We start from the raw sequence: 57,671 nt of genomic DNA, 5'->3' as shown, positions 1-57,671 counted from the left end.
CCATGCAGAGAATTCTGGTTATCATTCTGCGTCAACTGATAAGTCTTTCCATTTAATTCAAATGACGCCTTCCCGATACGATTCGCAACTCTTCCCACTGTCGCACCAAAATACAATGTTCCAGCCTCATATCCCTTCACATCATCATATCCAAGCACTACATCCTGAACCTTCCCATCCTTATCCGGAACCTGGATCTGCACTAAAGTTGCACCAAAATCCGACACCGCAGCCACCATGCCATTCTGATTCTTCAACGTATACAACGACGTCTCCACACCTTTAGATGTAACTCCAAAACTACTTACCATAATTCCATTCCTCGCTTCCTTAATTTTAATATTATAAAAAGACCATACACACGTCTTCTTACTATCTTCCCAAAGTTCATCCCATCTGCTTACTATCTTCCTAAAGATCATCCCCATCTTCTTACACTCACCATAAAATTATCCCCACCACCACCTTATAACATTTTCCCCCTCCCGTCAATATTCTTTCCACACTCTCCCATCACACAACCGCAATCCTCCCACAATAAAGTCCTGACGCTGAGCGCACCAGGATTCACGAGAGTCTGGGGCTGTACGGGTCCGTCAAGCAAGCATACGGACCGTTAGTATATAAGAAGCCGGAATCCAGCATGAGGATTGGATCACCAATCCAATCCTCAAGAGCCTCTGAAACGGGAAATCATCAAGATTTCCTGTTGAATAGGCTCGGTTGCTGAATTCCGGCTTTTTATATACTTCGGACCGTTCGCGATGCGCCCCGGACTCATACAGCCCCAGACTCTCGCGAATCCGTCCGCTCACCATCAACTTTATCCCCAAGATTATTCATCCACACTATAATTCGGTGCCTCTTTCGTAATATGAATATCATGCGGATGACTTTCTTTCAATGATGCTGCTGAGATCTTCACAAACTGTCCGTTCTTCTTCAGATCCTCAATGGTAGGAGTTCCACAGTAACCCATACCCGAACGAAGTCCGCCCATCAACTGGAATACGGTATCTTCTACAGTACCCTTATATGCAACACGTCCTTCCACGCCTTCCGGTACTAATTTCTTAGCATCAGACTGGAAGTAACGGTCTTTGCTTCCGTTCTCCATTGCTGCGATAGATCCCATGCCTCGATATACTTTGTATTTTCTACCCTGATATAACTCGAATGTTCCCGGGCTCTCATCACATCCAGCGAAGATGCTTCCCATCATACATACGTTGGCTCCGGCAGCAATTGCCTTCGTCATATCTCCGGAATACTTGATACCACCATCCGCGATCACCGGGATACCATACTTATCTGCTGCTTCGTAACAATCCATAACTGCCGTGATCTGCGGAACACCGATACCTGCTACGATACGGGTTGTACAGATAGAACCTGGTCCGATACCAACCTTAACCGCATCAACACCTGCTTTGATCAATGCCTCTGCTGCTGCACCTGTTGCCACATTACCTGCGATCACCTGAAGATCCGGAAATTTGGATTTTACCATATCTACAGTACGAAGTACATTCGCAGAATGTCCATGCGCAGAATCCATTACGATAACGTCAACTTTTGCATTCACCAGTTCCTGTGCTCTCTCCAGGCAGTTTGCTGTGATACCGATTGCGGCACCGCAGAGGAGGCGTCCCTGAGAATCTTTTGCAGATAATGGGTACTTGATCTGTTTTTCAATATCTTTAATCGTAATAAGACCTTTTAAGTTGAAATCCTTGTCCACAATTGGAAGTTTTTCCTTTCTTGCCTTTGCAAGGATCTTCTTAGCCTCTTCTAACGTAATGCCTTCCTGTGCTGTAATCAGCCCCTCGGAGGTCATTGATTCTTTTATCTTTTTAGAGAAATCTTCTTCGAATTTCAAATCACGGTTTGTAATGATACCTACTAATTTTCCATTTTCAGTAATCGGAACACCTGAGATTCTGAATTTGCCCATCAGATTGTTAGCATCTTCCAGTGTATTCTCCGGCGATAGATAAAATGGGTCTGTAATAACTCCATTTTCAGAACGTTTTACCTTATCTACTTCTTCTGCCTGCTGCTCAATTGACATATTCTTATGGATAATACCGATCCCCCCCTGACGAGCCATTGCAATCGCCATACGATGTTCTGTAACCGTATCCATTCCAGCACTCATCATCGGTATGTTTAACTTAATCTTTTTTGTCAAATAAGTTGATAAGTCAACCTGGTTTGGAATTACTTCTGAATAAGCCGGTACTAAAAGCACATCATCAAATGTAATTCCTTCTCCAATGATCTTTCCCATGATTGTTCTCCTCTCTTTCTCTTTTTAGTTTAATAGTTAAATGCTATCATAACCAATTATGATAGCATTTGTCAACACATTTTTTGCTTTTATTTATCTTTTTCTTTACTTGCGTATTACCTTCCTTGGAGCCATTAAAAAGAACCCTTCTATAATCATATCATTTGGCTCAAATACAATCTTCTTCAGTTCGCCCTGTCCTGACACGATCAGAGCATATTCTTTCGCCTGTCCGGTTCCGGAAGTAAAATCATATGTTCTTGCATTCTGGAACTGGCGTAACTCTGCCGCATCAACCGGCGCAAGCAATTCCACATCAGCTACATTCGCTGAAAACATCTTTTTTCTTCTTGATTTGTTCATGATCTTATCAATATCCAGATCTCCATTCACGAACAAGTATTCATATTCTACCTTCAGCCTCTGGAACATGATCACATCCAGCACGATCATTGCAACCGGTGCAAGAATTCCAAAAGGAAACATCAGCATCACCAGAAAAGACACGATCGTTACCGCGACCAGCACCGCCTTTATTACAACATCTTTCATATTCGTCTGCTTCTTTACCAACTGTTCTGTATAAAAGTCACCCATCTTTATTCCTCCGTACTTTTGTAAATAATACCTGTCTATAGATACCAGATTCTATATCTATCCAACAGACGGGCTTATGCCCAACAAGATGGTTTTATTATAGCACACTACATATAAAAAAGAAAACTCCTCACACGAGGAGTTTTCAAAAATTTCACATATTACATCATGCCCATTCCTGCACCTGCGCCTGCTGGCATTGCCGGAACATCTTCTTTGATATTCGCAACAACAGATTCTGTTGTCAATAATGTAGAAGCAACGCTTGTTGCATTCTGAAGAGCGCTTCTTGTAACCTTAGCAGGATCAAGGATACCGCTTTCTACCATATCTACATAGTTCTCTGTCAGAGCATCGAATCCCATGCCAGGATTAGATTCTTTTACTTTATTGATAATCACTGATCCTTCCAGACCTGCATTCGCTGCAATGTGGAATAATGGGGCTTCCAGAGCCTTTAATACTACGTTAGCACCAGTCTTCTCATCTCCCTCAAGACCATCAGCAAGTACAGCCACTTCTTTTGCTGCGTGGATGTATGCAGATCCGCCTCCAGCGATGATTCCTTCTTCTACAGCTGCTCTGGTTGCTGCAAGAGCATCTTCCATACGAAGTTTTGCTTCTTTCATCTCTGTCTCAGTTGCAGCACCAACACGGATAACTGCTACGCCGCCTGCAAGTTTTGCAAGTCTTTCCTGCAATTTTTCTCTATCAAAATCAGATGTTGTCTCTTCAATCTGCATCTTAATCTGGGATACACGATCTGCAATCGCTTTCTTATCGCCCATACCATCAACGATGACTGTATTTTCCTTCTGTACTTTTACGGATTTTGCACGTCCTAACTGATCCAGAGTAGCCTCCTTAAGATCCATTCCAAGTTCATCAGAGATTACCTGTCCTCCTGTCAGGATAGCGATATCTTTGAGCATCTCTTTTCTTCTGTCGCCATATCCCGGTGCCTTTACAGCAACAACGTTGAATGTACCGCGCAGTTTATTAACGATCAGTGTAGTAAGTGCCTCACCTTCTACATCCTCTGCAATGATCAGAAGTCTTGCGCCGGACTGAACGATCTGCTCTAATACAGGAAGAATCTCCTGGATGTTAGAGATCTTCTTATCTGTGATCAGGATATATGGATCATCCAGAACTGCTTCCATCTTATCCATATCTGTTGCCATATATGCGGATACATATCCACGGTCAAACTGCATACCTTCTACCAGGTCTAGTTCTGTCTTCATGGTCTTAGATTCTTCGATTGTGATAACACCATCGTTAGATACCTTCTCCATTGCATCAGCAACCATCTCACCAACTTCAACATCGCCTGCGGAGATCGCTGCTACTTTTGCGATCTGATCTTTGTCTTTTACTTTGCTTGACATCTCAGCAATTGCCTTTACAGCTACGTCTGTAGCCTTCTTCATACCTTTACGAAGGATGATCGGGTTAGCGCCTGCTGCCAGGTTCTTCATGCCTTCATGTACCATTGCCTGTGCAAGTACGGTTGCTGTTGTAGTACCATCACCTGCTACGTCATTGGTCTTGGATGCAACTTCTTTGATCAACTGTGCTCCCATGTTCTCGAAAGCATCTTCTAATTCAATCTCTTTTGCAATTGTTACACCATCATTCGTGATCAATGGTGCTCCGAATGATTTATCCAGAACTACGTTACGTCCTTTTGGTCCAAGTGTTACTCTTACTGTATCTGCCAGCTGATTTACTCCTGCTTCCAATGCGCTTCTGGCTTCAGCGCCATATTTAATTTCCTTTGCCATAATTGCATGCCTCCTAAAACTTTATTATATTATTCACAAACAGCCAGGATATCATCCTGTTTTACGATAATGTATTCTTCATCATCAATCTCTACGGTTGTTCCTGCATATTTCGAATAGATAACCTGCTGTCCTACTGTAACATTCATCTGTACTTCCTTGCCATCTACGGTTCCGCCCGGACCCACAGCAATTACTTCTGCCTGCTGAGGCTTCTCTTTAGACTGTCCAGGAATAACGATTCCGGATTTGGTAGTTTCTTCTGCTATTAACTGTTTTAATACAACTCTGTCTCCTAATGGTACTAATTTCATAAGTTTATGCCTCCTTTAAAAATATCTATATTTGTTAGCACTCATAAAAAGAGAGTGCTAAAAACTCTAGATATAAAATAGCACTCTCTTCTGACTTTGTCAACACACTTTATATTTAGTTTACAAGATTTTTATAAAATCCATTCTTAATCTGATACTTCATCACTTTGCCACGTTTGTTCCAGTACCTTTCTCTGATACATCCCTTGCATCCGATCGTCCCATCCTTCGTCTCAATCCGGCATTCGTAGATTCCATCCAATGAAAATGCCGGCAGTTCCGTATCCTCTGATAACAGATATATGCTCTCCTCCTCAGGATGATACGTAATAATCTTACAATGATGAATCTTCTCGTCAAAATATCCATCCTTCAGTATCATTCGTTCCATCCTAAGTGTTACCTGACATTCCTCATACATATCTATCGCTCCCTTCCTTACGCAATCATTGCTTTATTGTCACAAAGGCATCTGCTGCGAGAGTCAAATAAGGGTATCAGTTGCCCGATACCCTTGATCTTTTTGATTATTTCATACGTTCCGCTTTAATATGCTCCAGTTCCGTGAATACATAATCATTCACAACCTTGATATAGGTTCCTTTCATACCGGAAGAACGGGATTCGATCACACCTGCGCTCTCAAACTTCCGCAGGGCATTGACGATAACGGATCTGGTGATTCCTACTCTGTCAGCAATCTTGCTGGCAACCAGAATTCCTTCCGTTCCATCCAACTCTTCAAAAATGTGGATGATCGCTTCCAGTTCTGAATATGACAATGTACTGATTGCAGACTGAACAATATGCTCTTTTCTGGTCTCCTCTGCACTCTCTTCATTCACAGAACGAAGCATCTCCAGTCCTACAACTGTTGTCCCATACTCACTTAAGATAATATCATCAATCTCATACATCTGTTCTTTCTTATAGATAAACAGTGTTCCAAGGCGCTCTCCTGCAATATCAATCGGAGTAATAATTGCCTGATATCCTTTTACCGCCTCTTCTGAAAATCCCAGTGTCTGCAGATTAACATTCTCCTTGGTAGACAAAATACTAAGAAGCCGCTCATTCAACATCGCGTCAATATGCTTGCCGACTTCCTGCTCAATCAATTCTTTAATATATGGAACGCCTTCACATTTACTGCCTCCAAGTACTTTTCCCTTTTTACTGACTACCAGCACATTGGAATCCAGAATCTCTGTGAGTACCTCACATATATCATTAAACACTACTTTGCTCGAGTTGTTATTGTGCAGTAATTTATTGATTTTTCTAGTTTTATCTAATAATTGTACACTCATTGGCAATCCTCCATCCTTTGAATGTTATATTATCATACAATTCAGGAACTTTCAATCAATTTCCTAATTATTTTTACTATTTTCTTTATTTTCTACGTATCCACATTTTTCATCACCACAGAGAAGTTTATTCCCCTTCTCTACCATGTAACTTCCACATCTCGGACACTTCTTTGTGGAAGGCTTCTGCCAGGACATAAATTCACACTCCGGGTTATCCTCACAGCCGTAATATTTTCTGCCCTTCTTCGTCTTACGGATTACTACGTCTTTACCACATATTGGGCATGGCACTCCCACTTTTTCAAGATAAGGCTTGGTGTTCCTACATTCCGGGAAACCTGGACATGCCAGGAATCTGCCGTGCGGACCGTATTTGATCACCATGTTTCTTCCACACTGGTCACACACAACATCCGTAACCTCATCTTCGATCTTCACCTGCTCCTGTTCTTTTTCTGCCTGTTTGACAGCCTCTTCCAGATCAGGATAGAAATTCTCAATAATCGTCTTCCAGTTTACTTTGCCCTCTGCAACACCATCCAGCAGGCTCTCCATGTTCGCAGTAAAGTTCACATCCACAATACTCGGGAAGGACTGCTTCATAATATGATTGACAACCTCGCCAATCTCCGTAAGATACAGATTCTTATTCTCCTTTGCCACATATCTTCTGGCAATGATGGTGGATATAGTCGGCGCATAGGTACTTGGACGTCCGATTCCCAACTCTTCTAATGTCTTTACCAGTGCCGCTTCGGTATAATGTGCCGGAGGCTGCGTAAAATGCTGCTTCGTCTCAAAACTTTCCTTCTTTAGCACAGAATCTTTATCCAGCCCCTTTATCAGCACGTTTCCTTCCTCTTTCTCTTCACCAGCCTCAATATATACAGAACGGAAGCCTTCGAATACAATCTTAGATGCTGCCACCGTAAACCGATACTGTCCTGCCGCAATCCGCACGGAAGTCGTCTCGTATCTTGCCGGCCGCATTCTGCTGGCAACAAACCGCTTCCACACTAGCTGATACAGACGGAACTGGTCTCTGGTCAGCGATTCTTTTACAGCCACCGGAGTACGGGTTACATCCGTCGGACGGATGGCTTCATGTGCATCCTGGATAATCTTATTGCCATCACCTGTCTTCGGTTCATTTGCTGCAACATATTCCTGTCCATAGTTCTGCGCGATATAAGACCGTACATTCGCATCAGCCTCTTCCGAGATTCTGGTGGAATCCGTACGCAGGTAGGTAATCAGACCAACCGTCCCATTGCCTTTGATATCAATTCCTTCATAAAGCTGCTGTGCAATCCTCATGGTCTTCGCCGTCGCAAAATTCAGCGCCTTAGACGCCTCCTGCTGCAGCGTACTCGTGGTGAAAGGGACTGGCGCCTTTTTGATACGCTCTCCCTTCTTGATATCCTCCACCGAATAATCCGCTGTCTCCACTTCCTTCAGGATCTCATCCAACTCTTCTTTCGAATGAATGGCCATCTTCTTTTTCTCTGTGCCGTAGAATTTTGCCGTCAGCAGTTTCTTCTCGCCTTCTACTTTCAGATTGGCATCCAAAGTCCAGTACTCTTCCGGTATGAAAGCATTAATCTCTTCTTCTCTGTCTGCAATGATCCGAAGTGCTACCGACTGCACGCGCCCCGCGCTTAAGCCCCTTTTTACCTTCGCCCAGAGAAGAGGGCTGATCTTATATCCTACAATTCTATCCAGCACTCTTCGTGCCTGCTGGGCATCCACTAAGTCCATGTCAATCTCTCTTGCATTTTTCAGAGATGCTTTTACCGCATTCTTTGTAATCTCATTAAAACTAATCCGGTATGTCTTCTTGTTCTCTAACTTCAGTGCCTGACTCAGGTGCCACGATATCGCTTCTCCTTCACGGTCAGGGTCGGTTGCCAGGTATACTTTGTCTGCCTTCTTCACTTCTTTGCGAAGATTGGCAAGTATGTCCCCTTTCCCCCGGATTGTAATGTATTTCGGTTCATAATCATGCTCCACATCTATCCCCATCTGACTCTTCGGCAGATCTCTTACATGACCGTTAGATGCTGTCACCACATAATTACTCCCTAAAAACTTTTTAATTGTCTTCACCTTGGCAGGAGACTCTACAATTACAAGATAGCGTGCCATAAACTTGCTTCCTCCATCAAAAACTAGCGAACCTTTATATAATAATTCTTCGATACTTCCCTAATATATCCTTTTAACTCTAATGTTATCAGCCTTTCTAAGATTTCCTGAACGCTAAGTCCAGTCTCGTCTATCAACTGGCTAATCCCCTTTGGGAACAAATCGAGACAACTATACACCATATTTTCGGGACTTTCAAGCACTTTTTGATTTTTGTCAGAATTTTGTTCAAATTTCTTATCACCCATTCCCAATTCACTTAGCAAATCTTCCGGCGAAATCAGAATCCCTGCTCCCTGTCTGATCAGCCTATGACATCCCTTGCTCAACGAACTTGTCACCGGTCCCGGAAGCGCATACACTTCTCTTCCCTGTTCCAGAGCCATATCTGCCGTAATCAGCGAGCCGCTTCGTTCCTTTGCTTCTATAATTAATACTGCATCTGCCAGTCCGCTGATAATCCTGTTCCTTGCGGGAAAATACATCGGAAGCGGCGGCTGTCCCGGAATCTGCTCAGATATCACGCCTCCCTTAACCTGCATATCCATATATAGTCCGATATGATCCTTCGGATAACAGATATCTACTCCACACCCTAATATACCATATGTCGCCCCTCCTCCATTTAATGCACCTCTTTGCCCCGCTCCATCGATTCCTCTTGCCATACCACTGATAATCTGTACCCCCGAAAGGGCCAGATATTCCCCATATTCTAATGCCATCTCTTCTCCATAAGGCGTACACTTTCTGGCACCGACAATCGCTACCGCAGGCAGTTCCTCCTCCGGAAGACGCCCTTTTACATATAATGCATATGGCGGATTCAGTATATCCTTAAGCCTCAGAGGATAATCCTTCGTGAAATACGGAATAAACCGGATCTTCTGCTCCTGCAGCCGTTCCCAGTTCTCCTTAAGTGCCATTTCTCCTCCCTTTCTTTTATTCAGAATCGCATCCACATCTTCAGGTTTCAGATAATCAAGAAAACGCAATTGCATTTCTTCTATATAATATACTGCTTTTCCATCGCCATATTCTTCCCGCAACCGTCTTTTTTTCTCGTCTGATAACCGATGAATTGACGCAAGCCAATATTCATACATCATATCCGTTTTCACCTCCCCCAGTACTTCTTATCCAGTGTGCGATATCCAATCGCCTCTTTCAGATGACACTCTCTAATCTTCTCACTTAATTCCAGATCTGCAATGGTTCTGGCAACTTTTAGAATCTTGTGATAGGTTCTGGCTGTCAGCCCTAACGCTACGAATGCCTGTCTCATCAGCAATTCCTCCCTGCGTCCAAGATGGCAGTATTCCTTTAATTCTTTCACTCCCAGCATGGAATTCGACAGAATCCTCGTCCCTATGTATCGCTCATTCTGGACCTCTCTTGCCTTACATACCCGGCTTCGGATCACAGCCGAACTTTCCTGCTTTTCTCCCGCGCTCAACGCTTCATAAGAAACTTTCGGTGCCTCTACGCAGATATCAATACGATCCAGAAAAGGCTGGCTGATCTTTCCCAGATATTGCTGAATCTGTCCCGGCGTGCAGCCACATTTCTCAAAATTCGGATAATTGCCACAAGGGCACGGGTTCATTGCAGAGGCCAGAATAAAGTTTGCCGGGAATACATAATTGCCATGACTTCTTGTGATACGGATCTGCCGCTCTTCCAAAGGCTGCCGCAGAACTTCCAGCACCGGTTTCTGGAATTCTGCCAGTTCATCTAAGAACAATACCCCGCCATGAGCCAGACTAATCTCTCCCGGCACCGGAATCATCCCACCTCCAATCAGTGCCGCCTTCGTTACCGTATGGTGGACACTGCGAAATGGTCGTCCTGTTATCAAAGGATGTTCTTTATCTACCATCCCAAGTACGCTGTATATCTTGGTAATCTCCATACTCTCTTCCAGGCTTGGCGGCGGAAGAATCGTCGGAATTCTCTTTGCCATCATGGACTTCCCACTTCCAGGCGGTCCTACCATCAACAGGTTATGTCCGCCTGCCACTGCAACTTCCGCCGCCCGCTTCACTGCCTCCTGCCCTTGAATATCACTGTAGTCTACAAGTTCAATATCCAGGGAATTCGCCACCTTGTTCCTAATCCGTCCAGACGGAACCTCAAGTTCCTGCTCCCCTCTTAAGTACTGACACGCCTCCCTTAGATGCCCGACTCCGAGAATCCGAATTCCTTCCACCAACGCGCCCTCTTGTACATTCTGCTCCGGAAGAATACACGCATGGCACCCTTCTTCCTTCGCCTTCATCACGATGGGAAGGATACCTGACACCTCCTGGACTCTGCCATCCAGGCTCAATTCCCCTACAACGAGCGTCTCCTTTAAGCGTTCTTCCGGAAATATCCCCATAGAAGCCAATACCGCCAACGCAATTGGCAGATCAAAAGACGCACCTCTTTTCCTGACTGTTGCAGGTGCCAGATTAATCACCATCTTTTTGGCAGGAAGCTGTATATCCGAATTGCGAATCGCCGTCCTTACCCTTTCGGAAGCCTCTTTTACCTCCGAAGACAGATATCCCACCATATGGAACATCGGAAGTCCATTACTTACATCTGCCTCAACATGGATCATCTCAACATGAAGCCCATGAATCGCCGCAGATACTACTGTGCTGAATGCCATTCGCATCCCCCTTTCTGCTTGATACTGTCAACGAATCTTAAATCAATGCTTATGATTCTGATACTTGTGATATATGGTCGAACCGACCGATTAGAGTTGCGGAAGGAAATGAATCAAAGCCATACGCTTCTATCATCTCCAATAAGATTAAGAACAATTGGATTAAGATAAATCCCTCTCTTAAAATGTGAATTTATCTTATCCCAATACCATAGGAATGTCAACTGCTTTTGACTGATTATCGCTTTACAATTTTCGACATTTATGTATTCTTGCGCTGGTACTAAAAATACCCGCGCAATTTTTCTATAGCACTTTTTTCAATTCTTGAAACATAAGAACGAGAGATGCCTAACTCTTTAGCAATCTCCCGCTGTGTATATTCTTCTTCGTTATACAAACCATACCGCATCTTAAGCACCAGTCGTTCTCTCGGAGATAGTTCTGATTCCACCTTATGATACAACATCCGAATATCATCGCTTAATTCCACCTTCTTATGGGCGTCATCCTCCTCCGTTTCGATAATATCGAATAACTGGATTTCATTCCCTTCCCGGTCCGTTCCGATCGGTTCATATAGGGATATCTCTTTTGAAGACTTCTTCTTCGCCCGAAGGTACATCAAGACTTCGTTTTCTATACACCGAGCAGCATAGGTTCCAAGCCTGACACATTTGTCCGGATTGAATGTGACCACTGCCTTAATCAGTCCGATAGTTCCTATGGACAATAGATCCTCTGTATCTTCTTCGAATGACTGGTATTTCTTCACGATATGTGCAACGAGGCGCAGATTCCGTTCTATCAGAATATGTTTTGCTTCAAGATCACCCTCCGTATATTTTTGCATATAATATCGTTCTTCCGTGGCTGTGAGGGGTTGGGGAAATGATTTCAAGAGAAGCACCTCTAAGCGTATTTGATATAGTTTATGTTAGAGAACTGTTTTTTGTGCTTTTCCTAAAAAAATTGATGGCGGAGTATTCCTACTCCGCCCGTCTCAGGATATCGTAACGTTCAGCTTTGCCGTCCAGGTCTACGTACAGTACCTGCTTTGGATGAGGGGCGCTTTCCTGGGCGCTGCCTTCTTCATCTACGATTCTTTTAACACTTACTTCAATGTTTCTACCGTCTGGCTTCATGATCTCTATGGTCTCGCCAACTGAGAACTTGTTTCTCTGTTCAATGCGGTACATGCCGTCTTTTTCTCCGCCGATGATTCCAAGATAGGTGTATTCTTTGACATAAGTATTGCTGTCGTAGATCTGGCTTTCATCGCTTGGCTTGCCAAAATAGAAGCCGGTGGTGAACTGGCGGTAAGTACAATTGGAGATCTGATCCAAATACCATGGCATATTTGCCTGATATTTCTGTGGGTCCTCCAGATAGTCGTCTATGGCTTTGCGGTAGGTTCTGGCTACGGTCGCTACATAGAGTGCCGTCTTCATACGGCCTTCAATCTTGAAACTATCGATTCCGGCATCGATCATCTCCGGGATGTGCTCAATCATACACAGATCCTTGGAGTTGAAGATATAGGTGCCGCGTTCATTTTCATAGACTGGCATATACTCGCCCGGTCTTGTCTCCTCAACTACCGCATACTTCCAGCGGCATGGGTGGGTGCATGCCCCCTGGTTCGCATCTCTTCCGGTAAAGAAGTTGCTCAAAAGACATCTGCCGGAATAGGAGATGCACATTGCTCCATGGATAAAACTTTCTATCTCCATCTCTTCCGGAATCTTTTCCCGGATCTCTTTAATCTCTTTTAATGACAATTCCCTGGCTGATACCACACGCTTGGCTCCCTGCTTCCACCAGAAACGATAGGTGCCATAATTGGTATTATTCGCCTGAGTACTGACATGACGCTCAATCTCAGGACAGATTTCTTTCGCCAGTTCGAAAATCGCCGGGTCCGCAATGATCAAAGCATCCGGTCCGATTTCTTTCAATTCTTTCAGGTACTCTTCTACACCTTCCAGATCGCTGTTATGCGCCAGAATATTCACCGTCACGTGGACTCTCGCACCATGTTCATGAGCAAATGCAATTCCTTCCCGCATATCCTCCATCGAAAAATTCTTCGCCTTGGCACGCAGACCAAAGGCCTCGCCACCGATATATACTGCATCTGCGCCAAATATAACCGCTGTCTTCAACACTTCCAGGCTGCTTGCCGGGATGAGTAATTCCGGGCGTTTCTTGTTCATCATTCCAATCTCCTTTTTTAGATCTCACTTTTTTACACTAAGTGCAACCCCATCGCCCAACGGCAGAATCGAGGTCTGCAACTGGTCATTATGCTTCAGTTCATACAGATATTCCCGCATCCGGCTATGGATGGTGCGATTACGCCTTTCAACCGCAAACCGGGATTCGATAACATCTCCGTCCTGCAAGACATTATCCGACATCAGCACACCGCCTTCTGAGAGCAAACGAATCGCCTCCGGCAGATAATGAATATACTGCCCCTTCGCAGCATCCATAAAAATCAGATCATAAGGACCTTCTAAGTTCTTCATGACTTCAAGGGCATCCCCTTCCATCAATGTAATCTGATTCTCCCTTCCCGCGCGTTTAAAATTCTCTCTCGCAATCGGGATTCTCTTTTCATACTTCTCAATTGTTGTAATCTTTCCATTCTCCGGCATATACTCACTCATCAAAATTGCTGAAAAGCCAACTGCCGTTCCCACTTCCAGAATCCGTAAAGGCTTCTTGATCATGAGCAGGACCTTTAAAAAACTCTGAGTCTCCTTACGGATAATCGGCACATAAGTTTCCAGTGCCTCCTGCTCAATCTGTTCAATTATGGGACTGTTGGGCAATTCCAACGAATGGATATATGTAACCATTCTCTCATCTACAATCATGGGGACTCCTTCTTTGTTAAAAACGTTGGCGACCGGCGGGAGGGGAGGCAGGGAGATGTATAAGGGTGGTTTGGTGTCCGTGGAACGAGCCTTACTATCAGTTGCAGAAAAAAGCGTGAGAATTGAGTACGATGATTTGGTTTCAAACCAAATCATCGAGGACAGCTGAACCGAGAAATTATCAAAATTTCTCGGTGAATCTGTCCGGTTACTCAATTCTCATGCTTTTTTATGCTACGGATAGTTGGCGAAGAGACCCGGATACCAAATCATCCTTATGCATCTCCCTCGCCGTCCACTCCAACTACACATCCATAATAATCGGCAATATCATCGGTTTCCTCTTCGTCTTTTTCCAGATATATTCATTCATGGTATCGCGGATCACCATCTTGATCTTGCTCCAGTCAGCATTCCTCTGGTGCATCAGGCAGTCTTCCACTGCATCCGTCAGGATGTTGCGCGCTTCTTCCATCAGCCCTTCGGACTCTCTTACATAGACGAATCCACGAGATACGATATCTGGTCCTGCCAGTAACTGATTCGTGCCTTTTTCCAAGGTCAGCACAACAATCAAGATACCATCCTCTGCCAGATGCTGTCTGTCACGAAGCACGATATTCCCAACATCTCCGACACCAAGACCATCTACCAGAATGGTTCCTGTGTGTACCTTATCTACAACCTTCGCCTCTTTATCACTTAACTCCAAAACATCACCGGATTGCAGGATGAATACATTCTCTTTCGGAATTCCAAGAGAGGTTGCAATACCTGCATTCGCCTTCAGATGACGGTACTCGCCATGTACCGGAATGGCATATTTCGGTTTCACCAGAGAGTAGATCAGTTTTAACTCCTCCTGGCATGCATGACCGGATACATGGGCATCTGAGAAGATGACATTCGCCCCCTTCGCGGATAATTCGTTGATTACCCTGGATACAGACTTCTCATTTCCCGGAATCGGATTGGAACTGAATATTACAGTATCTCCAGGCATGATCGTTACTTTCTTATGCACGTCTGCTGCCATACGGGATAAAGCCGCCATAGATTCTCCCTGACTTCCCGTGGTGATCAAGGCAGTCTTCTCCGGCGGATAGTTCTTCAACTGGTCGATCTCGACCAACGTCTTGTCCGGCACATTCAGATACCCTAATTCCTGGGCAACCTGAATGATATTCACCATGCTTCGTCCTTCGACTACAACCTTACGGCCGTATTTGCACGCAGAGTTGATAATCTGCTGCACGCGGTCTACATTGGACGCGAACGTTGCAATAATGATTCTGGTATTCTGATGCTCTGCAAAGATATGGTCAAAAGTGATTCCAACCGTACGCTCAGACTGGGTGAATCCCTTTCTCTCAGCATTAGTACTGTCTGACATCAATGCCAGAACGCCCTTCTTTCCAATCTCAGCAAAACGCTGCAGATCGATCGCATCACCGAATACCGGCGTATAGTCTACTTTAAAGTCTCCGGTGTGTACAACAATGCCGGCCGGAGAGTAGATCGCCAGCGCCGCCGCATCCTGGATACTGTGATTCGTCTTAATGAATTCGATCCTGAACTGTCCAAGATTGATGGACTGTCCATGCTTTACTACTTTTCTTCTGGTACTGCGAAGCAGGTTATGCTCCGTCAATTTCCGCTCGATAATACCCATGGTAAGTTTTGTCGCATAGATCGGAAGATTCATCTCCCTTAACACATAGGACAGAGCGCCAATATGATCCTCATGTCCGTGAGTGATTACAAAACCTTTCACTTTCTGAATATTGTCTTTAAGATACGTTACATCCGGAATTACAAGATCAATTCCAAGCATATCGTCTTCCGGGAATGCCAAACCGCAGTCCACGACAATAATACTGTCTTCATATTCGAAGGCAGTAATGTTCATTCCGATCTTCTCCAGTCCTCCGAGCGGAATGATACGCAATTTTCCGTTGTTTTCTTTTTTCAAATTTACACCTCCACGTGTTTCTCCGTACTATTCTTGCCTCTACTGGCAGTCCTTGCATTGTCCGTAGAACTTTAATTCGTGGTCTGACACGCGGAATCCCGTCTCCTGCTCAATACGACGCTCCAGATCATCCAGGAGGTCCTCTTCAAACGGAACTACTTTTCCACATGTTTTGCATATCAGATGGTGATGATGATGCTTTGTTTCCCCGTCAAATAAATCGCTAATCTCATAGCGCAGGCATCCATCATCCAGATTGATCCGATCCACCAATTGCATTTCCCGTAACAATTGCACCGTCCGGTAAATGGTAGCCAGTCCGATCTCCGGATAGTCTTCCTTTACCAGTTCATAGATGTCTTCCGCAGTCATATGCTTATCACGATGATCTGCGAGCACTTCTAATACAAGCAACCGTTGATTGGTTACTTTAAGACCCTTCTCTTTCAGCATTTCTTTAAATTTCTCTTTACTGATAGACATAGTATATTACCTTTCAATTTCAACATCTTCGAGCAGTTCTTCAAATACCTTCGAAATCGCTGTAAGTTCTACATCATCTTCCACAATCTCATACACACTGTCAGATGATGTTTCTTCTGATGTATCCTTTAGAATCAGACATTCTGCATCGTCTTCTTCAGAATCCGTGACCAGAATATAAGACACACCATTCACCTTCGTCTGCTCCAGCACAAAAAAATCTACTTCTTCCTGTATTTCCTCAGACATGAATTTAATCTTTTCCATATATACACCTCAAGAATGATTCCTACAATACACTGTTCATATGAATCGAGTCCAAATATCCCTGCAATATAAAAACTGCCGCAATCTTATCAATATACTTCTTGCGGTCTTCTCTTCTTACCTTATTCTCAATTAAAGTCCGTTCTGCTTCTACCGTAGTCAGCCGCTCGTCCCACATCACGACTTCAAGGCCGGTCCTTCTAGCCAGCATCTTCCCAAACTCTATCGATTTTTCCGCTCGATCCCCAATGTCATTGTTCATATGCTTCGGAAGGCCAAGCACAATCCGCTCTACCTGATACTCTTCGATCAACGCTTCGATTCTTGCACAGGTCTTCCGCAGCTTGTTCTCGTCCTTTCGGCAAATTGTCTCTATTCCCTGGGCAGTAATTCCCAGAGGATCACTGATTGCAACGCCTACGGTCTTAGAGCCGTAGTCCAGTCCCATGATTCTCATAGAAATTATACCCACTTATTATGCTCAATATACGTCTTGAGCATCTCTTCTACTAATTCATCCCGTTCCATCTTCATAATCAGGCTTCTTGCGCCATCATAACTTGTAATGTATGTCGGGTCTCCTGACATAATATATCCTACAATCTGATTCACCGGATTGTATCCTTTTTGGCGCAATGCTTTGTACACAATCTCAAGTATATCTTTTGCTTGAATTTGTGGACCGCTTTCTACCTGGAAAAACTGGGTGCTGCTTAAATCTTTCATATACTCACGTCCTCCAAAAATACTTCATTGTTATTCTAACCTATTGCAACTGAAAATTCAATGCATTATTTGCAAACGGCTCTCAATTTCTACATTTATTAACTGATTTATTAAATTTTCCGACTTTTTTCGTCCAATCTTAACATATTCTTTTGTATGTCCCACCAGATACTTCTCTCCATGATGCAGAACCTCTTCTTCCATCAGCACTTCCTGCGTTGTTCCAATCAGCGCTTCTTCGTATGCCGCCTGTTTTCTCCTGCTAAGTTCCAGCAGTTCATTACTTCGCTCTGTCTTAACGTGATCCGGCACCTGATTCTCCATCACGGCTGCTTTCGTTCCCGCGCGCTTCGAATATTTGAACACATGCGTCTCATAAAAATTCACCTTGTCCACGAATGCCTTCGACTGCGCGAATTCTTCTTCTGTCTCTCCCGGGAATCCTACAATCACATCCGTCGTCAGCGCCGGATTATGGAAATATTTCCTCAAAAGTTCGCATTTCTCATAATATTCCTCGGATGTGTAACGACGGTTCATCCGCTTAAGTGTAGCATCGCATCCACTTTGCAAAGAAAGATGGAAATGCGGGCACATCTTCGGGAGCCCTGCGATCGTCCGCGCAAATTCTTCGGTAATGATCCTTGGCTCCAATGATCCAAGACGGATTCTCCTGATTCCTTCCACATCATGAATGGCAAGAATCAGATTCAGAAGCGTATCACCCGTATCTATACCATAGGAACTCAAGTGGATTCCGGTTAACACTACCTCTTTATATCCATTCGCCGCAAGCTGGCGGACTTCATCCAGCACGCCGTCCCGGCTTCGGCTTCTGACACGTCCTCTGGCATAAGGAATAATACAGTAAGAACAGAACTGGTTGCATCCATCCTGTACTTTGATGTACGCGCGAGTGTGTTCTGCCGTTCTGCTTAAGTTCAATTCTTCGTACTCTTTTGTATGATTAATATCCAGAACCGCTTTCTGTACATTTCTCTTATTCTTTTCGTCCGGCACTGTTCTTTCATGCTCCGCTTCCGGCATTTCTTCCGAACGCTGAGACGTTTCATACTCTTCTAATATCTGAACAATATCTTTCTTCCGGTTGTTGCCTACCACAATATCAATACATTCATCCACTTCCTCCGGCTTCGCCTGCACATAACAGCCACAGGCTATCACGATTGCTTTCGGATTCATCTTCCTCGCACGATGCAGCATCTGTCTGGACTTACGGTCTGCCATATTGGTCACCGTGCAGGTATTGATAATATAGATATCTGCACCTTCTTTAAAAGGTACGATCTCATAGCCCTGCTCTTCTAACAGTTCCTGCATTGCCTCTGTCTCATACGCATTCACTTTACAGCCCAGATTATGTAATGCTACTTTCTTCATATCCTTCTCTATCCCTTTCTATGCAAGTTGTTAAAATAATTCTTCCATTTCTTTTCGATTCTTTGGCAATTTATTCCTTGACTTTTATACTGCTTGCTCTTAAGATGTTTATAGAACATGAAAAGACAACAAGGAGGTATTTCCAATGAAAACAGTTAAGATTTCTTTGAATTCTATCGACAAGGTAAAATCTTTTGTAAATGATATCACAAAATTTGATTATGATTTTGATTTAGTATCCGGAAGGTATGTCATTGACGCAAAGTCTATTATGGGTATCTTCAGCCTGGATCTTTCCAAAGCGATTGATCTGAACATTCACGCTGATAATGCTGAGATCGATACAATTCTCGAGACATTGGCACCATATATGTGCGAATAGAATCGAAGAGACATTTCCTAATGTGAGATGAAAGCAAAAAACCGGACTTTTTATGAGGTCCGGTCTTTTTATGCTTTCTGACGCTTGCTTTTATTTCACCTCAATAATCTCTACCGTATCGATTGCTTCCTGCACCAACTGGTCAATCTTCTCACTTAACTTCTCCTCCGAACGCCGGATCACCTCTACATTCGGCTTGGTAACCGGATGCTTTGCCACGAAGATCGTACAGCAATCCTCAAATGGCTGGATAGACGTCTCATAAGTATCAATCTTCTCCGAGATATCCACGATCTCCTGCTTGTCGAATCCGATCACCGGACGATACACCGGCATCGTACATACATCATTGGTTGCCGCCAGGCTCTGCATGGTCTGACTTGCCACCTGTCCGATACTCTCCCCGGTAATCAGCCCCAGACAACCGTCTTTCTTCGCAAAATGCTCTGCGATCCGCATCATATACCGTCTCATGATGATTGTCAGTTCATCATGTGGACACTGATCGTAGATATACAACTGTATATCTGTAAAATTCACCACATGCAGTTTGATCGGTCCTGAATATCTGGATACGATTCTTGCCAGATCCACAACCTTCTGTTTTGCACGTTCACTGGTATACGGTGGCGCATGGAAATAAGTCGCCTCAATACTGACGCCTCTCTTGGAGATCATGTATCCTGCTACCGGGCTGTCGATACCGCCGGACAGAAGAAGCATCGCGCTTCCATTGGTTCCCACCGGCATTCCGCCTGCTCCCGGAATAATCTGGGAATAGACATAGATTTCATTTCTCACTTCCACATTCAGCATCACATCCGGATGGTGAACATCCACCTTCGTCTCTGGGAATGCTTCCAATATCGCTTCGCCCAGATCACAGTTGATCTCCATAGAATTCTTCGGATAGGACTTCCTTGCACGTCTGGACTCCACCTTGAATGTCAGGTTCTTGTCCGGATACATCTCATCCATGTATGCAACTACATCTTTCTTCAACTGTTCAAACCCCTGATCCTCCATACGGACAACCGGGCAGATTCCCACCAGACCGAACACTCTCTTCAGGTGCTCTACTGTATCCTCATAATCATAGTCTCCTTCACAGTCTACATAGATTCTTGCCTGTGACTTATGCACCTGGAACTGGCCGTCCACATCTTTCAGGGCGAACCGTACCTGTCTGACGAGCGCATCTTCAAACAGATATCGGTTCTTTCCTTTAATTCCTATCTCTCCGTACTTTAACAAAAATGTATGAAATCTCATCTTCTATTCTCCTACTTTATGCATCCTGAAACTTTATCATTGTCTTAACTTTACCGCATCGCAATCATGGGATATCTAATGCTGCGATATCTAATACTGTAATATCTACGTTTAATGTCTCGTATATTTTCTCAACATCGGAACTATATTATATAAGGTATCCAGCGTATAGTCAATCTCTTCCAAGGTTGTAAATTCTGACATACTGAACCGGAGAGTCGCATCCAGGAATTCCTGCTTGGCTCCGATTCCCTTCAACACACCGCTGACCTGCGGGTGATTGGATGAACATGCAGAACCGGAAGATACATAGACCCCTTTTTCTTCCAACGCATGCAGCAGTACTTCGCTTCGGATTCCTGCGAATCCCACACTGATAATATGCGGTGCGGAAGTCTCGTCATACAGACCGTGAATCGTCGTATTCTCAATCTGGCTGACACCATCAATAAAATGCTGTTTCAACTGCCGCATTCCTGCTACTTTTTCATCCAGATCCTGATAGATTGTCTTTGCCGCCAGAGACAACCCTGCAATTCCCGGGACATTTTCCGTACCGGACCGGATATTCTTCTGCTGCTCTCCGCCAAACACGATCGGCTTGATCTTTACGTGTTCACCAATATACAATGCTCCAATCCCCTTTGGTCCGTGGATCTTATGGCCGCTGATGGAACACATATCTACTTTTAACTTCTTCGGATAGATCCGGTACTTGCCGAATCCCTGGACTGCATCCACATGGAACAGGATATTCTTGTTGTATGCCTTCACAATACTTGCTGCTTCCTGAATCGGCTGGACAGAGCCAACCTCATTATTCACATACATCACAGATACGAGAATGGTATCCTCGCACAGCGCTTCTTTCAATGCATCTAACTTAATTCTGCCATAGCGGTCGACCGGAAGATACGTAACCCTGAAGCCCTGTTCCTCCAGATAACGCATTGTGTTAATGATCGCCGGATGCTCGATCGATGATGTAATCAGATGGTTGCCTGCCCGGTGATTCGCACGAGCCGCACCAATCAATGCCAGATTGTCACTCTCTGTTCCGCCGGAGGTGAAGAAGATCTCCTTCTCCTGAACTTTCCAGATCTTCGCAAGCGTCTCTTTTGCTTCTTTTATATATTTCTCCGCCGCAACGCCTTTGGCGTGCATGGAGGATGGATTGCCATAATCTTCACACATTACCTTTTTAACAAGTTCCCCAACACTTTCATAAGCCTGGGTCGTTGCCGAATTATCTAAATATACTTCTTTCATTGATTCCACTTCCTGCTTTTTATTTTCTTACTACTAGATTATGTTCTTACCCTTCCAAATGGAACATTAAGACGGATAATGTAGTAAGTCCAGCCGTCTCTGTCCGAAGAATCCTCTTACCAAGAGTGATTGCCTTTGCCCCATATTCCATAGCCAGTTCCACTTCTTCTTTCTCGAACCCGCCTTCCGGACCGATGAAGATTCCCACAGATTGTCCAGGTCGGATGGCTTCTATCACTTTCCTGGTCTCTTCCATACCTTCGGCTAATTCATACGGAATCAGCACTACATCCAGCCCTTCTGCACACTTCAAAGCTTCTTTATAAGACATCACGCGTGCCACTTCCGGAATTACTCCGCGTCCAGCCTGCTTTGCCGCACTTTCTGCAATCTGCTGCCACCGTTCCACCTTCTTAGCTGCTTTCTTCTCATCCAGTTTTACCACGGCACGCTTCGTTGCTACCGGCACAATCTGACAGGCGCCAAGTTCTACTGCTTTCTGTACAATAAGTTCCATCTTATCTTGCTTCGGCAATCCCTGAAACAGATAGATGCACGAAGGAAGTTCCGTATCCACAGGCAATTCCTCCAAGATCTCTAATACGGCAATTCCCTCTTCATATCCTTCGACGGCACACCGATACTGAAGATTGTTCCCATCACTTACCACAAGTTCCTCGCCAATCCGCATCCTGAGAACATTCTTCATATGGTTCACATCAGAACCTTCAATATAGATCTTCTTCTCTTTCACCTGCGAAGGCGTCACAAAAAAATGCTGCATCTTCCTGACTCCTCATCCTTTACTGATTCATTCTTTATAGGCAGTACTATGTTTGGCTGTATCATTCGTTCTTTCTTGCGGTTACGGACACCCATTCTCCCTGATGATTCACTTCCAGCACTTCCAGTCCTGCCGCTTCTACTGCTTCTACCACAACCTTTTCCTTATCATCAATGATGCCGCTGGTGATATAGATTCCACCTTTCTTCATCTGATGAATAATCACAGGAGTCAGCGGTACCAGCACATCAGCCAGAATATTGGCTGCCACGATATCGTATTTCTCATAGCCAGCCTTGTCCTGGATCTCCTTGTCATCAATAATATTGCCGATCATGACTTCATACTGATCCTTTCGGATTCCATTTACTTCCATATTCTCATGGGTGGCATCGATTGCACAAGGGTCAAGGTCTGTTCCAACTGAATGCTTTGCGCCGAACTTAAGGGCAAGCATTCCCAAAATGCCGCTTCCGCATCCCACATCCAGGATCTCCGTATCTTCGGTTACATATTTCTTTAACTGGCGGATACACAACTGCGTCGTCTCGTGCATACCTGTACCAAACGCTGTGCCAGGATCAATATGAATGACCAGTTTATCACTGTCTTTCGCCTCTACCTTCTCCCAGGATGGGATGATTAAGATATCGTCAATATAAAACTGATGAAAATACTGCTTCCAGTTATTCACCCAGTCCACATCCTCTGTCTGGGATTCCTCAATGATACATTCTCCCACATCCAGGAACTTGCGCATCTCTTCCAGTTCTTGTCTCACTCTCAAAAGAATAGGCGCCTTATCCTCATCTTCATCCAGATAGAAAGTCAGATAAGCCTTGCCATCATCATCCGGTATATCCGGCAAAATGTCAACAAACATCTGCTCCTTATCTTCCTGTGTTAATGGGATCTTATCTTCAATCTGTACTCCCTGTATCCCTAAGTCCATCAACATACTGCTGACAATATCTTCTGCCTCTGTCGTTGTTGTCAAACGAAACTGATTCCACTTCATCGTCCTACTCCTCACTTTTTCTAGATTGCAATGATCCCCAGATGCGAAAGCAGAATCTTACATCCCATAAGAATCAGGATAATTCCCCCTGCAATCTCTGCCTTTGCCTGGTATTTTGTTCCGAATATATTGCCTATTTTAACACCTGCGACGGATAAAGTAAATGTAATCACGCCAATAAAACTTACCGCAGGCACAATATCTACCTGCAAAAAGGCAAATGTCACGCCAACTGCAAGTGCATCGATACTGGTTGCCACTGCCAATCCCAGCATCGTCTTCACATCCAGAGACTCATCCGCCCCTTCGCACTCATCCGCATCACCAACTGCTTCCCTGATCATATTCGCACCAATGATTCCAAGCAGAATGAATGCAATCCAGTGGTCAATAGAAGTGATAATATCCTTAAACTGTACTCCTAATATATAACCCACCAATGGCATGATTGCCTGAAACGCTCCAAAATACAATCCAACAAGTCCTGCCTTGCTCCACGTACACCGCTTCATCGCAAGGCCCTTACAGACAGACACCGCGAAAGCATCCATTGATAATCCTACCGCAATTAAGAATAATTCTACCAAACTCATGATTCTTCTCTCCTATTTTGCTCTCAAAGTATTTTTGACATTCCTAACCAAAGGAGGTCTTTTTGTGATTCTTAAGACTCTATCTCATACACCTGCAGGATCTGCCATCGACAGTTCCCTTTGGATGCTTTCGCAAAAAAAGACCTATCCGTGGCTTGTCCACGGATAAGTCTCATCATTTAAAGTCATGCCAGATGCAGATGCATCAGTATGTTGACAAAACTACGCAAAATGCGCCAACTACTCCCTTACCGTAATTGTTATTATATGGATTCTACGCAGGACTGTCAACCAAAACCTGATATTTTTTATCACTTTCTTACAATATATTAGTACGGCACATTCTCCGCAATATCCTGAAGCGGCTCTACACCTTCCGCTTCTCTTTTTGCGAGGAATGCTTTCAATTCCTGTGCCGGCATATCAAGTCCGGAAAATAACTTGAAAGCGCCTGCGCCCTGCCAGAGCAGCATCCCCTTACCGCCGATGACATTCTCTTCTTTGCAGCCATTCGCCACTGCATCGCTCATCAGCTTTGTTACCAGCGGATTGTAGATAATATCATAGACTACCAGATTCTCATGGAACGCAGTCATATCCGTTACCAGAGATACTCCTTCCATCACCGGACGCATTCCAACAGAAGTTCCATTGATCAGCACGTCCGCTTTGCGAATCATATCATGCATCAGCTCCGATTCAGAGATCAGGTGGTATTCCATCTTGCACGGCACACCGTCATTCATCATATTTTCACCGATCCTTCTTGCTTTCTCTAATCCTTCGGCACTGCGATTGAACACTGTCACCGACTTCGCCCCATCCAGCGCACACTGTACCATGATCGCTGTTGCAGCGCCTCCGGCACCCAAAAGTACAATATCTTTATCTACGATGGATTTTCCATGATCCTTCAGATCCAGCACAACGCCCATTCCATCCGTGATATGCCCGGTCAGCACACCGTTGTCATTCACGATGGTATTCGCCGCGCCGATGAATTTGGCCGCTGGTGATAATCGATCCATATTGCGGGCCACTTCCTGCTTGCACGGCATGGTAACATTCGCCCCGCGCATATTCAAACGGCGCATGGCCGCCAGCGAATCCTTCACCTGCGACGCATCACAGTCAAATGCCAGATACGCACAGTCAATCCCATAATAATCAAAACAGAAATTATATATAATCGGAGAACCCGAATGCTTGATCGGTGTTCCGAATACTCCCATTAGTCTTGTTTTTCCAGAAATACGTGTGTCCATTTATGTTGTCTTCCTCCTAAATCAGTGAACTCATTGCTTTCTTGCCTTTGGCAATTTCTTATTCTATCACAAAAGGAAGGGTATTTCAATACTTTAACGTATTGCATTACGAAAACATCACGAATCAAGCATAGCACACTCTTGAAATCACAGATCAAATGCTGCAGCCTTCGCATTTTCCTGCAAAAGTCCGGCTTCCGCTTCTGTCAGTCCATAATATTGAAACAGATATTCGAATTCTTTGCCCGCCCAGGTATTCGAAACCGTCATGTTGTCACTATTGATGGTCACTTTGATCCCCTGCTCAAGATATGTTCTTAACGGATAATCCCTGATATCTTCTATGGCTTTCGTCTGAAGATTACTGATCGGACACATCTCTAACACGGTTCCACGTTCTTTTAATTCTCTCATTAACTCTTCATCTTCAATCGCACGGACACCATGGCCGATCCTTACAGCACCGAACTCAAGAGCTTTCCAGATACTTTCAGGCCCGGCGGCTTCTCCGGCATGAATGGTGAATGGGACGCCCAGCCTCTTTGCACAGGTGAATTCTTCTTCATAATCCCCCGTTGGATACAGAGCCTCTGCACCCGCAAGGTCTACGGCTACAACGCCTCTTCCCAGATACTCTGCTGCCAGGCGTACCGTTTCCAGATTGGCCGCATGGGTATCTGCGCCACGCATACAACAGAGAATGGTTCTTAAGACGATTCCATTCCTACTCTCCCTCATAGCGCGCCCAAGTCCTGCAAGCACCGCACGGATAGCCCCTTCCTGGTCTAAGCCTTTCCTTACATGTAAGCCAGGGGCATATCGGATCTCTGCATAGATCAGCCCTTTTGCTTCTAAATCTTTTGCCAGTTCATAGGCGGCAATTTCCAGACAGTTTCCCGTCTGTAACACCAAAAGCGGAAGTTCAAAACATTGCAGGTATTCATTCAGACTCTTACAGTCCATCTGTGCCGTAATATAAGGACACAAGCCTTCTTCTGTATCTGCCGGAAGCGTAATATTCTCTTCCTTTGCCAGGTTCAGGATAGTTCTGGCAGAGAGTGATCCATCCAGATGAAGGTGAAGGTCTATCTGTCCATATGAGGAAGCAATCATATCATCTGCTCCCAATCTTTTTCTTTAAAGCCCGGGCAGACTTTTGTATTCGTCACAAGAATCGGGCGTTTCACAAGCATTCCATCGGAAGCCAACAATTCATACTGCTCTTCTTCAGACATTTCCGGCAGGCGGTCTTTTAATCCCATGTCCCGGTAGATCATGCCGCTGGTGTTAAAGAATCTTTTTAATGGCAGACCACTTCTCTGATGCCACTCCTTTAATTCCTCTTTGGTCGGGTTCTCAAGTTTGATATCTCTTGCCTCAAACTCTGCGCCCTTTTCTTCTAACCATTTCTTCGCCTTCTGGCAAGTACTGCATTTTGGATAATGTACGAATAACATCTCTTATTTCCTCCTCATATAATATTTGTATGGTCTTATTTTAAGGCTGTATTCAGATCCTGTTCAACTTCATCCAGTTCCTTCAGGATCTCCTGCTGCTGTTCGTCGAACAGCAGTTTTTTATTATAGCGGTAGTATTTATCACAATCATTGTCTTTCAGGAACTGGATGCTGTAATAATTGGTATTCAGTTCTGTCACGAAGGCAACCATCTCCTGACTGTCTCCGAACGCATCCTCCATAAAGTCGAATGCATGATCCAGCGCCATCGCAGCCTGTTCTACTGCCTGTTCCCTCAGTTCCGTCTCCTTGCCGAATTCCCGCTTTACAAGGACGAATCCATCCTCCCCTGCCAGATGCTCCTTCTGCACCATCTGCCCATACCGCTCTAAGGTCTGCACCGTCTTCTTCCAGATTCGTTCTTCAATCTTCGTCAGCTGCTCCGCTCTTCTCAAAGCCTCATACTTCTCTTCCACAAGTCGGATCGTTTCCTCCAGATTCAGGCTCTCCTTATACTGCCTTAAGTAATCGTAAATCAGGGTCACATAGCGGTCTTCTACGAAACTTTCTTTGAAGAGTCCTCCAAGCCTTCCAATCAGCATATTCACCACACTGAGCCGCTCATCAAAAGAAGCATACTTAAGCTGTTCCAAAGTCTCCTTACGATAACATCCTTCTATGATCTTCTCCAAGCCATAGTCTTTCTTATATTTCTCATACAATTCCAGATAATTGGCGAAATCCTTTGCTACCTTCCAGTGCTGGAGATACTGATGCACCACTTCCCGATCCGCCTTCTTGCCCAGAATCTCATATGCTTTCAATAACTGGGACAGATCCTCCCATCCCCTGGCAGTCACGAACATCTTGCCATCCACGGTTGTCTCAATCCGGTAGAAATAGTCTCTTCTAATCTCAAGATATGCCAGAATCGCCGGATGAATCTCAACCTGATAAGCATACTCTTTCCAGACCTCATAATTCTCCTCCACATCAATCTTCTTAATACGGTCCAGAGTTACAATGTCAAAATCCCGCACCGACTTATTATATTCCGGCGGATTGCCTGCTGCCACGATCATCCACCCCTCCGGCACTTTCTGATTGCCGAACATCTTACACTGAAGGAACTGGAGCATGGTTGGTGCCAGAGTCTCAGAGACACAGTTAATCTCGTCTATAAAGAGAATTCCTTCCTTTACTCCGGTAGCCTCAATTTTGTCATAGACCGATGCAATGATCTCACTCATGGTATACTCCGTCACCGAATATTCCCTGCCGCCATACATCTTCTTCTGGATAAACGGCAGCCCGATTGCACTCTGCCTGGTATGATGCGTGATTGTATAGGATACCAGCCCTATCTTACACTCCTTGGCAATCTGCTCCATAATCTGCGTCTTTCCGATTCCCGGCGGTCCCATCAGCAGGATTGGGCGCTGGCGGATCGCAGGGATCATATATTCTCCATCGGCATCTTTCTTAAGATATGCCTCAATGGAATCCTTGATTTCTTGTTTTGCCCGTTTTATATTCATGTCCTATCTCCTGTCCTGTTCTTTATTTTCTGATTCTAATAACTATGATTCAGAGATCTCTCTGACTTGATATTCTCTTCGTATCCCTCTATCTTTCCAGGTCTTCCTCCTCTAAGATTAACTTCATCGCCCAGGGAGGAACATCCACATCCTCATAATCTTCTTTCATGAACACAAATGCCGTCGTAAATGGCGGCATCTTCGCCGGATAGATTCCTCTTCCGTCGGTAAAATAAATCAATCCTTTCAGATGATCAAAAGCATGCTGCTCCATCAACTGTTCTACATACGCGAATGCCGGACGGAAATCCGTTCCGCCTTCACCACACAGTTCCAGATCCTCCATATATTCGATCAATTCCTCTTCACTGGTAACCTTCTGGTCCGTCTGCACCTGGTCATCACACTGAATAATGTGAATATTCACCTTCCGAAAGAAACTGTCATTCTCACTAAGAACGCCATAAGTCTCTTCCAGGAACTTTTTCACCAGTTCTCCGGAGCAGGACATGGAAGTATCGATCACAATGGCAAATTCTTCTACCTTCTGCACTTCCTTCCACTCCTGCGGCTCAATCAGAGGCATATTGCCATATAAAGACAAACCATAACTGTAGAACACATAGTCAAAAGAATCCTGATCCACCGCCATCTCTTCTTTCAGCACCGAGAACTTCCGAAGGAACTGACGGTAGTCGAAACGCGCCCGATTCTCCACGCGCACCTGGTCCACCAAGTTTCCCGATTCCGCCGACGATTCCTTGGAGAAGGTCTCCATATCCGTCTCCATCTGCTCACTGATATCCTGCCATTTATTCTCAATCTGATTCTGTTTCTTCTGATCGTCATCGGAAGGCCAGTAACTATGGTCGTCCACCCGGAATTCTGTTTCCAGGCGCATCATCTCAGCCTCGGATAATTCCCATCTGCCAATCTCGCCATAGACCTTCTCTGCCGTCAGCACCTTCATCTCTTTCTTAAGCCTACGATATGTCTCCCGGCGAAGCCAGGAGCGGCTTTTTAACACGCATCTATGCTGCATACTGTCAATCATGGACTCCGTTACGATGTCGCAGGCAAGACTATAGAGCCGTTCTTCCCTTCCATTCTTTCGTACCATATGGCGGAAGATGCCATGCAATACCAGATGAAGATAGATCCGGTTCACCTGTATCCGGTCTTCCCTATATAGTCCGCCCAGATATTGCGGATGATAATAGAGATAGAGTCCATCGGTTCCCATACCATCCGCCCCCTCATCCATAACAAAGAACAGGCTGCTTAGGGCTACATCCATAAACCGCATCTTTAAGTACAATTCGTTCCGGGAGACCATCAGGATCTTACGGCTGACGACATCTAATTTTTCACCGGTTGTTAACTCTGCTGCCATTTCCCTTTCCCCTTACTTATCGTCAATGTATCAAACCATATTACAATTCAAATGTCTTCTTTTTCTTTGGATAGAGACTATGTTTCTCATCCATAAGAAGGCTTAATGCTTCCGTCTTCTTGCCTTCCGTCGCCCTCTGTATTGCATCATTCAAAGCCGCCTCGTTCCAGTAATTCTTATCTGACAAAAAGGCAAGCCCCTCGATGTCCTCCCGCTCAATCAGATAACCGGCCACATCCTCAATATGTGCCGTCATATACTGCTCATATTCTTCCTTGGCCTTCTGCATCAATTGATAGGGATACCGCAGACGATTCAGCACCAGTTCTGCCGCAACCCAAGGCTTTTCTTCTGCCACTGTACGAAACAGCAGTTCATCATATTTTTTATAATCTAATTTTCTATCATAAAAACACTGCCGGTAATATCCTCCCGCTCCATGATGCTGGGTAAATAAAATCCTTGCCGGCGTGTTCTCCACCGCCTCTTCATAATGCTCTGGGAATAACACCTGCGCAGTTACCACCTCTTCCTGTCCCGATGCATCCTCTCCATAATAATGAAGCCTTGCCCGGATTGCAAAACGCATCTCGTCCACAATGGACTTAAGGCAGCATCTCTCACCACGGAAGAAATATAGTTCTACCTCTGACAGATTGCATCCTGTCAGCGCACCTCCTCCGATATCCAGAAGGCTGTCTGTCAGGATCAGTTTCCTTAAGTTCCTGCACCGATAGAATGCATACCTTCCAATCTCCGTCACCTCAAAAGGAAGCCAGACTTCCGTCACCTGCGTACCGCAGATTCTCTGCATGTCTCCTCCAAAGCCTGCATTCTCATTCTTCCACACCAGCACATCTTCCTCTTCCTGGTTCTCGGCAAATGCATACGGGGCTATCTCCGTCACTGGTCTTCCCGCAATCTCATCCGGCAGAACCACTTGTCCATCGGTACCATAACAGCCAGTGATCATAATTCCCTGCTTTGTATTCTTGTAATGAATCTCAGGACAGATCTGTCCTGCTGTCTTTTTCCATATCGTTTCTTTCCCTATCGTCTTTTTCCACATCATCTTCGGATTAATAATATCCTTTCCACATATTTACATACATATGCAGATTCGTCTGAATGTGCAGGCGAATCGTCTCCTTCATGCTCTGCCCCTTAGGTGCATCCGATGCTGCCATCACATAACGCATGCCGCTTTGTCTGGCATAATGGTCTGCTTTTCGCAGATGCCAGCTGTTCGTTACAACCACACAATCCTTGAATCCACAGTGGCGCATCATCCTGGTAGAATACACCAGATTATGATAGGTGCTGACCGCCTGCTTCTCTTCCAGGATATATTCCTCCGACACGCCAAGTTCTATGGCATAACGCTTCATCGCTTCCGCTTCTATGTATTCATTATGTACAGCTGCGCCGGACATGATCAGATATTGCACCTTTTTCTCCTTCCACAGTTCCACCGCCTTCTCTACTCTGGCCTTCAGCATGTCTGACGGCACACCGTCCTCTCCTACCTGGCATCCGCAGACGATGGCACAGTCATAACGATCCTGCTCCCAGCGTTTCTTAGGACAGCGAAACATCATGCAGAATAACAGGCCATTCACAGCCAGGAAGCCGGAGGCAATCCAGTTTAATTTAGATACGTATTTCCTTAACTTAGATATATGCTTCTTCATTCGTTACTCCTTATACGATACACTCTTTTCTTCATGATCTCTTGGCATCTATATCTTCATGTATTTTACACTCTTTTAACTGCCATTTCAAGAAGATGGACTAATATCGTATATCTTCCAGATCAGCAAGCAGTAACTTCGCACCTTCTTCTCATGATATTACAAAACCAACATATACATATGGTAAACAAAGCAAACGGAGTATCTTATGCTATCCAAAAATAATCTTGTCAAACTGGCGGGAATTCTGCTTTTACTGACCGCATCTTTCTTCGGAGGACAATTAGTAGCATCCCGATTCGCACCGCAGAGCCCATCTTCTACAAGTGAAACTCTCTCTACTGACGGTTCATCTGCCAACTCATCTGGCAACGTATCTGACAGTTCAGCCGAAAGTCCATCTGACAGTTCGTCTGCCAGTTCCTCTGCCATTGCATCAGCCGCCGAGAACTGGGGACTTAGTTTTCAGGAAGATGGGCAGCCACCCGTAGCGAATGCCACATTCGACGAACTGAAAGCCTATAACGCCTACTATGCTGAAGATACTGACGAAAAAGTTCTCTACCTGACCTTCGACTGCGGATATGAAAACGGCAACACTGAGCCTATCCTGGATGCTTTAAAGAAACATCATGCACCAGCCACCTTCTTTGTCGTCGGAACCTTCATCTCTTCCGAACCCGAACTCATAAAAAGAATGCACGATGAGGGTCATATCGTAGGCAACCACACCTACCATCATCCAGATATGTCCCAGATCTCGACGAAAGAAGCATTTGAGAAGGAATTAAAGGATGTGGAGGACCTCTATACCGAGATTACCGGAGAATCCATGACCAAGTACTACCGTCCGCCACAGGGCAAGTACAGCACCGAGAACCTACAAATGGCAAAAGATCTGGGATACCAGACCTTCTTCTGGAGCCTTGCCTATGTTGACTGGTATCAGGATGACCAGCCTTCTAAGGCAGAAGCATTCGACAAACTCCTTGGGCGGATTCACCCCGGGGCAATCGTTCTCCTGCATAGCACATCCAGTACAAATGCACAGATTCTGGATGAACTGTTGGGGAAATGGGAAGAGATGGGGTATCGTTTTCGGGCGTTGGATGAGTTGGGAATTTAGTGTAGAAAAGTAGACTCTTGGAAAGCGTACGGCGAAGCAGAAGCGGATGGCTGGCTCTGAGGCCGGGGCGTTTCGTTAACAAGGTGTAAGCGTGAGAATCCCCGTAGATTGGCAACCGAGTACACTCACTCCGAAATCTTGATGATTTCGCAGTTCGGGTACTCTTTCGTCTTTGACGTGAAGTCAAAGGCTCATGCCAATCTACGGGGATTCTCACGCTAACGCCTTGTAACACTTACTTGACGCTCTCAGAGCCACCCATCTTCTTCTGCTTCACCTGACATCTCCGGAATCTCAGAGTTTTCTCTGCTGGGAGGATTCCTGGCGAAGGATGCGCGTGGAACTGTGTTGACAGGGATCAACCGCCATTTCCTACCAATACCATTCCCCCCTTGCACCCCGTCAGGAATCCCCACAGTTCATGAAGAGTTACACATAAGAATGACAGGCAGAGAGGGGCAGTATGGGCATTCAGATCCGTAGAAGAGCCGTACAAGCCGTTAGTGAAAAAAAGGTCTGAAATCAGGATGAATTCTGTGCCACACGCACAGAATTCAAGAATGTCTGAGCCGGAGAAATCTTTCAGATTTGTCCGGCGATTACATTCGATTCCTGATTCCAGACCTCTTTTGAACTTACGGATTGTAGACGATTGGAGTCGGATCTGAATGCCCATACTGCTCCTCTCTGCCGTACGCTCCACATATACTCTTCAAGAACTCAATTCCCTATTCCACTGTAACAGATTTCGCCAGGTTCCTCGGCTTATCTACATCGCATCCACGCCCTACTGCGATATAATATCCAAAGAGCTGCAACGGAATAATCGCCAGTGAATTCGTAAAATACTTATTCGTCTCCGGAATGTAGATTACATAATCCGCCGCACGCTCCACATCCGTATTGCCTTCAACAGTTACCGCCATTACGAATGCTCCTCGAGTCCGCACTTCTTCCATATTACTGATCATCTTCTTATAGAGATCCTTCTGCGTCAGCACTGCCGCAACCAAGGTACCTTCTTCCACCAGGGAAATGGTTCCATGTTTCAACTCTCCTGCCGCATAAGCCTCAGAATGGATATAGGAGATCTCTTTTAACTTCAGAGAACCTTCCATCGAGATCGCATGGTCAATCCCTCTTCCGATGAAGAATACATCTCTTGCTGCCAGATAACGGTTCGCGAACTTCTGGATCCTCCCTTTATTATTCAACATCATCTCAACCTGGGACGGGAGTGCTTTCAGATCTTCCAGCATCTCCGCTAATCCGGCATCATCCAGATGTCCCCTCACATACGCGAACTTCATCGCCAGAAGATACATCGCGATCAACTGTGCAGAGTATGCTTTCGTGGTAGCAACCGCAATCTCCGGTCCCGCCCAGGTATACATTACATTGTCTGCCTCTCTTGCGATAGAACTTCCCACTACATTCACGACACCAAGAACTCGCGCGCCTAACCGCTTCGATTCCCGCAGTGCTGCAAGCGTATCGGCCGTCTCGCCAGACTGGCTGATAACAATTACCAATGTATTCTCATCCAGGATCGGACTTCGGTAACGGAATTCAGATGCCATATCCACTTCTACAGGAACACGCGCCAGCCCTTCGAAGATATATTTGCTGGTATGACCAACATGAGCCGCAGAACCACAGGCTACAATCATAATCTTCTGAATCTTTCGGATCTCCTCGTCCGTCATCCCAAGTTCTTCAATGACGATCTTCCCGTCTTTGATTCGCGGAGAGAATGTATCCGTAATAGCCTTCGGCTGCTCATACATCTCCTTCAGCATGAAATGCTCATAGCCGCCTTTTTCCGCCGCATTCACATCCCATTCAATTCTGGTGGACTCTTTCTCAATCGGTTCCTCGTCCACGTTAAAGAACTCCATAGACTCCTCTGTCATGCGAACGATCTCTTCATTTTCAATAAAAAAAACATCTCTGGTATATCTAAGAACTGCCGGTACATCCGAAGCAATGATATTGCCTCCATTCGTATGACCAACAATCAGCGGACTATCCTTACGTACCGCATATAATTCATTCGGATGATCCTTGAAAATAATTCCCAATGCATAAGAACCTTCCATACGATGCATGATCTTCGTCACAGCCTGAAGCGGATTTCCCTTATAGTAATAATCCAGAAGATGGGCGATGATCTCTGTGTCCGTCTCAGATACGAACTCATATCCATGCTTCTCTAATTTCTTCTTTAACTTCAGGTAATTCTCAATAATACCATTATGTACTACTACGATACTATGATCTTTATTAAAATGAGGATGGGCATTCACATCCGATGGTGAACCATGGGTTGCCCATCTCGTGTGACCGATACCAAGCGTTCCTGGGAGAGTTGCTCCATCGTGAGTCATCTCGCTTAATACCTTAAGCCTTCCTTTTGATTTCACCATCTCAACCTTCTCACCGTTATATACAGCAATACCTGCTGAATCATACCCTCTGTACTCCAGCTTAGATAAGCCGTCCAAGAGGATTGGCGCTGCCTGCTGGTTTCCGATATATCCTACAATTCCACACATATCTCTACTCCTTGTATTACCCTTGTATTTGTACAAACTACCGTTTTTTTTGCACTTTTAACCTGTATTGTATCAAATCCAGGCGCAAATGTAAAATAAAAGAGGAATGTAATTCACATTCCTCTTCGAACTCATTAATCCAAATCAATAAAGTCAACCTTAAATGTATCATCCGGTTCCATGTGACTACGCTTCTTCTGTGGCTGCGTACTCAAAAGTTCATCCAGATCATCAATCATCTCTTCCGGCTCATCTTCATTGTCATAACCATAATCTTCTTCGTAATCATCCTCGTCATAATCATCGAAGTCTTCTTCATCATAATCGTCAAAGTCGTCGAAATCATCTTCATCCACAAGGCTCATGGTCTTTGCAGGAACTCTTACAGCCGGTTCGCTCTTATCCTGTCCTGCTGCCGTCTTCTTCCCTTTGCCGGACGCTGCTTTCTCTGCCTTCGTTGATTTTGCTGATTTCTTCCCCTTTGCCGGTGCTTCTTCTTCATCTAGATCGATTCCATACTCATCATACAGATCATCTAATTCCAGATTACGATGGCGAAGTTTCACACCTACTACAATCAATACAATCAGCAACAACAACAGAATAATCGCACCAATAATCACAGCGATATCCAGAAAATCTTCAATAAACTGGAGAATCTTTCCCCAGATTCCTTTTGGTGATGATTTCTTCTCTGTCTCCGTCTGTACCGCCTGCTGAATGAATCTCTGATAGGTCTTATCCACCGTATCGTATTGATACAGAGCCTTCTGCCCATCCGTATTCAATGCATAGACAATATAATACTCAGCATTTGTAGTATCCTGCCATGCAGTGAATTCTTTTCCGTTCAGAGTAAGGGTTGTTTCCTGATACTGATTCGGAAGTTTTACAGAACCATCATTTCTCAGCATTACAAGATAACGATCTGCCGCAATCTCTACTTCTTCAAACGGAGCGAACGTACCTTCATCACTATTATATAGGAAGAAATCTGCTTCTCCGCCGGTAGTAGGAGTCAGATACATCGCAGACTCACCACTTGCCGCCTGGGTTACCACCTGACAGTTTGTACCCTCGAATGTCATCTCACCTCTTTCGAATCCGTTCGGAATCACTGCATCTGAGAAATCATTCGTAATCACATACTGAGTACCATCCACATCCACCTGTGGTCCTTCTCCGACCGGAGCAGTATCTCCTTCTTCTTCGCTCGTGATCAAGGAAGGATCGCCAGGACCAATCGTAACCGCAGAGCTTCCTTTTGTTATCTGCAGTGCCGATCCAGATGCATCCGTACCGGATGCCTGTGATATCTCAACCTTTGCCGTACCTTCCTCTAACGCCTGGAACTTAAGCACGAAATCCATACTTGTCCCACTTCCGCTGCCAGATAAAGTAATCGTTCCATCTCCACCAGATGCACTATCTCCACTTATGAACCTCAGCATACTGGAATCATAAGTCAGTGTTGCATCCAAAGACTGAAGATTAGAAGATGATGATAACTTTGCTGTCACCTCTACCTCTGCCCCTACTGTTGTTGAAGGGTCTGTAAAACGTAATTCCGCAGATGCCGCATTCGCAATCATGGATATGCATGGAGTCAGCACACATATCAGCAAAAATGAAGCAAGTGCCTTTTTAATTCTTCTCATGTAATCTACCTCGTTTTCTTTATACTCCGATTCTCTTAATGTCTCTTACATTGTACCGTCGTCTCCGCCAGCACCGCCTGCTTCCCCACCGGTTCCACCAGTCTCTCCACCGGTTCCGCCGCCAGTCGTTCCGCCACCGGTTCCGCCGCCAGTCTCTCCGCCGGTTCCGCCGCCGGTCTCCCCACCAGTTCCGCCACCGGTTGTTCCGCCGCCAGTTGTTCCGCCACCGGTTCCGCCGCCAGTCGTTCCGCCAGTCGTTCCACCGCCAGTTGTTCCACCGCCAATTGTTCCGCCGTTACCAGTATTGGTATACGTCTCCTCCGGCTGCTCCATAATTCCCTGGGTAGCCTCATCCGTATCTGCTTCTCTGTCTCCGGCTTTGGCGATAATCTTGCTACTGATTGATGCTACGGTTGAAGATGCCGTATACGTATCGCTCTCTCCATAGAAGAACTTGTGAAGCTGTTCTACATTGCTATCCAGTGTAACCGGAATAACAACGCTTCCAACCCCTGACAGCGTGTCTGTTGTCTTATCAAATGGGAATCCCGTTGTCTCTCCTAACTGGTAATCAAAAGCATCTTTGGCATACTCAAGTATCTCTGCCATTGTAAAGTTTGTAGATACTTCAGGGAATACCTTATCAATAATCTTGTTGATCTGTGCCAGACTAGCTCCCTGCAATTTTTCGATAATCTTCGACAAGACATCTCTCTGACGCTCTGCACGCTTAAAATCATCTCCAGCCGTATACCGGATTCTGGAATAAGCCGTTGCCTGAAGACCATTTAACGTCTGAAGTCCCGGCTCTGTAACCCCCGGCGACACCCGTCCAGTCACTTTCATAATCTCAATCGCATATCCACAGATATAGGAGATCTCCTCCTCCTGTACATCTATCTCTACACCACCTACGGCATCTATCACATCAATCAACGCATCAAAATTCACGGTCACATAATGTTCTATATCCATGTCCAGATTCTTATTCAGCATGGCCACAGCCGCTTCCGGTCCGCCATAAGAATATGCTGCATTCGCCTTATCTAAGGATCCGTCCTTTTGCTCCAACATTGTATCACGATAGATAGAGGATATCTTCACTTCCATCGTCTCCCGATTCAAACTGGCAATCATAATCGTATCGCTTCGCGTACCTTCCCCTAGTTCCGCATCACGGGAGTCCACGCCGAACAGCGCTACGTTCAGATATCCGGTTCCCCGCTCCTTTGCTTCCTCCGATACATTCAATGCTTCCGGATCTAATTTTACCGTCTCTATCTTCGATAACTTACTTGCCAGAATTCCAACTCCGGCTGCTGCAACCAGTGCTACCGTTCCGCCAAGAATGGCTCCAATCTTCTTACCCAGCGACCAGGAGGCAAATCCACGCTTCTTCGATCTGCGCCCACGCCTGTAATGCTTTCTTCCCTTTGCCATTATCCAATATCCTTTCTTTTCGACATGCTTATGATAATACTCTTCACTATATTACTCCATTTTCTGCGAAACTTCAATTATAAATCACGGTTTTCTGCCGTTTTTTCCCAATATGTCGTGCTTGCAGAACATATTTTCACAAGCCATAGCGGAAGTCTCCTGTAATTCTGCCCTAATTTGTACCCCAAGTACTTACAGCCGCTCTTATAGATCAGGCTTGGAATCAGGTAAGGTTTTCTGCTTTTTATCAAATGCATCATGGTCTGTGTCACTAAGCGAATCCCCTCACTCTCCGAGCGAATCCCCTCAAAGATCTCCGGATGATCTGCCTGTGATACTGCCAGATCAAAATTCCGATGGAACTGCTGTAAGCCCGAGTAGTTATGCGAATGTATCACCTGTGCCTCTGCGGCATAAGCCACCTGATATCCGGCATTCACCATCTTCGCTGCCATGATCATATCTTCATTGAATATCGTTCTTTTGGTAAATCCTCCCATCTCCTGGTAGATATCTCTACGATATGCCGCACATACATCCGAACAGAAATAGGTCTTAATTCCAAGTTCCGGAAGATCGCTCTGATCCTTCACCCTGCTTTCTCCCGGATAATTGAATCTCCTGGTATACCGTTCTATAAAGTCACAGTCTTTCGCCGGAAGCTGACGTGCATAAGAGACTCCTACACGATCCGTCTGCTTCAATGCCTTCACCAGTCCTTCAATCAGCCGGACATTCGCCGGAACTGCATCCTGTGTCATGAATACCAGAATCTCCGCATCGGATAAGGAGAATCCCATATCACGGGTTGCGCCATGATCGAACTTGGTCGGATCAATATGCGTCACACTGACTCCCGGCATTCGCTCCACCTCTTCCGGAAAAGTTCCCGACTTCGTATTAATCACGTGGATGCGCCTGATCGGATAGTTCTGCTTACCTAATCTACGCAACAATTCTTCAAACTTGCCGTCCGGACGATATGTCGGAATTACCACATCTACAATACTCTGATTACTCATCACTTTTCTTCATCCCTTTTCTTATCATATCCCACAAACCAGTACATCATCCCTGTCAGAATCAGCCAAAACCAAGTGGTTGGATTACTAAACCATGTTGTAAAAAACGCAAGTCCAAGATAGATCGCCAACTGTCCATAGAACAGATATGACACCGGATTCGTACTTCTCTTTACAACTTTCACTAATATTTTTGCCACAACACCAAGAAGTGCTGCAAATATGAACACACCAACAATTCCGAAATCATAATACGCATCATAGAACATCGTAAGCGTTGTCAACTCAGGCTTCGTCAGATATACCGGCGAAGCAATCAATTCCGGAAATACGAATTTCAACCCCGTCAGGGCAAATGCAGGGAACAACATTCGAATTCCCCATGTATGCTCTGCCAACTGCGCAACCATGCAGTTAAAATTCTCAAAATTATTCGCCACATACATGTATGGCTGCGTAATGAATATCGGCATCTTCTCATATTTCATCTCAAAGATACCATTTAAGTATGTCACATCATGATGCCTGAACACCGTCAGAATTACATAGATTGGAATTAATGCCACGACCAGTATTACCATAGTTCGGAGCCGTATTTTCTTATTCACCATAATATATGTAACTACGGCAAATCCTACTGCAAACAATAATTGGAATCTGGATACACACAAGAACGGCACTGCCACCGCAATCACATTCGTTATCACAAGTATCATTCTGTTCCGATATCCAATCACACTGCTCACCTTAATATACAAGATTGTAATTGCCGGAATCAGAATACAACTGATGGTAAAATAATGCACTCCCGACACATGAAAATAAGAATATGCATGAGGCTCATCCGAAAATAACGGAATGAATCCCACCTTTACCGCCTCAAACGTAAAACAAAGCACAGAGAGTACCGCAAGTCCAACAATGCACAAAAACAGCCTCTTTGCCTGCACATCATCCTTATCCAGTTCCTTCTCCTCTGTCTTACCGTATTTCTGTCCCCACTCATAACCGATTCCGAATCCGACATAAATCAGGAAGAAGCACAGCCATGTAATGTATTGCCATTCTTGCTGCAACTTACTTAACTGCAGACAGGCAATCCCCTGGCCTCCTACCCAGGCAAGGGTAAAAAGTGCCCGCAATTCAACAAGGCTCCCCGTCTGTCTTACCCAATGCACATATAAGAACAGTGCTTCTAACATCAGTATCAGTCCGGAGATATAATACAAACCTGCCAGAGATGCAATATAACTTACAAGAAAAGCAAGCATATACGTACCATATTCCAAGATAATATTATTGCGTCTCCTCATTGTGTACATCTCCTTCAAACGTAGTCTCCATCGCCGTTGTATCTTCTGTCACACCTGTCAGATAGATAATATCATCATGAATCTGCTGTACCTTCTCAGATGGTACATAGTCCGCCTCGCCAAACAGATTCTGATGCAGCATCGTCACATTACTAACGAAATCTATCGGCACCACATAAGAGCCTTCATGATTCAGGACTGATTCACTCGTTGTCACATTATACGGGAAGCCTGACGTATCCACAATATTGTAATCCAGAATATTCGAAGCAAATCCCAGCATATCACTAATTGTCAGACTGGTGGATATCTGTGGGAATACTTCATTGACAATCTTATTCAAGGTCACAATGTTCGCCTTCTTTGCTTTCTCAGCCACCTTCTGAAGCACAACTCTCTGGCGCTCCGTTCTCTTAAAATCCATTCCATCCGTATAACGGATTCTGGCATATCCCACAGCATGAACACCATCCAGCACATAAGTTCCTGCCTCTTCCTCAATCGGCACCATCTCTTTTCCTACGACCTGCGCTGTCTCAGATGCATATCCATTACTGTAGAACGCTTCTTCCTGAGTCAGTTCCATTTCAATACCCCCCAGTGCATCTATGACATCCACCAACGCACTAAAGTTCACACTGACATAATTCTGTATATCCAGATCAAAATTCCTGTTTAACAGACTGATTGCCGCTTCCGGTCCGCCTGAGTGATACGCCGAATTCGCCTTTTCATAGGTTCCATCCGCCTGCTGAAGCAGCGTATCACGATAGACAGATAAAAGCCTCACATCATTCGTCTCATTGTTAATGCTTGCAATCATGATACAATCACTCTGTACTCCACCCTCCAATTCGCCATTCCGCGAATCCAGTCCGAAAAGCGCAATATTCGTATACGGTCCTGTATCCCTGTAAGCCTCCAACTTATCTTTATTCAAGATATTAATATCCAATTTGTCCAACTTAAATACTCCATAAGCAACCACGCATAAAACTGCAAGTATAATCACCTCAAAGGTTAGAAATGCAATTCTTTTTCTGCGCCTTTTTCTTCTCTGTCTCTGGCGTTCTTCACGCGCCATCTTCTTCGTCATGCGTTTTTTCTTGCTCATACTATTTCTCCCCTTACAGGCTAATATGCGTTCTTGTTTACAAAGCCTTTAAAAAATGTCAAAAAGATAATCTTAAAATCAAATCCCAGCGTCCAGTTCTCAATATAATACAAATCATGCTCAATACGCCCGCGAATGGATGTATCCCCCCGGTATCCATTCACTTGTGCCCATCCCGTAAGACCAGGACGAACCTGATGCTTGACTCTGTATCTTGGAATCTCCTCGCTGAATTTCTCAACAAACTGCGGCCGCTCCGGTCTTGGTCCCACCAGGCTCATGTCACCTTTTAATATATTGAAAAGCTGCGGTAGTTCATCAATACTTGTCTTACGTATGAACTTGCCAATCGGGGTCACTCGCGGATCATCCTTCGTCGTCCAGCCCGCTTTCTCCACCTTCGCATCCTGCACAATCATCGAACGGAACTTGTACATATAGAATGGCTTATTCTGAAGCCCGATTCTCTCCTGCTTAAATATCAACGGTCCTGGCGCCGTTATTTTGATAATGATTGATACAACTAACATAACCGGAGAAAACAATGTAATTGCAACCAACGCTCCAAAGATATCCACACATCTCTTCATAAATGCATTCAACATATTATTCAGCGGAACATGACGGATATTAATGACTGGAAGTCCGATCAGATCCTCCGTATACGGCTTGGTTGGGATGATATTATTGTAATCCGGAATAAACTTCGTATGCACTCCGGACTTCTCACACATGCTTACAATATGTTCCAACTTGTGATATTCTGCCAGTCCCAGTGTGATAGCAATCTCATCCAACTTATTCTCTGGCAATACGATCGTCAGGTTCTCCGTTCTTCCTAACACTTTAATCCCGCGGTATTCAGTTCCCCTTGGCACATTATCCGCCAGAATTCCTCTTACAATATATCCCCATTCAGGATTGGCAATAATACGGTCAATATACTGCTCTGCCGCCCGACTGTACCCGACCAGCAGGATATGCTTCTGATTATAGCCCTGTCTACGCATATTCCGCAGAATCTCACGGATAATATTTCGTATGATTACTTCCACAAATACATTCACGCAAAAGAATACGAAAATCATCTTTCGAGAGAAATCAGACTGTTTCGTCAGATACAGCAATAATATGAATGCCATCAATCCAATCGCATTGGCCTGCATAATGTGCCATGCTTCCAGCCGCCTGCCCTGCACACGCTTCGGCGTATATAACTGGAACGCATAATATAGAATCAAGTATCCCGGTACTATAAACAATAGAACCTTCATATACTCCTGTAGAGATAGAAACCAGGGATCCAATGCAAATATCCCGCTCTTAAATCTAAGATACCACGCTGCCACGTAGGAAAACGCAATCGCCAGCGCATCAATTACTACATGCAATCTATTCAATAACTTCTGATTATCTTTAATCACGTTCTTCACCTGTTTTTCATAGTTTATTATCGTTAATCAGACGCTTCCATCTAACCATTACACTTTATAATACAATAATTTGCCTGAATCGACAACCCATTGTATGGCGGATTTTCTTAACATTTCATTAATACTTTTGAAATATTTATACTCATATTCTTCAGTTCATGTAGAAAATAGTTGAAATCTCTGCTATAATGAGGCGGTAAACCAAAACAAACTTATACAGTTTGTATCGTTACATGCTTAAGTATCAAGAATCGGAGCAGAAATGAATATGAAAGTAACAATTGTAATACCAAATTACAACGGGAAACATTTTATGGAGCCATGTCTGGCTTCACTGAAAGAACAGACATACCGTGATTATAGAATTCTTGTGGTAGACAACGCTTCTACGGATGGAAGCATCGAATATATGAAAGAGAATTATCCAGAGATTGATGTCATTGCCCTGGATCAGAATTATGGATTCAGCAGGGCAGTGAATGTCGGAATACAGAATTCTGCTACCCCATATGTCATTCTTCTTAATAATGACACAACGGTTGATCCACATTATGTTGAAGAGATGGTAAAGGCTATTGAAAAATCGCCGCGAATCTTCTCTGTAAGCAGTAAGATGATTCAGATGTATCACCCGGAATTGATTGACAGTGCAGGGGATCTCTATACGCTGATCGGATGGGGAATCTGCCGGGGTACCGGACGTCCGGTCACAAATTACACGGAAGCAGACGAGATATTCACAGCATGTGCCGGGGCGGCAATCTATCGCAGATCCGCCTTTAAGAAGATTGGATATTTTGATGAGAATCATTTTGCTTATCTGGAAGACATTGATGTGGGATATCGGGCGAAAATCTACGGATATAAGAATATGTACTGCCCGACAGCACTTGTATATCATGTAGGAAGCGGGACAAGTGGATCGAAGTATAATTCCTTCAAGGTGAAGTTATCCGCAAGAAATAACATCTATCTTAATTATAAGAATATGCCTATTGTGCAGCTGATACTGAATTTTCTTCCACTGCTTGCCGGGTATCTGGTGAAATATGCATTTTTTATTAAGATAGGGTTCGGCAAAGATTATAAAGAAGGGATCAAAGAAGGATTGCAGACTATGAAGGCTCAGAAGAAAGTTAAATTCAGGCTGCGCCATCTAGATAATTATGTTCGTATTGAACTTGAACTGATTGCCAATACTTTTGCTTATGCCAAGGATTGGATTACGCGGAAAACAACCGGAAAATAATGCCAGAATTTCAAAACAGCGCCTATGGACTAACCTCCAGGGCGCTGTTCTTTCTCTAACTAAAGTTTTCCTAACATTTGTACCTAAAAATGAAATGTATCTTTCAATCCAACCCACAACTGATCCTTATCACTCAGATTCAAGGCCGTACCATCTTCCAACTGATATCCGGCCGCTGAAGCCGTACCTTTATACTCACCGGTCAACTGCGGCCACTCAATTCCAATCTCCGGATCATTCCATGCAAGTCCGCCTTCATCTCCCGGATGATAGAAATCCGTACATTTATAACAGAATTCCGCGATATCACTCAACACCAAGAATCCATGTGCGAATCCCTGCGGGATATAGAACTGCTTCTTATTCTCTTCTGTCAGTTCAATACCGAACCATTTTCCATATGTTTCGCTGTTACTTCTTAAGTCTACTGCCACATCGAATACAGATCCTTTAATGACTCTTACTAATTTTCCCTGTGGGAATTCTTTTTGGAAATGCAGTCCTCTTAAAACTCCCTTGGTCGAGCAAGACTGATTATCCTGCACGAACTCCATCGTAAGCCCTGCTTCTTCCATATCCCTCTGGTTATAAGTCTCCATAAAGTATCCTCTGGCATCCCCATGAACGGTTGGCTCGATGACACAAAGACCTTCAATCCCTCCGGCATTCTTCTCAACTTTAATCTGTCCCATAATCTTCGAATCTCCTTACCATTTTCCTTAAACTCTGTTATTTTTGAATCTAGAATTCAATTTCCTTCAAATACCTTCCAAGAGCATCCTGCCAAGTTGGCAGAGGCTCAAATCCATTTTCAGCCAGTTTGCTCTTATCCAGTCTGCTATTGAATGGACGCGCAGCCTTGGATATACCGTACTCTTCTGTTGTAACCGGCTTCACGCTTAATCTATCCTCCGAGTACTCAGTATGACCTAATTCTACCGCCTGACGGAAGATCTCCTTCGTAAAATCATACCAACTGATGTAGCCACCTTCATTCGTCGCATGATAGTAACCGTATTTCTCAGTCTCAATCATATCTACCAGAAGCCTTGCCAGATCATAGGTATAAGTCGGAGTTCCAATCTGATCATTTACAACCTTAAGCTGATCATGGGTCTTGCCGACGTTCAGCATCGTTTTAATAAAATTCTTGCCGTTCTTGCCAAATACCCATGCGATACGTACGATAAAATACTTAGAAAGATTATCAGCCACCGCCAGTTCCCCTTCTAACTTCGTCTCGCCATATACATTCAATGGCTTGTAATCCTTGCAATCCGGCTGCCAAGGTTCTGTGCCCTGGCCATCAAATACATAATCCGTACTGATATATACCATCTTACAATCCAACTGCTTGCAGATTTTTGCAATATTCTCCGTACCGCCGGCATTGATTGCACGTACCTTCTCTACTTTATCATCATCCTCTGCCATATCAACAGCCGTCCATGCCGCGCAATGAACTACTACATCCGGATTCACATCCGTAATCTTCTTCTCAACCGAAGACGCATCCGTAATATCCATCTGCATATAAGGCATGGTCGTCACTGCAGAACCGTCTGCTACTCCACTGTATTCAGGAGCAATATCAGAGCCGATTCCTTCATAGCCGCGTTTCGCCAGTTCATTCATCACATCATGACCAAGCTGACCGCCGACACCCGTCACTAATACCTTCATATCGAAAATCCTCCTAATCTTGTATGCCGTATATCTGTCCTATCATATTCCACAATTCCAGTCATATATTAGCGGTTTGCGTACATCTTCTCATAATAATTCTGATACTCACCAGATATGATAGTCTCCCACCATTCTTTGTTATCCAGATACCACTGGATTGTCTTCTTAATACCATCTGCAAACATTGTCTCCGGAAGCCATCCAAGTTCATTGTGAATCTTTGTCGGATCAATCGCATAACGCATATCATGACCTTTACGATCTGTAACATAAGTAATCAGACTCTCCGGTTTCCCTAATTCCTTACAGATAATCTTAACGATATCGATATTCTTCATCTCATTGTGTCCGCCAATATTATATACTTCGCCGACGCGTCCGTTATGGATAATCAGATCAATTGCCTTACAATGGTCTTCTACATAGAGCCAGTCACGTACATTCTCACCCTTACCATATACCGGAAGTGGTTTGTCATTCAATGCATTGGCGATCATCAGCGGGATCAGTTTCTCCGGGAAATGATATGGTCCATAATTATTAGAACATCTGCTGATTGTTACAGGAAGTCCATAGGTTCTATGATATGCCAGCACTAACAAGTCTGCTGCCGCCTTAGAAGAACTGTATGGGCTGCTCGTATGGATCGGGGTCTCTTCTGTGAAGAATAAGTCTGGTCTGTCAAGTGGAAGATCTCCATATACTTCATCCGTAGATACCTGGTGATAACGGGTAATTCCGTATTTTCTACATGCATCCATCAATACAGCAGTTCCCTTAATGTTCGTATCCAGGAATACTTCCGGATTCTCGATAGAACGATCCACATGGCTCTCTGCTGCAAAGTTCACTACGATGTCCGGATGCTCCTCTTCGAATAATTTGTATACTGCTTCGCGGTCTGTAATGCTTTCTTTTACAAATCTGAAATTCGGGTTGTCCATTACAGGTGCAAGTGTTGACAAGTTCCCTGCATATGTCAAGCAGTCCAGACATACAATACGATAATCCGGATACTTGTTCAGCATGTGAAATACAAAGTTACTTCCGATAAATCCGGCTCCACCAGTTACAATAATATTCATGATATTTTCTCCTCTTTTCAAAAAAAATTTTTAATACTCTGGATTAATACAGATTCTCCTGATATTTTCCATCTAATACATCCTTTAAGTACTGTCCATACTGATTCTTCTTCAATACCTCATATACTTCCAGTACTTCTTCTTTAGAGATCCATCCATTCAGGTATGCAATCTCTTCCAAGCATGCAATCTTACGATGCTGATGAGACTCTACCGTTTTCACAAAATTCGTTGCATCTACAAGACTTTCATGTGTTCCTGTATCCAGCCATGTGAAGCCCTGTCCAAGCAGTTCCACATTCAGATGCTCTGACTCCAGATACACTCTGTTCAGATCTGTAATCTCCAGTTCTCCACGAGCACTCGGCTTCAAGTTCTTTGCATATTCTACAACTTTATTATCGTAGAAATACAAACCGGTTACACAATAATTACTCTTTGGCTTCTCTGGCTTCTCTTCGATAGAGATTGCCTTTCCTTCATGATTGAATTCTACGATACCAAAACGCTCCGGATCATCTACATAATACCCGAATACAGTCGCTCCTTTCCCTGTTTCTGCATTCTGAACCGCAGCTTTGAGACGCTTCTTCAATCCATGGCCAGCAAAGATGTTATCTCCAAGAACCATTGCAACCGTATCATCACCGATGAATTCTTCACCAATAATGAATGCCTGTGCAAGTCCGTCCGGGCTTGGCTGAACCGCATAGGACAGATTCACGCCAAACTGATGTCCGTCTCCTAAAAGTTCATGGAAACGAGGGGTATCCTGCGGAGTTGAGATAATCAAAATATCGCGGATACCTGCGTTCATCAGAACAGACATCGGATAATAGATCATTGGCTTGTCGTAGATTGGCAATAACTGCTTGGATGTTACCATGGTCAGAGGATACAGACGTGTGCCGGAACCTCCTGCTAATATAATTCCTTTCATGTGGAACCTCCTTTGTATTTTTAAGATAATTATAGTGTTCTTAAATTAGTCAATTTCATTCGGTCTATTTGTATTATAAAAGGTGACGCCAGGTCACCTTCAAGGGTTTTTTATACTTTTTTACACTTTTTTCATATTTCATACTCAATTATCAACATTGATAAAAGGAATATGAAACGGGGGCAGCCCCGCTTGCATTGTTATATTGGCAACAATAGGTCTAAAATAAGAAATTAACATTACTGCAGTATTTCTTTTCAATAATTTTGTTACTAATTCTTCTGAAATATCATCTTTCCAACTAAATTCCGCACTTAAAATACCATCCACAAAAAAAGGAGCTTTTGCATCTCTTCCTCCAATTTTTAATCTCAATTTTGAAAGAGCCATTTTTTCTTCTATCCGTTTTGTTTCTACATTAATCTCAATAGGAATTCCATCTTGCTTATTTTTATCAAATTCTTTATTAACTTCAAATGTAATCCTTTCCAAAATAGGGTTTGTAAACTGAAATGAACTTTCTGTCATAGACATTCTCCTTACGCTATAAATTGACAATCAATACAGTTATTTAAATTTGTATCATTCGTACAACTAATTAATACCGCTGTGGTAATTGGTTCATCTTTCGCAACTTCTTTTTCAGTATCATTTACGATTATATTATTCTTTTCATAAAAAACATTTTTTAGTGATTTTATAATAATTTCTCCTTGTAATGTCTCTGTCTGTTTCGTTTTTAATTCATCGCTATCTACTATAAAAAAACTCCGCAGCCGCTCCGTATAAGGCACTGAAATAACTTTATACAGACTTTCAATCCTAGATTCATTTTCCAAAACATCAATATATTCGCTAATTTTTTTATTATTCAACTCAAAAAAGATGCCTGAATCAGGTAACATATTCGCGCTTACTTCATCTACAGGAATCGATTTTAATCTAAAAACAGAACACTCGAAATCATAATACACATAAAGCATTGTTCCTTCATCTGAATCCCGAAATACCTGTTCCATTGTTTTTTCATTCTTTAGTAAATTAAGTAAAAGTTTCGCATTTACATTAGCAATAATGTATTCACCTTGTTCTTCGTCAATACATAACACAAGTTTTCTACATTTTTTTTTATCGAGACATACAAATAAGAGTGGCACATCGAATGTTACCAAATCTATCTCTCTGTACAATATTCCATAATCAATTATTTCGATCCATTTTTCTCCCATACTTCAATCACCTCAAATTCATCAGACGGATCTATCTCATCATATAAATACCAATGAATATGTGTAGTTCCTTTTTCTCTAACTCTTGGACCATGCTCTGATCTCATTATTCCTTTTGCCACTGCTCTCCCTTTTTTAGGAAAATGAACCGCCATGTGAAGTTCTTCCAAATCACGAAAACATGAACAACTATAACTTTTAATATCTGTTTCCGAAAAACCTGGAAGTCCCTTTTCCATCTGCGACTTAAAATCTTCTTGGGTTATTTTTTTCTTATTTTCAGTGTATTTTACTCCTCTATACACTTCTTCTGACCCATATTCTGTCTCCAAATCTTTTGGAAAACCTACTTTTCCTTCCTTCAATGCATTACGTAATACTGAAGGAAAGCGCAAATAATAATCTTTATTCATATTTTTTCTCGTACCTTGAATTTCAATACTACTCCCCCTGAAATTCTTACCCACATCCGACCCAAATTGATTAACAACATTGTACCATATCTTTTACAATTTGCAAATAAATACTCCCGCCTCTTTTGAGATACGAAATCCTTTGTCCGTCTTCTTCTTCACATAAGCCCGGAATTCTTTGTACCTTTCTGAGATATACTGACCCTGATTCCCGTGACAGGAAAGCACATATGATATCAATGGTTCCGGTTCCGGAACTGTCAGAGAATCTTCGTACAGTCTCCATTCATTATCAGCAAAATATTTCTTCAGAATACCGCCTCCGTTTTCCATTCCGAATCGTTCGTATAATTTATCTGCTGACAATACAATCCTGTCATCAAATCCTTGTACCAGTCTGCTGACTTCAATCATATGATTCTTACCATAGGTACTGCACACGAATCTTCCATAAGGCTTCAGAACCCGTCTTACTTCCTCACAGACTTTCCCAATATCTTCACAATAGAATAACACATGATTCGCAACCACAAGATCAAAACTTTGATCCAGATACGGTATCTGATGACAATCTAATGCTTTGAAAGAAAACCTTTCATCCTTCGTTCCAATGGTACGCCGGGCATCTCTCAGCATTCCTTCCGAGACATCCGAAAGAATCACCGTCACATTCTCCGGCAACTGTTTTATATTACTGCTCCAGAGTGTTCCATCTCCGCAGCCAATCTCCAATATCTTCATGACCGGACGAATCTCTAGTTGCTGATATATCCATGGAAACCATCCTTGCTGATTCTGTGAATATAGGCTATGAAGATTGATTCTAGAGGAGATATTGGATGCATTCTGGTATTGGTTCTTTAAACTCTTCTCCATACTGGTAAGATGAATCAGGTTCAACATATGCGTCCAATCTATGGTATGTTCTTTACGAATCGCATCTGAAGTATCCTGAATCGCCTGTTCTACCAACTGCATTTGCTCAATGCGGTCACGTACAAGTTTCAACTGGATATTCAGCGAATTCAGCATGAAATGATAATCTGAATCATCAATGGTCATCTCCCTGATATCATCTAAAGAAAATCCAAGATATTTTAATAATAATATCTGCTGAAGCCTTGCCAGGTCTTCATCCGTATAAAAACGAGCCCCCGCTTCGCTCACGAAGGAGGGCTTTAAGATGTCTTGCTTGTCATAATAACGAATCGTCCGTAAAGTAACCTGCGCCATGCGGGCAAATTCGCCGGAAGAATAATAGCCATTTTTTTTCATATTACTCTAATCTCCTATTTATACTTATCAGACTACAATATGACTTTTCACTCTATCGCGCTCTTCCAAATGTTCATCAAATCTCACAATATGTTTCATTGCAAAATCAAATTGTAATTGCGCACTCGGAACATAATAAAAATGTTCCATAATAAATTTCACAAAATTAACTGGAGATATCGGTTTGTCTACAGGTATCCTGCAGTTTTTATATTCACCATTTTTTATGCGATAAAACAGTGATACATTTTCTCTGTTTTGCACAAACATTTCAGTAGATTTTTTTAGGATCGACATCTTTGATCTTCGGATCCAGGGGATTTAAACCCATCATCAGATAGTGGTACTGCTCTTCTGTAAGTTCGGCAGCCTCCTGCGTGTTTCTTGGCCATGACAGTCTTCCGGCTTCGAATCTTTTATAAAGGAGCAGAAACCCCGTACCCATCCACAAAAGTCCTTTGCATCGGTCAGAGCGCTTTCCACAGAACAGGAAAAGAGTTCCTTTTTCAAAAGGATTCTGTCTGTACTTATCGCCTATGATCGTTGCCAGCCCATCAATACCTTTTCTGAGATCAACTGTTCCACAGGCAAGGACTACACGACGGATACCGGCAGCATCTTCAAGCATGGGACACCTCCCTTATAATCCGGCTCAGAAGAGAATCCGAAATATCATTTGTAATCTCAATCTTTAGTGCAGAAGTACGGATAACCGCAACCGGGCCGCCTGAAATCATCTGCTCGTTTTTCACCGGCGAAGCACAATAGGGAATTTCCACAAAAGAAAGTTCCGTATTTCCTGCGACTGCAGGGACGGCATCGCAGTTTTCCTTCATTTCTTCATAAGCCTTTTGCCTGAATTTCCGCTGCCAGTGATAATAGCTTTGTTCGCAGATTCCATTTTCATCCATCCAGCTCTTGGCTGACTGTCCAGCTGGACGCTGCCCACATGCCTTAATGACTCCCTTCCAGTATTCAGCACGGACTTCATGAGTGCATTGATCCATAGTCTTTAGTTCCTCCTTGAAAAAATCTATTGTTTTTTTCAAGTATGGACTAAAAATGAATTTAGTGAAAGGCGAGCGTTTTGACGTTTACAATCTCAGTATAACAATAAGCCTCCAAAATAACAAGAAAAGCGTAAAATTGTCCCTGAAAACTTAACGACATAATTTGACAATTCACACCTTTTCTCATGAAAACACATCATATGCTTTGGATATTCTACATATCCGGCAGATAATGCATGACCTTCATTGCTACATCTCGCTTTACTTCAACAGAATATTTCTTAAATAATAAGTTCTTATCCCAATTAAAGAAAAAACTTAATATTTTTTCAACGTAATTTTATCTCCCCATAATCTATCTGTGCTCTTTAATAATTTTGAATCTAATCCAGCCTGTGGAAAAAAGGTCAACTCACCAAAATAAATCTTATTATTTGCACAATACAAATCAACTCGTACACAAGGGAAATCTTGGGCTAATGTCTCTGCTATTTCAAACATTTCATCCATATATTCAGGCTTTTTCATTGTGTATCCCTCCGGCTCATTGAGACCAGTATAATTATACCTTTTAAAATTCCATTCTTTATCAAAAAAGTGAAATTTCGTATTTCCCTCTTCTCTTCCCGTACAAACCATTACATTATCCGCAACACCATTAAAACATAAGAATTTATAATCATCAAACGTATTCTTTTCAAAATCACTCATGTATTTTTCAATCAATATTTTAGGCTTAACACTTTTATATGGCCACTCTCTCCAACGATAAAAATAATTTTCCTTCATATGCTCATTAATTTTACTCCTCGCACTTTGTATATCAAAATCCTTTTTATTTTTACACAAAATATAACTTCCACTGTCATGATTACATTTTATAACAAATTGATTGGGCAACTCATCAAAATTAATTTCATCAAAACAATTATAAATACCTATTAACGGAATCAAATACTCTTCTCCTAATACTTCTTTTATATGGTTTCTGACTTCAATTTTATCAACTAATTTTATCATTATTGGATTTTTATAATATAATTTTAACCACTGAAGTTTTTCATTAAATGTTTTTGGATTCTTTAGATCGAGTTTTTGTCCCATATGGTATTCATAATAAATAGGAATTATCATACGACTCGGTAATAATTTCTCTATGTTTAGTTTTTTTATAATTTTCATCTTTTTATCAGCCAAATTCATTTTCTAATATCCCTCATATAATTAATATTAATTTTTCTTAATCACAACTCATCTTACTAATAGTCCTAAAATTCGCGATTCTTATCTTCGTTGAAACATATTGATTTCTGAGTCAATAACATCTCCTTTACTAACTATCATAGCATCTTTCAATACTTTTCCTGGTTCGTCAACTACTAATTCTTCTAAATACGGATAAATAATTTCTGAATTATTCAAAGAAAATGTCTTATAATACAATGTTGGCGTATGATCTACTACATAATGCAATATATCATCCACTAAATAAGTTGGACTCTCTATAGTAGTCGGTATACTAGTTTCAATTCCACCATTTTTATCACAACTGACGTCAATAATCATAGATCCCCTTTTCATCTTCTTCAAATCATCTTTATATATAATATGATCCGTACGCATAACATCCCACAAAACACAATTAACTATAACATCATAATTTACAATTTCTTTTCTCAAAAGTTTCTCCGTTTTTCTATCATACTGTATTACATCTGCCCCTAGCATATTTAGTATCTTTATTACTCCTCTTGCAGTATTTCCACGTCCTAAAACAGCAACTTTGGTTTCATATGGCATTTTTGCATAACATTGAAAAGCATGTAGCACAGCTGCTTCTCCAGCCAATTCATTATTTCTCCAAAACACATGCCTTCCTTCAAAATACATCCGTTCCCAAGCATAAGCAGTTAATTTATTCTTAATTAATATATCTGTAATTTCTTTGTTCTGAGTTGCATGTACCCACCCAAAAATAGTCTGTCTTTCTGTTAATTTTTCTAGATAATCTGCATCACCGACCTTTGGATCACATATTATATCTTTATTCAAACACTCTTCATGAGAACAAATATTACAACCACATTCTATATATTTTTCGTCTTCTATACCAAGAACCCTCCCGTACCCTCTCTCAAAATACAAATTTGCAGGATTCTTCATATATACAATATGTTCCGGCACAATTGCTCGTCTATTCTCATTTTCCTTGTGACTGATTGGGAATGCTATCGTTTTCATTTTTTCCTCCATCCATAATAACACCTGTAGAAATTCATTTAGATCGGTGGCGCATCTGACTATCTATTAATGTATCATCTTTAAAATCAATTTCCTGATAATCTTCGTTATTAAATCTTGATGTTCACATAAGGGTCTTAATTTATCAAATAGAGGGGTTTCACTCAAATCAACATAAGACACTAATTCTCTTTCCAATTCATTACAATGCTCACTAAGTAAAGAACACTTTTGATTTAAAACACGAATTGCATTTTCCGAAGTTCGTTTATCATAATAATATTTATCTACAAGAGCATCTATGACCTTCTGTCCTTCCATCTCACCTGATTGCATCATATCAAAAGTACATTTTACCTCTTGTCCCATAGAAAAATCCCCTTTAATTTCTATAACCACATCATTATAATCAAATACCTGGCAATTATAAATCGGTATGCCTGACCGTACAATTACCACGGCATCGGATACATTTATAGTAAAATTGTTCATCTTTTTCCCATAATGCCTTCCCATATTAATAACCATCTTATTACATGTAATCGGAATCACCATGCACAACTCACATTTCTTTCCGTTTTCCCTCAATTCATAATCCTCATAAACCCCTGAATATAAATCCTTGTATTCTCCAAACATAATTCTACTTATCTTAGATTCTTCCGTCTGACGATGCGCTTTCCAAAAAAACCAAGGATTTTCAAAAACATTTAAATCAATCCATTGTACCTCTAATCCAGTCTTTTTTATACTATAAGGAAAAGATAACTGATCTCGTTTTGCATATTTTTTCAACAATTCAAACCACAATTGCATCGTCCGATTTACCAACTCGTTATTATGTCTTCGGATTAGCACAGTACATTCCGCAAGCCCAAAATGTTCCGGAAACTTTTCTCTCTTCATAAAATCAAGCCATGGAATAACTCTTTCTCTATTCTCTTTCCGACCTATAACACATGCAACCGCCTCTTCATACATACAGTCTCGAACACTGTGTTTAAAGCACGCCATATTACGCTTATTCATATGACAATATTGTTCTAAAAAATCTTTTATACTGTTTCGAACTTGAATTGCACCATCAATCCAAATACTAATATCATAATTTTCTCTAATAAACGAATGACCTATAATCTTAATTTCACGTGATAACATCATGTTCCCCAAATCATCATGATCTTCAATAGGAATTATCTTCCAATCATCTGATTTTAAATGCATATTATTCGTAAAACAAATATAATCGATTCCCTCCTCACAATATATTGGCTGTAAATCATCATAATTTCCTGTAATACATGTGTATACACATATTCTATCTTTGTACATTTTGCTCTCCCATTCGCTTTAAAATTAATACATAATTCACTGCAGTCGCTACACAAAATAATACTCTCTATACCATTTTGCGAATTTTCTCAATCCATCTTTCAGACCAGTATCTGGCTTAAAACCAAAATCTTTCTCTAACTCGGTTGTATCAGCATATGTTACCTCAACATCACCCGGCTGCATCCCCACCAATTCTTTATGGGACTCAAAATCATATTCATTTGATAAAACGCCCGCCAACTTTAATTCTTCTTGTAAGACTTCCACAAAGTCCAACAAATTCTCAGGATGATTATTTCCAATATTATACACTTTGTATCTCACCCCATCGCTATCGAGATAAGGCGAGACTTCCATTACTTTTATTATCCCCTCAACAATATCATCAATATAAGTAAAATCCCTCTTACATCTTCCATAATTAAAAATTTTTATCTTTTCACCACGAACAAGTTTATTTGTAAAGTTAAAATATGCCATATCTGGTCTTCCTCCTGGTCCATAGACCGTAAAAAATCTCAAACCAGTAGAAGGAATATCATATAGTTTCGAATAGGAATATGCCAACAATTCATTTGATTTCTTCGTTGCAGCGTATAAGGAAACCGGTGTGTCTGTTTTATCTTCAACAGAATATGGGACTTTTTTATTATTACCATATACCGAAGAAGAACTAGCATATACTAAATGTCTAACCCCTTCACAGTCATTATCTTTGCTGTGACGGCATGCTTCCAGAATATTATAAAATCCAACCAGATTAGATTGAATATATACATCAGGATGCTCTATACTATATCGAACTCCTGCTTGTGCCGCTAAATTTACTACTATATCAGGATGATACAATTCAAAAATCCCTTTTACACATTCTTGTTCTGCAATGTTTCCTTCAACAAACACAAACTTCCCAAGAACATTTTGAATCTGATCTAAGCGAAACTTTTTTAAAGATACATCATAATAATCGTTCAAACTATCAATTCCGATAACTCGTATATCCTCCACTAATTCTAATAAACGCTTCGCAAGATTTGCTCCTATAAATCCTGCCACACCAGTAATAAGCACTGTTTTGCGAGACAAATCAATATTTTTAGTTAACATTTGCTTACCTCCCTATGCTATAGTACTCAACTCCAGCATTTTCCATCTTTTCTAAATCGTAAAGATTCCTGCCATCATACACTAGCGGCGTATGCATTAATCGATAAAACATTTTAGGTTTAATATCTCTTATTTCCTTCCATTCTGTAAATATAAAACAAATGTTAGCTTTTTGTAGTGCTTTCTCTATATTATCAACATATCTAATAGTACCATGAAGCACTTCTCCTTCTGGAAAATGCTTTTTAAAATTCTCAATACCTACAGGATCAAACGCCACAACATTTGCTCCCGCTTCTAATAAAAGCTTTATATTATCCAAAGATGGAGCCTCTCTCAGATCATCAGTTCCCGGCTTAAATGTCAAACCCAATACAGTCACGTTTAAGCCCTCAAATGTAATCATTCGTTCCGAGGCTTTCCGAAATAGTTTAGTTTTTTGTTTACTATTAACTTCTATTGCCGCTTCAACTGTTTTTAATTGATAACCTTTCTGGATTGCAAGATTATTTAATGCCTTTGTATCTTTAGGAAAGCAAGACCCCCCATATCCGATTCCGGCATTTAAAAATGTTCCACCTATTCTTTGGTCATAAGACATTCCTTTTGCCACATCCTCAATATCGGCTCCTACTAATTCACACAAATTTGCTATATCATTCATATAAGAAATCTTCAATGCCAAAAAATCATTTGATGCATATTTTACCATCTCAGCCGATCTTCGACTCACAGACACAATAGGAAGATTAAAATTTTTATACACCTCTAACAACTTATCTTCTGCCCATTTAGATTCTGTCCCTATAACAATTCTGGACGCTTGCAAAGTATCTCTCACAGCAGTTCCTTGCGCTAAAAACTCTGGATTTGATGCAATCTCTACTCGCACATCATGAATCAGAAAATCCTTAATAAACTGTTCTACTTTATCATTTGTTCCTA

The 57,671-nt window shown here is 42.8% G+C and carries 59 protein-coding genes (2 of these 59 cut by a window edge); 3 read left to right on the top strand and 56 right to left on the bottom strand.

The window, feature by feature from the left end:
• From ACQRBN_RS03240 to mtaB, 20 genes are all read right to left on the bottom strand, one after another.
• Nucleotides 1–311 carry the beginning of an aldose epimerase family protein gene (locus ACQRBN_RS03240; protein ID WP_427737557.1) on the bottom strand. It extends 718 nt beyond the left edge of the window, so the window shows 311 of its 1,029 coding nt (coding positions 1–311); its start codon is at nt 309–311; its stop codon lies beyond the left edge, outside the window.
• Between the two features lie 285 nt (nt 312–596).
• Nucleotides 597–833, bottom strand: coding sequence for a hypothetical protein (locus ACQRBN_RS03235; RefSeq protein WP_427737516.1), 237 nt, complete (start codon nt 831–833; stop codon nt 597–599).
• Nucleotides 834–835: 2 nt separating this feature from the next.
• Nucleotides 836–2,290, bottom strand: coding sequence for an IMP dehydrogenase (gene guaB / locus ACQRBN_RS03230; RefSeq protein WP_427737515.1), 1,455 nt, complete (start codon nt 2,288–2,290; stop codon nt 836–838).
• A gap of 105 nt (nt 2,291–2,395) precedes the next feature.
• Nucleotides 2,396–2,887: a DUF6106 family protein gene (locus ACQRBN_RS03225; protein WP_427737514.1), complete on the bottom strand. Its 492-nt coding sequence runs from the start codon at nt 2,885–2,887 to the stop codon at nt 2,396–2,398.
• Between the two features lie 161 nt (nt 2,888–3,048).
• The gene (gene groL, locus ACQRBN_RS03220) at nt 3,049–4,674 is read right to left on the bottom strand and encodes a chaperonin GroEL (RefSeq protein ID WP_427737513.1); all 1,626 of its coding nucleotides are present in this window, start codon (nt 4,672–4,674) and stop codon (nt 3,049–3,051) included.
• 29 nt (nt 4,675–4,703) lie between these two features.
• A complete protein-coding gene (locus ACQRBN_RS03215; RefSeq protein WP_427737512.1) occupies nt 4,704–4,988 on the bottom strand; it encodes a co-chaperone GroES in 285 nt (94 codons plus the stop codon).
• A gap of 115 nt (nt 4,989–5,103) precedes the next feature.
• Nucleotides 5,104–5,409, bottom strand: coding sequence for a hypothetical protein (locus ACQRBN_RS03210; RefSeq protein ID WP_427737511.1), 306 nt, complete (start codon nt 5,407–5,409; stop codon nt 5,104–5,106).
• Nucleotides 5,410–5,515: 106 nt separating this feature from the next.
• Entirely contained in the window at nt 5,516–6,298 is a 783-nt protein-coding gene (gene codY, locus ACQRBN_RS03205) for a GTP-sensing pleiotropic transcriptional regulator CodY (protein ID WP_427737510.1), read from the bottom strand.
• 63 nt (nt 6,299–6,361) lie between these two features.
• Nucleotides 6,362–8,446: a type I DNA topoisomerase gene (gene topA, locus ACQRBN_RS03200; RefSeq protein ID WP_427737509.1), complete on the bottom strand. Its 2,085-nt coding sequence runs from the start codon at nt 8,444–8,446 to the stop codon at nt 6,362–6,364.
• Nucleotides 8,447–8,469: 23 nt separating this feature from the next.
• Nucleotides 8,470–9,555: a DNA-processing protein DprA gene (gene dprA, locus ACQRBN_RS03195; RefSeq protein ID WP_427737508.1), complete on the bottom strand. Its 1,086-nt coding sequence runs from the start codon at nt 9,553–9,555 to the stop codon at nt 8,470–8,472.
• Nucleotides 9,556–9,563: 8 nt separating this feature from the next.
• A complete protein-coding gene (locus ACQRBN_RS03190; RefSeq protein WP_427737507.1) occupies nt 9,564–11,102 on the bottom strand; it encodes a YifB family Mg chelatase-like AAA ATPase in 1,539 nt (512 codons plus the stop codon).
• Nucleotides 11,103–11,385: 283 nt separating this feature from the next.
• On the bottom strand, nt 11,386–11,955 hold the full coding sequence (sigK, locus tag ACQRBN_RS03185) for an RNA polymerase sporulation sigma factor SigK (protein ID WP_427737506.1): 570 nt from the start codon (nt 11,953–11,955) through the stop codon (nt 11,386–11,388).
• A 136-nt stretch (nt 11,956–12,091) separates the two neighbouring features.
• Nucleotides 12,092–13,318 carry a peptidase U32 family protein gene (locus ACQRBN_RS03180; RefSeq protein WP_427737555.1) on the bottom strand — a complete coding sequence of 409 codons (1,227 nt, stop codon included), beginning with the start codon at nt 13,316–13,318 and terminating at the stop codon, nt 12,092–12,094.
• 24 nt (nt 13,319–13,342) lie between these two features.
• On the bottom strand, nt 13,343–13,984 hold the full coding sequence (locus tag ACQRBN_RS03175) for an O-methyltransferase (protein WP_427737505.1): 642 nt from the start codon (nt 13,982–13,984) through the stop codon (nt 13,343–13,345).
• A 304-nt stretch (nt 13,985–14,288) separates the two neighbouring features.
• Nucleotides 14,289–15,956: a ribonuclease J gene (locus ACQRBN_RS03170; RefSeq protein WP_427737504.1), complete on the bottom strand. Its 1,668-nt coding sequence runs from the start codon at nt 15,954–15,956 to the stop codon at nt 14,289–14,291.
• 39 nt (nt 15,957–15,995) lie between these two features.
• Nucleotides 15,996–16,439: a Fur family transcriptional regulator gene (locus ACQRBN_RS03165; protein WP_427737503.1), complete on the bottom strand. Its 444-nt coding sequence runs from the start codon at nt 16,437–16,439 to the stop codon at nt 15,996–15,998.
• Between the two features lie 6 nt (nt 16,440–16,445).
• A complete protein-coding gene (locus tag ACQRBN_RS03160; protein WP_427737502.1) occupies nt 16,446–16,706 on the bottom strand; it encodes a DUF1292 domain-containing protein in 261 nt (86 codons plus the stop codon).
• A gap of 22 nt (nt 16,707–16,728) precedes the next feature.
• A complete protein-coding gene (gene ruvX / locus ACQRBN_RS03155; protein WP_427737501.1) occupies nt 16,729–17,163 on the bottom strand; it encodes a Holliday junction resolvase RuvX in 435 nt (144 codons plus the stop codon).
• 5 nt (nt 17,164–17,168) lie between these two features.
• Complete coding sequence (locus ACQRBN_RS03150) at nt 17,169–17,432, bottom strand: IreB family regulatory phosphoprotein (protein ID WP_427737500.1); 264 nt, start codon at nt 17,430–17,432, stop codon at nt 17,169–17,171.
• 57 nt (nt 17,433–17,489) lie between these two features.
• Nucleotides 17,490–18,833, bottom strand: a complete 1,344-nt coding sequence (gene mtaB / locus ACQRBN_RS03145) for a tRNA (N(6)-L-threonylcarbamoyladenosine(37)-C(2))-methylthiotransferase MtaB (RefSeq protein ID WP_427737499.1) — start codon at nt 18,831–18,833, stop codon at nt 17,490–17,492.
• Between the two features lie 145 nt (nt 18,834–18,978).
• Between mtaB and ACQRBN_RS03140 the strand changes: the two genes are divergently transcribed.
• The gene (locus ACQRBN_RS03140; RefSeq protein WP_427737497.1) at nt 18,979–19,215 is read left to right on the top strand and encodes an HPr family phosphocarrier protein; all 237 of its coding nucleotides are present in this window, start codon (nt 18,979–18,981) and stop codon (nt 19,213–19,215) included.
• A gap of 90 nt (nt 19,216–19,305) precedes the next feature.
• Here the strand turns inward: ACQRBN_RS03140 and thiI are convergent, their stop codons facing one another.
• The 12 genes from thiI to ACQRBN_RS03080 all read right to left on the bottom strand — a co-directional run bounded on the left by thiI (nt 19,306) and on the right by ACQRBN_RS03080 (nt 31,495).
• Nucleotides 19,306–20,487, bottom strand: coding sequence for a tRNA uracil 4-sulfurtransferase ThiI (thiI, locus tag ACQRBN_RS03135; protein WP_427737496.1), 1,182 nt, complete (start codon nt 20,485–20,487; stop codon nt 19,306–19,308).
• A gap of 111 nt (nt 20,488–20,598) precedes the next feature.
• A complete protein-coding gene (locus tag ACQRBN_RS03130; protein WP_427737495.1) occupies nt 20,599–21,756 on the bottom strand; it encodes a cysteine desulfurase family protein in 1,158 nt (385 codons plus the stop codon).
• 46 nt (nt 21,757–21,802) lie between these two features.
• Nucleotides 21,803–22,540 carry a 16S rRNA (uracil(1498)-N(3))-methyltransferase gene (locus ACQRBN_RS03125; protein WP_427737494.1) on the bottom strand — a complete coding sequence of 246 codons (738 nt, stop codon included), beginning with the start codon at nt 22,538–22,540 and terminating at the stop codon, nt 21,803–21,805.
• Nucleotides 22,541–22,601: 61 nt separating this feature from the next.
• The gene (gene prmA, locus ACQRBN_RS03120) at nt 22,602–23,558 is read right to left on the bottom strand and encodes a 50S ribosomal protein L11 methyltransferase (protein ID WP_427737493.1); all 957 of its coding nucleotides are present in this window, start codon (nt 23,556–23,558) and stop codon (nt 22,602–22,604) included.
• A 20-nt stretch (nt 23,559–23,578) separates the two neighbouring features.
• On the bottom strand, nt 23,579–24,151 hold the full coding sequence (locus tag ACQRBN_RS03115) for a manganese efflux pump MntP family protein (RefSeq protein ID WP_427737491.1): 573 nt from the start codon (nt 24,149–24,151) through the stop codon (nt 23,579–23,581).
• 329 nt (nt 24,152–24,480) lie between these two features.
• The gene (gene aroE, locus ACQRBN_RS03110) at nt 24,481–25,416 is read right to left on the bottom strand and encodes a shikimate dehydrogenase (RefSeq protein WP_427737490.1); all 936 of its coding nucleotides are present in this window, start codon (nt 25,414–25,416) and stop codon (nt 24,481–24,483) included.
• A 147-nt stretch (nt 25,417–25,563) separates the two neighbouring features.
• Nucleotides 25,564–26,529 carry an adenosine deaminase gene (add, locus tag ACQRBN_RS03105; protein WP_427737489.1) on the bottom strand — a complete coding sequence of 322 codons (966 nt, stop codon included), beginning with the start codon at nt 26,527–26,529 and terminating at the stop codon, nt 25,564–25,566.
• The gene (locus ACQRBN_RS03100; RefSeq protein ID WP_427737488.1) at nt 26,526–26,873 is read right to left on the bottom strand and encodes an arsenate reductase family protein; all 348 of its coding nucleotides are present in this window, start codon (nt 26,871–26,873) and stop codon (nt 26,526–26,528) included. Before ACQRBN_RS03100 ends, add begins: the two co-directional genes overlap by 4 nt.
• Before the next feature lie 35 nt (nt 26,874–26,908).
• The gene (locus ACQRBN_RS03095; protein WP_427737487.1) at nt 26,909–28,411 is read right to left on the bottom strand and encodes an ATP-binding protein; all 1,503 of its coding nucleotides are present in this window, start codon (nt 28,409–28,411) and stop codon (nt 26,909–26,911) included.
• An 88-nt stretch (nt 28,412–28,499) separates the two neighbouring features.
• The gene (locus tag ACQRBN_RS03090; protein WP_427737486.1) at nt 28,500–29,804 is read right to left on the bottom strand and encodes a vWA domain-containing protein; all 1,305 of its coding nucleotides are present in this window, start codon (nt 29,802–29,804) and stop codon (nt 28,500–28,502) included.
• Between the two features lie 40 nt (nt 29,805–29,844).
• On the bottom strand, nt 29,845–30,876 hold the full coding sequence (locus ACQRBN_RS03085; RefSeq protein ID WP_427737485.1) for a leucine-rich repeat protein: 1,032 nt from the start codon (nt 30,874–30,876) through the stop codon (nt 29,845–29,847).
• 7 nt (nt 30,877–30,883) lie between these two features.
• Nucleotides 30,884–31,495 carry a YdcF family protein gene (locus tag ACQRBN_RS03080; protein ID WP_427737484.1) on the bottom strand — a complete coding sequence of 204 codons (612 nt, stop codon included), beginning with the start codon at nt 31,493–31,495 and terminating at the stop codon, nt 30,884–30,886.
• 208 nt (nt 31,496–31,703) lie between these two features.
• Between ACQRBN_RS03080 and pdaA the strand changes: the two genes are divergently transcribed.
• Entirely contained in the window at nt 31,704–32,621 is a 918-nt protein-coding gene (gene pdaA / locus ACQRBN_RS03075) for a delta-lactam-biosynthetic de-N-acetylase (RefSeq protein WP_427737483.1), read from the top strand.
• 358 nt (nt 32,622–32,979) lie between these two features.
• Here pdaA and ACQRBN_RS03070 read toward each other — a convergent pair whose 3' ends face one another.
• The 8 genes from ACQRBN_RS03070 to ACQRBN_RS03035 all read right to left on the bottom strand — a co-directional run bounded on the left by ACQRBN_RS03070 (nt 32,980) and on the right by ACQRBN_RS03035 (nt 43,147).
• Nucleotides 32,980–33,297 carry a hypothetical protein gene (locus ACQRBN_RS03070; RefSeq protein ID WP_427737482.1) on the bottom strand — a complete coding sequence of 106 codons (318 nt, stop codon included), beginning with the start codon at nt 33,295–33,297 and terminating at the stop codon, nt 32,980–32,982.
• Between the two features lie 52 nt (nt 33,298–33,349).
• Nucleotides 33,350–35,176 carry a glutamine--fructose-6-phosphate transaminase (isomerizing) gene (glmS, locus tag ACQRBN_RS03065; protein WP_427737481.1) on the bottom strand — a complete coding sequence of 609 codons (1,827 nt, stop codon included), beginning with the start codon at nt 35,174–35,176 and terminating at the stop codon, nt 33,350–33,352.
• A 134-nt stretch (nt 35,177–35,310) separates the two neighbouring features.
• Nucleotides 35,311–36,834 (bottom strand): cohesin domain-containing protein, encoded by a 1,524-nt coding sequence (locus ACQRBN_RS03060; protein ID WP_427737480.1) that lies wholly within the window; start codon nt 36,832–36,834, stop codon nt 35,311–35,313.
• A 45-nt stretch (nt 36,835–36,879) separates the two neighbouring features.
• Nucleotides 36,880–38,274 (bottom strand): LCP family protein, encoded by a 1,395-nt coding sequence (locus ACQRBN_RS03055; RefSeq protein WP_427737479.1) that lies wholly within the window; start codon nt 38,272–38,274, stop codon nt 36,880–36,882.
• A gap of 77 nt (nt 38,275–38,351) precedes the next feature.
• On the bottom strand, nt 38,352–39,296 hold the full coding sequence (locus ACQRBN_RS03050) for a glycosyltransferase family 2 protein (RefSeq protein WP_427737478.1): 945 nt from the start codon (nt 39,294–39,296) through the stop codon (nt 38,352–38,354).
• Complete coding sequence (locus ACQRBN_RS03045; RefSeq protein WP_427737477.1) at nt 39,296–40,609, bottom strand: O-antigen polymerase; 1,314 nt, start codon at nt 40,607–40,609, stop codon at nt 39,296–39,298. Before ACQRBN_RS03045 ends, ACQRBN_RS03050 begins: the two co-directional genes overlap by 1 nt.
• Entirely contained in the window at nt 40,593–41,723 is a 1,131-nt protein-coding gene (locus tag ACQRBN_RS03040; RefSeq protein ID WP_427737476.1) for an LCP family protein, read from the bottom strand. The genes ACQRBN_RS03045 and ACQRBN_RS03040 overlap by 17 nt, the downstream gene beginning before the upstream one ends.
• Nucleotides 41,724–41,743: 20 nt before the next feature.
• Nucleotides 41,744–43,147 (bottom strand): undecaprenyl-phosphate glucose phosphotransferase, encoded by a 1,404-nt coding sequence (locus tag ACQRBN_RS03035; protein WP_427737475.1) that lies wholly within the window; start codon nt 43,145–43,147, stop codon nt 41,744–41,746.
• 277 nt (nt 43,148–43,424) lie between these two features.
• Between ACQRBN_RS03035 and ACQRBN_RS03030 the strand changes: the two genes are divergently transcribed.
• Nucleotides 43,425–44,405: a glycosyltransferase family 2 protein gene (locus ACQRBN_RS03030; protein WP_427737474.1), complete on the top strand. Its 981-nt coding sequence runs from the start codon at nt 43,425–43,427 to the stop codon at nt 44,403–44,405.
• 83 nt (nt 44,406–44,488) lie between these two features.
• Here ACQRBN_RS03030 and rfbC read toward each other — a convergent pair whose 3' ends face one another.
• The 16 genes from rfbC to ACQRBN_RS02950 all read right to left on the bottom strand — a co-directional run.
• The gene (gene rfbC, locus ACQRBN_RS03025) at nt 44,489–45,097 is read right to left on the bottom strand and encodes a dTDP-4-dehydrorhamnose 3,5-epimerase (RefSeq protein ID WP_427737473.1); all 609 of its coding nucleotides are present in this window, start codon (nt 45,095–45,097) and stop codon (nt 44,489–44,491) included.
• A gap of 49 nt (nt 45,098–45,146) precedes the next feature.
• A complete protein-coding gene (gene rfbD, locus ACQRBN_RS03020; protein ID WP_427737472.1) occupies nt 45,147–46,088 on the bottom strand; it encodes a dTDP-4-dehydrorhamnose reductase in 942 nt (313 codons plus the stop codon).
• Between the two features lie 68 nt (nt 46,089–46,156).
• On the bottom strand, nt 46,157–47,176 hold the full coding sequence (gene rfbB / locus ACQRBN_RS03015) for a dTDP-glucose 4,6-dehydratase (protein WP_427737471.1): 1,020 nt from the start codon (nt 47,174–47,176) through the stop codon (nt 46,157–46,159).
• A 43-nt stretch (nt 47,177–47,219) separates the two neighbouring features.
• On the bottom strand, nt 47,220–48,116 hold the full coding sequence (gene rfbA, locus ACQRBN_RS03010) for a glucose-1-phosphate thymidylyltransferase RfbA (protein WP_427737470.1): 897 nt from the start codon (nt 48,114–48,116) through the stop codon (nt 47,220–47,222).
• 144 nt (nt 48,117–48,260) lie between these two features.
• Complete coding sequence (locus ACQRBN_RS03005) at nt 48,261–48,644, bottom strand: protein-export chaperone SecB (protein WP_427737469.1); 384 nt, start codon at nt 48,642–48,644, stop codon at nt 48,261–48,263.
• A gap of 11 nt (nt 48,645–48,655) precedes the next feature.
• Nucleotides 48,656–49,345, bottom strand: a complete 690-nt coding sequence (locus ACQRBN_RS03000; RefSeq protein ID WP_427737468.1) for a hypothetical protein — start codon at nt 49,343–49,345, stop codon at nt 48,656–48,658.
• Nucleotides 49,321–49,758: a hypothetical protein gene (locus ACQRBN_RS02995; protein WP_427737467.1), complete on the bottom strand. Its 438-nt coding sequence runs from the start codon at nt 49,756–49,758 to the stop codon at nt 49,321–49,323. Before ACQRBN_RS02995 ends, ACQRBN_RS03000 begins: the two co-directional genes overlap by 25 nt.
• 93 nt (nt 49,759–49,851) lie before the next feature.
• On the bottom strand, nt 49,852–51,033 hold the full coding sequence (locus tag ACQRBN_RS02990) for a MerR family transcriptional regulator (RefSeq protein WP_427737466.1): 1,182 nt from the start codon (nt 51,031–51,033) through the stop codon (nt 49,852–49,854).
• A gap of 27 nt (nt 51,034–51,060) precedes the next feature.
• On the bottom strand, nt 51,061–51,303 hold the full coding sequence (locus tag ACQRBN_RS02985) for a DUF2290 domain-containing protein (RefSeq protein ID WP_427737554.1): 243 nt from the start codon (nt 51,301–51,303) through the stop codon (nt 51,061–51,063).
• Between the two features lies 1 nt (nt 51,304).
• The gene (tnpB, locus tag ACQRBN_RS02980; RefSeq protein WP_427737465.1) at nt 51,305–51,661 is read right to left on the bottom strand and encodes an IS66 family insertion sequence element accessory protein TnpB; all 357 of its coding nucleotides are present in this window, start codon (nt 51,659–51,661) and stop codon (nt 51,305–51,307) included.
• Nucleotides 51,654–52,040, bottom strand: a complete 387-nt coding sequence (locus ACQRBN_RS02975) for an IS66 family insertion sequence element accessory protein TnpB (protein ID WP_427737464.1) — start codon at nt 52,038–52,040, stop codon at nt 51,654–51,656. Before ACQRBN_RS02975 ends, tnpB begins: the two co-directional genes overlap by 8 nt.
• A 321-nt stretch (nt 52,041–52,361) precedes the next feature.
• Nucleotides 52,362–53,246 (bottom strand): ATP-grasp fold amidoligase family protein, encoded by an 885-nt coding sequence (locus tag ACQRBN_RS02970; protein ID WP_427737463.1) that lies wholly within the window; start codon nt 53,244–53,246, stop codon nt 52,362–52,364.
• An 81-nt stretch (nt 53,247–53,327) separates the two neighbouring features.
• Nucleotides 53,328–54,284 carry a N(5)-(carboxyethyl)ornithine synthase gene (locus ACQRBN_RS02965; protein WP_427737462.1) on the bottom strand — a complete coding sequence of 319 codons (957 nt, stop codon included), beginning with the start codon at nt 54,282–54,284 and terminating at the stop codon, nt 53,328–53,330.
• Nucleotides 54,285–54,350: 66 nt separating this feature from the next.
• The gene (locus ACQRBN_RS02960; RefSeq protein WP_427737461.1) at nt 54,351–55,616 is read right to left on the bottom strand and encodes a glycosyltransferase domain-containing protein; all 1,266 of its coding nucleotides are present in this window, start codon (nt 55,614–55,616) and stop codon (nt 54,351–54,353) included.
• A gap of 48 nt (nt 55,617–55,664) precedes the next feature.
• Complete coding sequence (locus tag ACQRBN_RS02955; protein ID WP_427737460.1) at nt 55,665–56,726, bottom strand: GDP-mannose 4,6-dehydratase; 1,062 nt, start codon at nt 56,724–56,726, stop codon at nt 55,665–55,667.
• Between the two features lie 4 nt (nt 56,727–56,730).
• Nucleotides 56,731–57,671, bottom strand: the 3' portion of a protein-coding gene (locus tag ACQRBN_RS02950) for a UDP-glucose dehydrogenase family protein (protein WP_427737459.1). The gene runs 370 nt beyond the window's last position; only the last 941 of its 1,311 coding nucleotides appear in the window; its start codon lies beyond the right edge, outside the window; the stop codon is at nt 56,731–56,733.

It is taken from the genome of Bariatricus sp. SGI.154, assembly GCF_050313795.1.
Taxonomy (GTDB): domain Bacteria; phylum Bacillota; class Clostridia; order Lachnospirales; family Lachnospiraceae; genus CAMBRQ01.
This window is presented reverse-complemented; position numbering and strand designations above follow the sequence as displayed.

Bases quoted from the DNA above. Each gene is read 5' to 3' on its own strand.
- ACQRBN_RS02965 (WP_427737462.1), bottom strand. From the start codon at position 54,284: ATGAAAACGATAGCATTCCCAATCAGTCACAAGGAAAATGAGAATAGA.
- ACQRBN_RS03030 (WP_427737474.1), top strand. From the start codon at position 43,425: ATGAAAGTAACAATTGTAATACCAAATTACAACGGGAAACATTTTATG.
- rfbC (WP_427737473.1), bottom strand. From the start codon at position 45,097: ATGGGACAGATTAAAGTTGAGAAGAATGCCGGAGGGATTGAAGGTCTT.
- ACQRBN_RS03190 (WP_427737507.1), bottom strand. From the start codon at position 11,102: ATGGCATTCAGCACAGTAGTATCTGCGGCGATTCATGGGCTTCATGTT.
- ACQRBN_RS03165 (WP_427737503.1), bottom strand. From the start codon at position 16,439: ATGTCTATCAGTAAAGAGAAATTTAAAGAAATGCTGAAAGAGAAGGGT.
- aroE (WP_427737490.1), bottom strand. From the start codon at position 25,416: ATGGACACACGTATTTCTGGAAAAACAAGACTAATGGGAGTATTCGGA.
- ACQRBN_RS03210 (WP_427737511.1), bottom strand. From the start codon at position 5,409: ATGTATGAGGAATGTCAGGTAACACTTAGGATGGAACGAATGATACTG.
- mtaB (WP_427737499.1), bottom strand. From the start codon at position 18,833: ATGAAGAAAGTAGCATTACATAATCTGGGCTGTAAAGTGAATGCGTAT.
- dprA (WP_427737508.1), bottom strand. From the start codon at position 9,555: ATGATGTATGAATATTGGCTTGCGTCAATTCATCGGTTATCAGACGAG.
- ACQRBN_RS02995 (WP_427737467.1), bottom strand. From the start codon at position 49,758: ATGAATAAAGATTATTATTTGCGCTTTCCTTCAGTATTACGTAATGCA.
- ACQRBN_RS03160 (WP_427737502.1), bottom strand. From the start codon at position 16,706: ATGGAAAAGATTAAATTCATGTCTGAGGAAATACAGGAAGAAGTAGAT.
- guaB (WP_427737515.1), bottom strand. From the start codon at position 2,290: ATGGGAAAGATCATTGGAGAAGGAATTACATTTGATGATGTGCTTTTA.
- ACQRBN_RS03225 (WP_427737514.1), bottom strand. From the start codon at position 2,887: ATGGGTGACTTTTATACAGAACAGTTGGTAAAGAAGCAGACGAATATG.
- ACQRBN_RS03050 (WP_427737478.1), bottom strand. From the start codon at position 39,296: ATGAGTAATCAGAGTATTGTAGATGTGGTAATTCCGACATATCGTCCG.
- ACQRBN_RS03090 (WP_427737486.1), bottom strand. From the start codon at position 29,804: ATGGCAGCAGAGTTAACAACCGGTGAAAAATTAGATGTCGTCAGCCGT.
- ACQRBN_RS02975 (WP_427737464.1), bottom strand. From the start codon at position 52,040: ATGGATCAATGCACTCATGAAGTCCGTGCTGAATACTGGAAGGGAGTC.
- ACQRBN_RS03150 (WP_427737500.1), bottom strand. From the start codon at position 17,432: ATGAAAGATTTAAGCAGCACCCAGTTTTTCCAGGTAGAAAGCGGTCCA.
- rfbA (WP_427737470.1), bottom strand. From the start codon at position 48,116: ATGAAAGGAATTATATTAGCAGGAGGTTCCGGCACACGTCTGTATCCT.
- ACQRBN_RS03040 (WP_427737476.1), bottom strand. From the start codon at position 41,723: ATGAGCAAGAAAAAACGCATGACGAAGAAGATGGCGCGTGAAGAACGC.
- pdaA (WP_427737483.1), top strand. From the start codon at position 31,704: ATGCTATCCAAAAATAATCTTGTCAAACTGGCGGGAATTCTGCTTTTA.
- topA (WP_427737509.1), bottom strand. From the start codon at position 8,446: ATGGCACGCTATCTTGTAATTGTAGAGTCTCCTGCCAAGGTGAAGACA.
- ACQRBN_RS03060 (WP_427737480.1), bottom strand. From the start codon at position 36,834: ATGAGAAGAATTAAAAAGGCACTTGCTTCATTTTTGCTGATATGTGTG.
- ACQRBN_RS02960 (WP_427737461.1), bottom strand. From the start codon at position 55,616: ATGTACAAAGATAGAATATGTGTATACACATGTATTACAGGAAATTAT.
- ACQRBN_RS03180 (WP_427737555.1), bottom strand. From the start codon at position 13,318: ATGAACAAGAAACGCCCGGAATTACTCATCCCGGCAAGCAGCCTGGAA.
- ruvX (WP_427737501.1), bottom strand. From the start codon at position 17,163: ATGAGAATCATGGGACTGGACTACGGCTCTAAGACCGTAGGCGTTGCA.
- prmA (WP_427737493.1), bottom strand. From the start codon at position 23,558: ATGAAGTGGAATCAGTTTCGTTTGACAACAACGACAGAGGCAGAAGAT.
- ACQRBN_RS03045 (WP_427737477.1), bottom strand. From the start codon at position 40,609: ATGAGGAGACGCAATAATATTATCTTGGAATATGGTACGTATATGCTT.
- ACQRBN_RS03095 (WP_427737487.1), bottom strand. From the start codon at position 28,411: ATGAATATAAAACGGGCAAAACAAGAAATCAAGGATTCCATTGAGGCA.
- ACQRBN_RS02985 (WP_427737554.1), bottom strand. From the start codon at position 51,303: ATGTTTGTGCAAAACAGAGAAAATGTATCACTGTTTTATCGCATAAAA.
- ACQRBN_RS03215 (WP_427737512.1), bottom strand. From the start codon at position 4,988: ATGAAATTAGTACCATTAGGAGACAGAGTTGTATTAAAACAGTTAATA.
- codY (WP_427737510.1), bottom strand. From the start codon at position 6,298: ATGAGTGTACAATTATTAGATAAAACTAGAAAAATCAATAAATTACTG.
- ACQRBN_RS03100 (WP_427737488.1), bottom strand. From the start codon at position 26,873: ATGTTATTCGTACATTATCCAAAATGCAGTACTTGCCAGAAGGCGAAG.
- groL (WP_427737513.1), bottom strand. From the start codon at position 4,674: ATGGCAAAGGAAATTAAATATGGCGCTGAAGCCAGAAGCGCATTGGAA.
- ACQRBN_RS03125 (WP_427737494.1), bottom strand. From the start codon at position 22,540: ATGCAGCATTTTTTTGTGACGCCTTCGCAGGTGAAAGAGAAGAAGATC.
- sigK (WP_427737506.1), bottom strand. From the start codon at position 11,955: ATGCAAAAATATACGGAGGGTGATCTTGAAGCAAAACATATTCTGATA.
- thiI (WP_427737496.1), bottom strand. From the start codon at position 20,487: ATGAGATTTCATACATTTTTGTTAAAGTACGGAGAGATAGGAATTAAA.
- add (WP_427737489.1), bottom strand. From the start codon at position 26,529: ATGATTGCTTCCTCATATGGACAGATAGACCTTCACCTTCATCTGGAT.
- ACQRBN_RS03085 (WP_427737485.1), bottom strand. From the start codon at position 30,876: ATGATGTGGAAAAAGACGATAGGGAAAGAAACGATATGGAAAAAGACA.
- ACQRBN_RS03115 (WP_427737491.1), bottom strand. From the start codon at position 24,151: ATGAGTTTGGTAGAATTATTCTTAATTGCGGTAGGATTATCAATGGAT.
- ACQRBN_RS03070 (WP_427737482.1), bottom strand. From the start codon at position 33,297: ATGGGCATTCAGATCCGACTCCAATCGTCTACAATCCGTAAGTTCAAA.
- ACQRBN_RS03000 (WP_427737468.1), bottom strand. From the start codon at position 49,345: ATGGGAGAAAAATGGATCGAAATAATTGATTATGGAATATTGTACAGA.
- ACQRBN_RS03005 (WP_427737469.1), bottom strand. From the start codon at position 48,644: ATGACAGAAAGTTCATTTCAGTTTACAAACCCTATTTTGGAAAGGATT.
- ACQRBN_RS02970 (WP_427737463.1), bottom strand. From the start codon at position 53,246: ATGAATTTGGCTGATAAAAAGATGAAAATTATAAAAAAACTAAACATA.
- ACQRBN_RS03055 (WP_427737479.1), bottom strand. From the start codon at position 38,274: ATGGCAAAGGGAAGAAAGCATTACAGGCGTGGGCGCAGATCGAAGAAG.
- ACQRBN_RS03130 (WP_427737495.1), bottom strand. From the start codon at position 21,756: ATGAAAGAAGTATATTTAGATAATTCGGCAACGACCCAGGCTTATGAA.
- ACQRBN_RS03080 (WP_427737484.1), bottom strand. From the start codon at position 31,495: ATGAAGAAGCATATATCTAAGTTAAGGAAATACGTATCTAAATTAAAC.
- rfbD (WP_427737472.1), bottom strand. From the start codon at position 46,088: ATGAAGGTATTAGTGACGGGTGTCGGCGGTCAGCTTGGTCATGATGTG.
- rfbB (WP_427737471.1), bottom strand. From the start codon at position 47,176: ATGAATATTATTGTAACTGGTGGAGCCGGATTTATCGGAAGTAACTTT.
- ACQRBN_RS02990 (WP_427737466.1), bottom strand. From the start codon at position 51,033: ATGAAAAAAAATGGCTATTATTCTTCCGGCGAATTTGCCCGCATGGCG.
- tnpB (WP_427737465.1), bottom strand. From the start codon at position 51,661: ATGCTTGAAGATGCTGCCGGTATCCGTCGTGTAGTCCTTGCCTGTGGA.
- ACQRBN_RS02955 (WP_427737460.1), bottom strand. From the start codon at position 56,726: ATGTTAACTAAAAATATTGATTTGTCTCGCAAAACAGTGCTTATTACT.
- ACQRBN_RS03175 (WP_427737505.1), bottom strand. From the start codon at position 13,984: ATGATTGTAGATGAGAGAATGGTTACATATATCCATTCGTTGGAATTG.
- glmS (WP_427737481.1), bottom strand. From the start codon at position 35,176: ATGTGTGGAATTGTAGGATATATCGGAAACCAGCAGGCAGCGCCAATC.
- ACQRBN_RS03140 (WP_427737497.1), top strand. From the start codon at position 18,979: ATGAAAACAGTTAAGATTTCTTTGAATTCTATCGACAAGGTAAAATCT.